The sequence below is a fragment of the Arenimonas oryziterrae DSM 21050 = YC6267 genome, assembly GCF_000420545.1.
GTDB classification, from domain to species: domain Bacteria; phylum Pseudomonadota; class Gammaproteobacteria; order Xanthomonadales; family Xanthomonadaceae; genus Arenimonas; species Arenimonas oryziterrae.
On sequence record NZ_ATVD01000003.1, the window covers coordinates 511,411 to 566,592 of the forward strand.

Consider the following 55,182-nt stretch of genomic DNA (forward strand, 5'->3'; position numbering starts at 1 on the left):
GCGTCGCCGACAACCTCATCATCCTCGAGCGCGGCGAACTCAAGAACATGTCGCCGCCGGACGCCTTCTGCGAGCGCGTGCGCTACTGGATCGCCGACATGCCGTTCAAGGGACCGGAGCAACACCTGGTGCCGGGCCTGCTGCAGGTGCAGCGCATCGACGGCCTGTTCCACTACGTCGTCATCGATCAGGACGACGACTTCGCCGACTTCCTGCGCGCACACGGCGCCCGCAGCGTGCAGAGCATGCCGGTCAGTCTGGACCGGGCCGTCAATGGCTTCCTGGCCAAGAACCACGCAGCGCCGGCCGCGGCCTGAGCGACGCAACAGCATCGAGGGGAATCATCATGTGGGATCTGTTCAAAGCTGAATTTCTGCGCTTCCGCACCTGGGCGATCGTGTTCGCCGTCGTGCATCTGCTCGTCCTGGGTTTCATGACCCGGGTCGTCGACCTCGCGCAGCAGCCCGATGTCGTCTATCAGGTCATCGGCGGTTTGTACGTGCTCACCGGCCTGCTGCTGGGTCTGTATCAGATGGGCGGCTATCGTCGTCCGAACGCGTGGCTGAATCTGTTGCACCGGCCCTTGCCGCACGCACAGATCGCGGCGGCGCTGTTTGGTGCCGGCGCGGTCGTGCTGGTCATCGGCGTGGCTTTGCCGCCGCTGGTCATCGCCGGCTGGCAGGAAACGATGACGGCGCGCGTACTCGACACGCGGCATTTGTGGCTGGTGCTGTCGACGGCCTTGATCGCCTGGTGCGGCTATCTTGCCGGCGGCTATGCGATGCTCGGACACAAGCGCTACGGCGCGAGTGCACTGGTGTTCCTGGCTCTACTGATGGCCAGTAATGCCGTCGGACTGGGCGCGATCGCCGTGCAGCTCATCGTGCTGGCTTGGCTGGGCACGATGATCGTGTCCGCGTTCAAGCCCGATCTCAGCTCGCCGCCGCAACACCTGGTCGGCATCGTCGCAACCGCGCTGCCGCTGCAGATGGCGGCCTGGATGCTGTTCATGCTGATCTGCTTCGGCGCCGAGATGCTCTGGATCATGCAGGGCACGCATCCCAACAATCTGCCGACGCCGATCCCGGGCAGCGCCAAGGAAGCCGACAACGCCGAACCCAAGGACCTGATCATCGCCGGCCTGCGCCAGAGCACTGCCGCCGAAGCACCGCTGTGGCGCGAGCAGGCGGCGATCTCGGACGTGTTCCAGATGGCGACGAATGTGCGCTGGAATCCGGTGCGCAACGAGCTCACCAACAAGAATCCGATGGAGTTCGACGACGAGACGCGGCGTATCCGCTGGGTGTTCAGTCACGACAGCATGCGTTTCGAAGGCTACAGCCTCGCCGACTTCCGCGCGGTCGGTCGCCTGGGCGTCGATGGCGACGGCGCGTTCCCGTCGCCGCCGGCGATCGGTCCGATGAATTCGCTGATCAGCCGCGACACGGTGTTCCAGTACGACAGCGACGCCAAGCTGGTGCTGCCGCGCCTGCGCGTGCCGGCCGGCGAAACCATCACCGCGATCGAGACCTTCGACGAACGCGTGCTGCTGATGAGCGATCGCGCCCTGTACTTCTACGACATCCGCGAACTGCACAACGGCGACGGCGTGCTGACGCCGCGCGCGCACGTGCCGGTGCCGGGCAAGACCGGCAATCTCGAGCGCGTCGATGTCATGGAACTGCTCGACGGCTATCTGGTGTCCTTCGTCTACAGCCGCTATTCGCACAATGGCGACAGCCCGGCGTTCCAGGAAGTCCTGCGCGTCGACGAGCACGACCGCACGGTCTCGGTCGGTCATCGCGAGTTGGGCATCGGCTACGGACCGGTGTTCCGCTATTCCAACTGGTATCTCTCGCCGGTTTTGTTCAAGGTGCAGAAGGTCGCGGTGAATCTGTTCGCCGGTTACGTGCCGGTGCGCGATTTCCAGCGGCCGCCGGTGCTGCCGGCGGCCGTGGCGATCGCGGCCGGCATGGCGTTGCTGTCGCTGCTGGGCGGGATCTGGCGCACGCAACGCGTGACCCTGTCGCTGCCGGCGCGGTTGAGCTGGATCCTCGCGTGCTTCGTGCTCGGTCCGCCGGCACTGTTCAGTCTGTGGCTGTTGTATCCCGAGCGCGAGCGCCTCGACGATCTGCCGATCGCGTCCGCGACGACGGCCTGAGCGACCGAAACCATCATCGGTCCGCCGCGCCAGCTGGCGCGGTGGGCCTTGCAGGAGAAACCCATGAAGACGTTCCCGAAATCGCTCGGGGCGCGGCTCGCCGCGTCCCTGCTGACCGGGCTGGTGATGTCGACGCTGCTCGCGTTCGCCGGTCCGGTGCGCGCCGACGACGAAGCCGCCGCGCTCAAAGCCGCCGTCGCCGCCGAACGCCAGCGCGCGCGGGCGCCGCGCCTGGCGCGCAGTGCCTTTCTCTCGCGCAGCAACCAGGGCGACACCGCGCTCTCGCCCGATGGTCGGCAACTGGCCTACCTGCGCGAGCAGGGCGAGCATCGCAGCGTCTGGATGCTGCCGACTGCCGGCGGCGATGCCCGCCGCGTGCTGCTGGAAACCGACGCCAGCCAGATCGCGTGGTCGCGCGACGGTCGTTGGCTGCTGCTGATCTCGCCGCGCCAGGTGTTCAGGCTCGCGGCGACCGGCAGCGCGGGCTCGGGCATCGTCACCGTGTTGGGCGAGCGCACGCGGCGCGAATTCTTCGGCGTGGATTCGTCGCGTCCGGCGGCGATCCTGGTGCGGGAAGTGCCGCCGGTGGTGTCGCGCGCGCCCAAACGTTGGCGCCTGTGGCGCGTGGACTTGCAGGGCCGGCAAACCCTGCTGCGCGAGGACGCGACGGCGATCGTCGACGCGGCTTTCGATCCTGCGGGGCGACTGGCGTTCCTGCTGCGCGCCGAAGGCGATGGCCAGGTCATCCAGCGCGTGGACGCCGGCGGAGCCGTGCATCCGATCGCGCGCTGCGAGCGCATGACCCGTTGCCTGTTCCTGGCCACGAGCGAGGATGGCCGTGATCTGCTGTTGCGCACGAATCTCGGCGGCGACCTCATGCGGCCGGTGCGGATGTCGCCCGACGGCGCGCTGAGCGTGCTGCACGAAGACCCGCGCGGCGAGGCCGACGTCGATGGCATCGCACTCGATCCGGTCACGCGGCAGCCGCTGATCGCGAGTTACCGCAGCACCGTGGCAGCGAGCTACGGCCTGACACCGGACAGCCAGCGTCTGGTCGAAACGATCAAGCGCCTGTTTCCGCAGCGCAATCTGCAGATCGATGTCGGCGTTGGTCCCGACGCGCGCTGGCTGGTGCACGAGCGCTCGGGTTCGCTGCGTGGCGAGCGTCTGCATTTGTTCGATCCCGCCCAGGGCAGCGCGCGCCGCGTGCTCGCGGATGTGCGCTGGGACTTCGACCAACGGCCGCAGCCGGCGATCCCGGAGTCGGCGATGGCGCGCAAGATCGCCTTTTCCTACCGCGCGTCCGACGGCATGCGCCTGCACGGCTTCCTGATGGTGCCGCCGGGCGTGGATGCGGCGAAAGCGCCGCTGGTGGCCAGCGTGCACGGCGGTCCGTTCAATCTCGTGCGGCCGAGTTTCAGCAATGACGGCCAGTTTCTCGCCAATCGCGGCTATGTGGTGTTCCAGCCGAACTTCCGCGGTTCCACCGGTCTGGGCAAGCGCTATCTGTTCGCCGCCAACGGCGACTTCGGCAACGGTCGCGTGCAGCGCGATATCGTCGAAGGCGTGCGCTATCTGCTCGCGCAGGGCATCGGCGATGCGGAGCGCGTGGGCATCACCGGTGCCTCGTTCGGCGGCTATTCGACCCTGCTCGGGGTGACGTTTCAGCCGGAGCTGTTCAAGGTCGGCATCGCCGGCGTGCCGCCTGCGGATTTCGGCTGGGTGCTGCGCGAATACGTCGGTACCGGCACGGAAATGGTACCTGGCGTGCCGATCGCGACGAGCATGCGGGATCTGTCGCTGGACCCCGCCGACCGCGTGATCGCGCAGCGTCTCACCGCGCAATCACCGATCGCCAATGCCGAAAAACTACGCCGGCCGCTGTTGATGCTTGCCGGCGGCGAAGACGAGCGCGTGCCGATCCGCGGCGTGACCCATTACGCGGCCAAGCTGCATGCGCTGCACAAGGACGTCAGCCTGTTCGTCGATGCGCAGGCCGGCCACAGCGCTACCGACGTGCACACGCGCGAGGCCTATTTCTATCTCATGGAATGGATGCTGCACCGGAATCTTGGCGGTCCCGCACCGACGCCGCCGGACCGCGAACTGCGCGAGCACCTGCGCAAGAACCTGCGCCTGGCGGGCAAGGACCTGCAGTCCCTCGTTGCGCCCTGACGGGCGCGCCCGGCGCAGCGGGCGGACTTACGCTTCGCCGGTTTGCAGACGCCACAGCGCGGCGTAGAAACCGTTGCGGGCGACGAGTTCGTCGTGCGTGCCGCTCTCGACGATGCGGCCGGCATCGAGCACGTGGATGGCATCGGCCTGGCGGACGGTCGACAGGCGGTGCGCCACGATCAACGTCGTGCGCTGGTGCGTGATGCGGGCGAGCGAGCGCTGGATCGCCGCTTCGGTTTCGTTGTCGACGGCCGAGGTCGCCTCATCGAGCACGAGGATCGCCGGATCGCGGTACAGCGCGCGCGCCAGTGCAATGCGCTGGCGCTGGCCGCCGGACAGTTGCGCACCGCGCTCGCCGACCGCGCTGGCATAGCCCTGCGGCAGCGCCGCAACGAAATCATGCGCTTCCGCCGCACGCGCGGCGGCTTCGACTTTCGCCAGATCCGGCACGCGTTCGCCGTAGGCGATGTTGTCGGCGATCGTGCCGTCGGTCAGGAACGGATCCTGCGCCACGTAACCGATCACCCGCCGCAACGCCGCGGGATCGAGCGCCGCGATATCCATGCCGTCCAGGCGGATGCGACCCGCGTCGGGATCGATGAAGCGCAGCAGCAGCTTGAGCAAGGTGCTCTTGCCGCCCCCGGTGCCGCCAACCAGGGCGACCGTCTGTCCAGCCGGCACTCGCAGGCTGATGTCCTGCACTGCCGGGCGCGCATCGTAGGAAAAGCCCACGTTCTCGAACGCCAGCGCGCCTTTGGCCGGCGCCGCCGGTTGCGCGTTGCCGCGCACGGGCAGTTTCGTTTCCAGCAGATCCATGACGCGATTGGCCGAGGCCATCGCGCGCTGGTACAGGTCGGTCATATCGGCCAGGCGCGTGAGCGGCCAGAGCAGACGCTGGGTGAGATACACGAGCGCCGAATAACTGCCGACGCCGAGCTTGCCGTTGAGCGCCAGCCAGCCGCCGTACAACAGCGTCGCGATGAAGCCCGCGAGCACGGCCATGCGGATGACCGGCGTGATCGCCGCCGAGACGCGAATCGCGGCCGCATTGCGCTGGCGGAAGTCGTCCGAGGCCGCGCGCACATGTTCGGCTTCGAACGCTTCGGCGGTGTAGGCCTGGATGGTCGCCATGCCGGCGAGATTGTTGTTGAGCCGCGAAGACACGGTCGCGGCGGCATCGCGGGCGGCGGCATAACGCGGATACAGGCGTTTCTGGAACCAGAACGCGCCGAGCAGGATTAGCGGAATCGGCAGCAGGGCGAGCACGGCGAGGTCGGCGGTGAGGGCGAAAAACACCGCGCCAACCATCAGCGAAGAACAGAACACCTGGATCAGGTCGTTCGCGCCGGTGTTGAGGAAGCGTTCGATCTGGTTGACGTCCTCGTTCATCAGCGCCATCAGCCGGCCGCTGCGCTCGCGCGCGATCGTGTCCGGCGGCAACGCCTGCAAGTGCGCGTAGGCGGCATTGCGCAGCGTGTGCTGCAGGTCCTGGGCCAGGCCGCGCCATTTGAGCGCGTACAGGTATTCGAAGATCGATTCGAACACCCAGACCGCGACGGTCAGTGCGACCAGGGCATAGAGCTGGTGCATCGGGTCGACCAGCCCGAGCCGGGCCAGGAACGAGGCCTGGCGGTTCACGACCACGTCGACCGCCACGCCGATCAGCAATTCGGGCAGTACGTCGAAGAATTTGTTCAGAACTGAGTAGACCGTGCCCAGGGCGGCGTCGCGGCGGTAGGGGCGGGCGAAGGCGAACAGGCGACGGAGCGGATGCATCGGACGATTCTTGCCTCGGGGAGCCTGCGGCATTCTCGCATGGGCTAGACTGGGGCCATGCTGATCGCCTTCAACAAGCCCTACGGCGTGTTGTGCCAATTCACCGATGACTCGGTGCCGCCGCGTCCTACCCTGGCCGGCTTCGAGTTGCCGGCGGGCGTGTACGCCGCCGGGCGACTGGATTTTGATTCCGAAGGCCTGCTGCTGCTGTCCGACGACGGCCCGCGCATCGCGCAGATCAGTTCGCCGAAATTCAAATGGCCCAAGACCTATCTGGTCCAGGTCGAAGGCGAGGCCAAGGACGAACACCTCGATGCGCTGCGCAAGGGCGTCATGCTCAACGACGGCCTGACCCAGCCTGCGCAGGCGTCCGCCCTGCAATCGGTGCCCGACTGGCTGTGGCCGCGCGATCCGCCGATCCGCACGCGCAAGACCGTGCCCGATAGCTATATCGAGCTGACCATTCGCGAAGGCCGCAACCGCCAGGTGCGGCGCATGACTGCGGCCGTCGGTTTGCCGACTTTGCGCCTGGTGCGCATTTCGATCGGTCCGCACCGCCTCGATGGCCTGGCCTCGGGGGCCTGGCGCAAGGAACCCGTTTAGGCGCGGCATGAGTTTCAAGGATCATTTTTCCGGCCATGCGGCGGTTTATGCCCAGGCCCGGCCCACGTATCCCGCTGCGTTGTTCGACTGGCTGGCTGCGCAATGCACCGGACAGGGGCTCGTCTGGGATGCCGGTTGCGGCAATGGTCAGGCCAGCGTCGCGCTGGCCGGGCATTTCGACGCGGTGTTCGCCACCGACCCCAGCGCCACGCAAGTCGACGCCGCGCCCGCGCATCCGAAGATCCGCTATGCCGTCGAACCGGCGGAAGCGTGTTCGCTCGACGCGGCCAGCGCGGACCTCATCACCGTGGCGCAGGCCCTGCACTGGTTCGACCACGCGCGCTTTTACGCCGAAGTGCGGCGCGTGCTGCGGCCCGGCGGCGTCATCGCGGCATGGACGTACGAACGCTCGTCGGTCTCGCCGGCGGTGGATGCCGTGTTCGCGCGCTTGTATCTGGGCGAGCTTGGCGACTACTGGCCGCCGGAACGCCGGCATGTCGAGGCGGGCTACGCGACCTTGCCGTTTCCGTTCGACGTGATTCCCGCGCCCTCGTTCGAACTGCGCTGCGACTGGACCTTGCCGCAGTACCTCGCGTACCTGCGCAGCTGGTCGGCGAGCCAGCGCTATCTCAAGGCCACGGGCCGCGATGCGGTGGGCGACATCGCCGAGGCGATGGAGCAAGCTTGGGGCGATCCCGACGCCGTGCGCACCGTGGCGTGGCCGATGACGATGAAGGCGGGGCGGGTCTGAGGCGCTCGGCATCCTCACCGCCAAGAACACGTGGCGATCAAAAAAGGAATTTGTAACGTGAAAAATTGGCTAGTCTCGGTTCTTCTGGCGACAGCGGCCCTCCTGCCGTCCGCGAGCGCCGCACAGGCGCAGACCTTGCCCGCCTTCACCAGCGAGACCGAGTTCCAGGCATATCTGGGGAGACTCCAGCGCGAAGATCAGGCCAAGCGGAAGGCCGATGAGGCGAAGCGCAAGCAGAAGGCAGCCATGCCCGTCTCTGCGCCCACGGCCTCTCCGGATGTTTCGTCAGTGGAATCGAACACGATCCTGACCGAAGCGCAGATTGACCGAATCCCGGTCGGCAAGAACGTCACCTCGCTTGCGCTTCTCGCACCGGGCACGACTGGCTCCGACGAAGGCGAATCCGACAACATCACCAACGTACAGACAGCGGGCGTGGACGAAGGCGGAATCGTCAAGAAGCTCGGCGAGTTCCTGATCGTCCTGCGTCGCGGCCACCTGTTTAGCCTGCACGCTACCGACAGCGACTTGCGCGCGGTCTCCACGATCAATGCCTATGGCCCGGACATCTCCCCGGACGATTCCTGGTACGACGAAATGCTGGTCAGTGGCCGCACGATCGTCGTGGTCGGCTACAGCTATGACCGGGGCGGCACCGAGCTGGGCATCTTCGATATCGATGACGCCGGCGTCCTGTCCTACCGGGCGACGCATCAGTTGCGCAGCAATGACTACTATTCGGCGCGCAACTACGCGAGCCGGCTGGTGGGCAAGACCCTGATCTTCTATTCGCCCCTCTCGCTCGATGTCTACGCGCCCGCCAACGAATCTTTGCCTGCTGTTCGTCATTGGGATAGCGCGGGTGGAAACGTTCCGTTCGAGCGCTCCCTGCCGGCGACGCGAATCTATCGCTCCGGCTATGACCACCTGAGCGATCCCACGCTGCATACGGTCACCCGGTGCGAGATCGGCGCGGGCCGGGCGCTTGATTGCGCGTCAACAGCCGTCATCGGTTCCTGGGGCAGCGAGTTCTACGTGTCCGAGAACGCGGTATATGTTTGGACGATGCAAGACGAGGGGGAAACCACGACGAACGATCGCGCCCGGTCCTCGGTGCTGCGCCTGCCGCTCGATGGTTCCGCGCCCGCCGCGCTGCGCGTCGAGGGTTCCCCGATCGACCAGCTGTCCTTCCTAGAACGCGACGGCTATCTCAATGTCCTGATCAATGGCGATGGCGTGGGCGGACGGATGTGGAGCTCGTTGCGCACGCCCGAAGACCTGGCCCTGCTGCGCGTGCCGCTCACGGCGTTCGGCGGGACGCGCGCGCGGGCCGGACGCAGTGCCTACCGGGATCTGCCGACGTTCGGAGGCCGATGGTTGCCCGAACAGAACCGTTACATCGGCGATTGGCTGCTCTATGGCAGCGAGTCCGAGCGCAGCCCGCTAACGGCGGTGCGTTTTGCACAGAACCGGCCGGTGATTCGCCGCGAGTTGGGTCACGGGACGGAGCGGATCGAAGCCATGGGCGACGATGCGGTGGTGGTAGGTAGCCAGAGCAAGGATCTGGTCTTCACCAGTCTTGACCTGGACGCGGACGTTCGCATCGCTTCCCGCTTCGTGCAGAAGGACAGTGCCCAGTCGGACAGCCGCACGCATGGGTTTTTCTACCGGCCTACCGGACCGGATGAAGGGTTGCTCGGCTTGCCTATCCTCGGCCGTGAACCCCGTACCGCGTCCGTGAAGTTCCTGCGCAACCAAGCGCTCACGCTCGGCGATCTTGGCGCACTGGTAGCGGCGTCGGCAAAACCCGCCGACGATGACTGCCAGGCAAGTTGCGTGGACTGGTATGGCAATGCCCGGCCCATTTTCGCGGGTGAGCGTGTCTACGCTTTGATGGGCTACGAGTTGGTCGAAGGCGCGCTGCGTGACGGTCGCATCACCGAGCGTCGGCGAATTGATTTCGCGCCCAAGGCGGTCAAGGCGGCGAAGTGACCTGGCGATGAAAAATCGCCAGCGCAGGGGCGAAAGCCCTATGTCTGGCGAGACGTGCGAAATCGCGGTCAGGCCCGCTCCCACGGGAGCAGCCCAAGATCGGAGTCAGGTGCCGCGCGGTTTGGCGCGGTGCGTGGCCGTGGCGGTCCACGGATCCTCCGGCCACGGGTGACGCGGGTAGCGGCCTTTCATTTCCTTTTTCACTTCCGGGTAGGTGCGTTCCCAGAAGCCCTTGAGGTCTTGCGTGACCTGCAAGGGTTTTCCGCCCGGCGAGAGCAGATGCAGGATCACCGGCACGCGGCCGTCGGCGATGCGCGGCGTGTCGGCGAGGCCGAACAGTTCCTGCAACTTCACCGCGAGCACCGGCGGCGCGGCCTGGCCGTGATCGTCGATGACATAGGTGATCGCGCGCTCCATGCCCGACGGCACGGTAAGGCGCGTCGGTGCGAGCTGGTCGATCTTCTGGCGTTGCGACCAGTCCAGTTGCGAGCGCAAGGCATCGCCCAACTCGGATTCGCTCAGCGCATCGAGCCGGGTCTTTCCTGACAGCGCTGGCTTAAGCCAGGTAGCGAGCGTGGCGAGCAACGCGTCCTCGCCAAAATCCGGCAAGGCCATATCCGGAAACCACTGCCGCACGCAACGCACGCGCGCGACAAACTGCTGCAGGCCTTCGGTCCAAGGCAGGGAGGCCAGGCCCAGGTCAGCGACGGCCTCGCACAGCGCCTGCGCCGCAAGCGCCGGATCGGGACGGCCCGCGGGTTTGCTCGACAGCACGATGCGATCGAAGCGTTTTTCGCGGCGTGCGATCAACGCGCGGGTGTCGACATCCCAGCGCACGAAATCGCGCTCGACGAAACGCGCGGGAAAATCACGCTCCAGGCGCGCTTCGTCCAGCGGTGCGGCGCGCAGCACGAGCGAGTCCTTGGCGTCGAAGCGCAGTTCGCTGGCGACGATCCAGGGTTCGCCGTACAGCGCGCTGTCGTCGAGCAGGCGCGCCATGCGACCGTTGGCGAGCTGATAGCGACGCGCATCGCCGGGATGCTGGCGCGCGATGCGTTCGGGGAACGCGTGCAGCAGCAGGTCGCCGAGCAGGTGCGCGGGAATCGAGGCCGGTGAAACATGCTCGCAACGGAGGCGGCGGCGCCATTGTTTTGCCGCCTGGTCGATCGCGGCGAGGGAGCCGGTGTTGGCGCTAGGGACAGGTTTATCGCGGTCAGGCCCGCTCCCACGATGGCTCCCGCGCGGTGTGCGGAACGCGGCGAGCGCGTGCCAGCGCGATTGCCAGTCGTCGCGTCGCGGGCCGGTCAGCGGATCGCGCGCTTCGATGAGCGCGGCGAGATCGCAGGCGAGCGCGCGTTCGTCGTCGCTGCGTGCGGCGAGCAGCATCGCGGCCAGGCGCGGATGCGTGCCCAGGGCGAGCAGGCGACGCCCGAAGGCGGTGATGCGGCGGTCGCCGTCGATGGCTTCGAGACGTTGCAGCAATTCGTCGGCCGCCGCGAGCGCGCCGCTCGGCGGTGCGTCGGGAAAGCGCAGCGCGTCACTGCCCCAGGCGGCGAGTTCGAGACGAAGCGCGGTCAGTTCGGTCTGCGCGATTTCCGGCGTGCGCATCGGTTCGAGCCGTTGCGACTGCGGCCACAGGCGATAGGCAAACCCCTCGGCGACGCGCCCGGCGCGGCCAGCGCGCTGGTCGGCCGAGGCCTGCGAGATCGCGACGGTTTCCAGGCGCGAGAAGCCGCTGTTGGGATCGAAGCGCGGCTCGCGCGCCAGGCCGGCGTCGATGACCACGCGCACGCCGGGCAGGGTCACGCTCGATTCGGCGACATTGGTTGCGAGCACGATGCGCCGGCGACCGTCGGGATCGGCGGCGAGGGCGGAGCTTTGTTTTTCCATCGACAATTCGCCGTGCAGCGGCACGAGCGCGATGTCGTTGGGCAGGGACGCGAGCAGGCGCTCGGCATCGCCGATCTCGCGTTGACCGGGCAGAAAGACCAGCACGTCGCCCGGATGCGCGGCGAGCGTGTGTTCGACGCAGCGCTTGAGCTGGAACAGCAAGGCCTCGTCGCGCCGTGCCGCGTAGTGCGCGATCTCGACCGGGTAGCTGCGGCCGGCCGAGGTCAGGCGCGGCGCGTCGAGAAAACGCGCGAGTTTCTCGCCATCGAGCGTCGCCGACATCACCAGCAGGCGCAGGTCCGGCCGCAGTTGTGCCTGGACATCCAGGGCCAGCGCGAGCCCGAGGTCGCCGGCGAGGTGGCGTTCGTGGAATTCGTCGAAGACGATCGCGGCGACGCCGTCGAGCGTCGGGTCGTCCTGGATCAGGCGCGTGAGGATGCCTTCGGTGACCACTTCCACGCGGGTCCGGACCGAGACCCGATTTTCGAAACGGATGCGATAACCGATCGTGTCGCCGACCGGTTCGCCCAGTTGCGCGGCCATGAATCCCGCCGCCGCACGTGCGGCGACGCGACGCGGTTCGAGCATCAGGATCTTGCCGTCGCCGCGCCAGTCCGCACCCAGCAGGGCCAGCGGCACCTGCGTGGTCTTGCCGGCGCCGGGCGGGGCTTCGAGGACGAGGCGGGTCTGCGTGGACAGCGTCGCCAGCAGGTCGGGCAGCAGCGTTCGAATGGGAAAGTCGGGCAGGGTCACGGCGCAAGGATACGGTGCGCGCTGCGGCCGCGCTAAACTTCCTGCCATGGACCTTATCGATATCGGCGCCAACCTGGGCCACGAAAGCTTCGCCCACGATTTCGATGCGGTGCTGGCGCGTGCGCGCGCGGCCGGCATCGTGCATATGGTGGTGACCGGCGCCAGCCGCGAGGGCTCGCGTCAGGCGCTCGAGATCGCGCGCGCGCAGCCGGGCTTCCTGTCGGCGACCGCAGGCGTGCATCCGCACCATGCCGTGGAATACACCGACGAGGCCGATGCGGAGCTGCGCGCCTTGCACCGCGCGCCGGAAATCGTCGCGGTCGGCGAATGCGGATTGGACTATCACCGCGATTTTTCGCCGCGTCCGGCCCAGCGCCAGGCCTTCGAGCGCCAGCTGCAGATCGCCGCCGATACCGGCAAGCCCTTGTTCCTGCACCAGCGCGAGGCGCATGCCGATTTCCTGGCGATCCTGAAGAACTTCGCCGGCCGCCTCGGTCCTGCGGTCGTGCACTGTTTCACCGGCACCCGCGAGGAATTGCACGACTGCCTCGATGCCGGCTACTACATCGGCATCACCGGCTGGCTGTGCGACGAGCGCCGCGGCCTGCATCTGCGGGAAATGGTCCGCGATATTCCGGCCGACCGTCTGATGATCGAGACCGACGCGCCCTATCTGCTGCCGCGCACCGTGCGTCCGCTTCCCTCGCACCGGCGCAATGAGCCGATGTATCTGCGGCATATCGTCGAAGAACTGGCGAAGGATCGCGGCGAAGCGCCGGAGATCACGGCGGCAGCGGCCACAGCCGCTGCCCGCCGGTTTTTTGCGTTGCCGTAACGCGTGCCGTCACGGGCCGGTGCGGCCATCCAGGCCGCGGAGAACACTTAGCCGCGCGCTTTCCAGCTCAGCGATTTGCCGTTCGCGCCGCGGGTCACCACGATGTTTTCTTCGCCGGCCGCGCAGGCTTCGGCGGCGGCCGCCATCAGTTTGCTGCGCAGGCCGTTGATCTGCGTGGCGTCGTTGACGATGAGGATGCGGGCCACGTCGTCGGGCGTGGGCTGGCTGGGATTGTTGCAGGCGATGGTGAGGGAGTTCTCGGTTTCCGCGCGCACTTCCACGGTCGGAAATTCCTGTTTGGCGGTCGCGGCGGCGCTGACGAGTACGACGGAAATCGCGACAAGGTGCTTGAGGTTCATTGTGCGTCTCCTGGCGGTTTCGGCGGGCGGCGCATTGCCGCCCTGTCCCGAGATCGCATCGTTCTCCCTCGCCGGGGCGAGGGCATGTGCAGGAGGTCGGGGTGCCGAAAGAGGGGCCGCGTCAGCGCACCGTATTGTTCTTGTCGCGGCCGCCGCCGAACAGTTTTTTCACGAACGCGCCGATGGCGACAAGACCGACCACGAGGAATTTCTTCAGGCCCAGCAGCAACAGGCCGAGCTTGGCGAACAGGCCCGATTTGGCCGCGATGCCGCCGCCGACGAGTGCCGCCAGACCGTAGGCGGCGAGCTTGTCGCTGCCGGGCTGGAAATCGGCATAACGCGCACCGGAATCGAACTGCGCCATCGGCAGCACCTGGTCCATGCCGGCCTTGACCGGCGCCAGTTCGCTCATGCCCGCGATCGCGTTCAGGCTCAGGAAGCCTTTGCGGCCGAGCACGCGGATGTCGTAGTTGAGCGTGTTCTGCGCGACGCCGTCGAAATGCAGTTCCTTGGCCCAGTACAGGCGCTTGCCGCTGGCGTCGTAACGCGGCGGCTGCGCCCAGCCGATCAGCTCGACCGTTTCGTACCCGTTCTTCTTGCGCTCTTCGTTGCCGTCGCTCGTGTCTTGCTTGAGCTCGGCGAGCATCTTGGTGTAATCGATTTCCTGCGCGTCTTCGTCGGAGACGTAGCCTTCGTCGGAATACGTCACCAGCACGGCCCAACTGTGGTCGGAGTCGAGCGGCGCGTTGTCGGGAACGAGCAGGCCGAGCACTTCGTCGTCGGGCGGATTGCCCCACAGCTCTTCGAGCACGCGGCGCGTGTCGTCGTGACCGAGATAGCGAAAGCCGGGGGCGACCTGCAGATGCGCGGCGGCGCTGGGCAGCGCGATCTCGCCGGTCTGGAAATGCAGCGACTGCACGAACTGGCGCAGTTTCGCGGCATCGGCCGCTTCTTCCTGGGCCGCGGCCGACGACGTCCACACGGCGCAGGCCAGCAAGGCCGCGCGCAGAATCTGATGCATTGAAGTCCCCCGAGACGGGCGTTGCCGCCGATGTTGAGCGCCCTAGACTGCCCAAGCCTCGTCGCCCGGGCAAGCGTATGGTTTTTCGCTGGCCGGGGCCGTGCATGGGCCGGCGGGATTCCCTTGGCGCGCGCGCGGCGATTCGGGAATACTGGGGAGTATGCTTTTCATCCATTCCGGTCTTTCCCTGCCCGCCCATGAGCTGGTCGAACGCTTCGTGCGTGCGAGCGGCCCGGGCGGCCAGAACGTCAACAAGGTCGCCACCGCGGTCGAGCTGCGCTTCGATGCGAAGAACTCGCCCTCGTTGAACGAGGCCCTGCGCGAGCGACTGCTGGCGCGGCGCGATCGCCGCATCACCGACGAAGGTGTCGTCGTCATCAGCGCGCAGCGTTTCCGCACGCAGGAGCGCAACCGCGAGGACGCGCGCGAACGCTTGGTCGCGCTGATCCAGGCCGCCGAACACGTGCCCAAGAAGCGCATCGCGACCAAACCCAGCAAGGGCGCCAAGGAGCGCCGGCTGACCGGCAAGCGCGAACGCTCGACGATCAAGAGCGGTCGCGGGTCGCGCGGCTGGGAGCGCGACGCATGAGGCGCGTCGTTCCCGACCTGCCGCCGAACGCCGCCCGCAGCGGCGGCAATGCTTTCACGCGCTGGATCGGGCGCAGCGTTCTGCGCGTCGGCGGCTGGCGCATGGTCGGGCAGTGGCCGGATCTGCCGAAGATGGTCGTCATCGTCGCGCCGCATTCTTCGGGCTGGGATGCGATCTGGGGCATCGCCGCCAAGGTCGCGCTCGGCGTGCATATCGTTTTCATCGGCAAGGCCGAGCTGTTTCGCGGTCCGCTGGGCTGGCTGCTGCGCTGCTTCGGCGGCATGCCGGTGGACCGCAGCGCGCCGGCGGGCATCGTCGACCAGGTCGCGCAGCAGATCCGCGACGCCGAGCGCATGTGGTTCGTGCTCGCGCCCGAAGGCACGCGGCGCAAGGTCACGAAGTGGAAGTCGGGCTTCTGGAAAATCGCCAAGCGCGCCGATGTGCCGGTGTTCTGCGCGTGGTTCCACTATCCCGAAAAAATCATCGGCCTGGGCCCGATCGTCGAACTCAGCGATGACATGGAAGGCGATCTCGTGCGCATCCGGCAGATGTTCGCGCCGCACCTGGGCAAGAATCGCGGCGCGGTGTGAGGCCTACCGGTCGGAATGGCCGGATTCGAAATAATCGGTGCGCTCGAACGCACCGGGTTTGACCAGATCGGCGAACGCACGCGCCTGCGGCGACAGGAACTTGCCCTTGCGCACGACCACGCCATAGCTGCGCGGCGGAAAATAGTCGCGCAGATTGCGCACTTCCAGGCGGTCGCGGTCGGCGTCGGTCAGACAGATGCCGGTGACGATGGAAATGCCCATGTCCATCGCGACGTATTGCTTGATGACTTCCCAGCCGCCCACTTCCAGTGCGACGGTGTAGGGCACGCGGCGCTGCTGGAACACCAGATCGACCAGGCGCCAGGTGGTGAGTCGTTTCGGTGGCAGGATCAGGCCGTAGGGCGAGAGATCCTCGAGCTGCAGCGTCGCTTTCGCCGCGAGCGGATGGCCCTTGGCCATGATCAGCATCGGATCGAAGGAATACACCGGCGCGTAGGACAGATCGGTCGGCACATCGAGCATCGAGCCAACCGCGAGGTCGACCGCATCCGAGCGCAGCAGGCTCAGGCCGTCCTTGCCGGTGACGTTGTGCAGGACCAGTTGCACCTTCGGATGCGATTCGCGGAATGCCTGCACCAGGCGCGGCAGCAGGTACAGGATCGTCGAGCTGCCGGCAGCGACATGCAGCTCGTCGCCTTCCAGGCCCTTGAGCTTGTTGCGGAATTCGCCTTCCAGCCCGTCCAGTCCCTCGACCAGCGGGCGTGCGAGTTCGTACAGCGCATTGCCTTCGCGGGTCAGGCTCAGGCGCCGGCCGATGCGTTCGAACAAGGCGGCGCCCAGGTCGCGCTCCAGTGCCTGCAACTGCAGGGTCACTGCGGGCTGGCTGAGGAACAGGGCCTCCGCCGCCCGGGACACCGAGCCGAGGCGGGCGACCTGGCAAAACGCGCGCAGGGGCTTGAGCCGATCGCCCTTGTAATAGAAGCGGGGCTTGGTCTCAGCCACCGGTCGCCGAAAACTGGAGTTTTCGCTCAGCCATAAGTACTTGGAAAGATTAGTTATACGATTTGCTTATACATTCCATTCAAATATTTGTTTTGTCAAATTCAAACGGCCGCTTTAGCTTGGAGTCCAGCCCCAAACCGACAAGCTCTCCATGGCCAGCGTGATGGCAACGCCCGTTTCCGGACTCACCTTGCACGGCCCGGCCCAGCCAGGTCAGGAAGACCTGCTTAGCCCGGCCGCGCTCGCCTTCCTGACCGAACTGCATCGCCGTTTCGAGCCGCTGCGCCAAGCGCGACTGGCCGCCCGGCGCGACCGTCAGGCGCGCTTCGATGCCGGCGAGCTGCCCGATTTCCGCGCCGACACCCGTGCGATCCGCGAGGGAGACTGGCAGGTCGCCGATTTGCCCAAGGCCCTGCTCGACCGCCGCGTCGAGATCACCGGTCCGGTCGAACCCAAGATGGTCATCAACGCGCTCAATTCCGGCGCGAAGGTGTATATGGCCGATTTCGAGGATTCGACGGCGCCGACCTGGGCGAACCTGCTGATCGGCCAGCGCGCGCTGCGCAAGGCGGTCGCCGGCACGCTCGACTGGATGGCGCCGGACGGCAGCAAACACTACGTGCTGAACCAGGAAAACCTGGCCGTGCTCATGGTGCGGCCGCGTGGCTGGCACCTCGACGAAAAGAATGTGCGCATCGACGGCGAGCGGCTGTCGGGCTCGCTGTTCGACCTGGGCCTGTTCGCGTTCCACAACGCGGCGGCGCTCGCGGCGAAGGATCTCGGTCCGTACTTCTATCTGCCCAAGCTGCAGAGCATGGAAGAAGCCGCGCTCTGGGACGAGGTGCTGGCCTTCATCGAAGTGCGCCTGGGTCTGCCGATCGGCCAGATGAAGGTCACCGTACTCATCGAGACCCTGCCCGCCGCGTTCGAGATGGACGAAATCCTGCACGCGCTGCGGGGCCGCATGGCCGGTCTGAACTGCGGCCGCTGGGACTACATCTTTTCCTACCTCAAGACCTTCCGGAAGCACCGCGATCGTGTGTTGCCCGAACGCAGCCAGGTGACGATGACGCAGCCGTTCCTCAAGGCGTATTCGGAGCTGCTGATCAAGACCTGTCACCGTCGCGGTGCGCTCGCGATGGGCGGCATGGCCGCGCAGATTCCGATCAGCGGCGACGACGAGGCCAATGAAAAGGCGCTGGCACGCGTGCGCGCCGACAAGCTGCGCGAAGTCAGCGCCGGCCACGACGGCACCTGGGTCGCACATCCGGCGCTGATTCCGGTCGCGCAGGAAATCTTCGACGCGCACATGCCGCGCGCCAACCAGCGTCACCTGCTGCGCGAGGACGTCGGTCCAAGCCGCGATGAACTGATCAAGCCCAGCGTCGGCACGATCACCCGCGCCGGTTTCGACAACAGTGTCGAGGTCTGCGTGCGCTACCTCGCTGCCTGGCTCGACGGCCAGGGCTGCGTGCCGATCCACTGGCTGATGGAAGACGCCGCGACCGCGGAAATTTCCCGCACGCAGCTGTGGCAGTGGCTGCACCACGGCGGCCTGCATCTGGACGACGGCACGCCCGTCGATTTCACCCTGTTCGATCGCGCGCTGCTCGCGCTGCCGTCCAAGCTGGCCGATCGCATGCGCCTGCCGGGCGGCTCGAAGATCAATGAAGCGATCGCGCTGCTCGACCAACTGACCGACAGCAGTGAGCTGGCGGAATTTCTGACGCTGGCGGCTTACGAAAAGATCCAGTGATTCCGGCTGTTTGTCGCCAGCAAGCTGGCTCCCACCTACACACGAATACCACGACCCCAAGGACACGACGATGAGCACGACCCTCAAGACCGCCGAGCAACTGAAGACCGAATGGGCCAGCGATCCGCGCTGGGCCGGCATCGAGCGCGGTTACACCGCCGAAGAGGTCGTCCGCCTGCGCGGTACCGTCGCCATCGACCATTCGCTCGCGCGACTGGGCGCCGAGAAGCTGTGGAAATACCTCGGCGAAAAACCCTTCGTGAACGCGCTCGGCGCGCTGACTGGCAACCAGGCGATGCAGCAGGTCAAGGCCGGCCTGAACGCGATCTACCTCTCGGGCTGGCAGGTCGCCGCCGATGCGAACGTCGCCGGCGAGATGTATCCCGACCAGTCGCTGTATCCGGCGAACTCGGTGCCGCTGGTGGTCAAGCGCATCAACAACACGCTGCTGCGCGCCGACCAGCTGCACCATGCCGAAGGCAATGACTCGATCGACTGGCTGCAGCCGATCGTCGCCGATGCCGAGGCCGGTTTCGGCGGCGTGCTCAATGCGTTCGAACTCATGAAGTCGATGATCGAAGCCGGCGCGGCGGGTGTGCATTTCGAGGACCAGCTCGCCTCGGTCAAGAAGTGCGGCCACATGGGCGGCAAGGTGCTGGTGCCGACGCAGGAAGCGGTGCAGAAGCTGATCGCCGCGCGTCTGGCCGCCGATACGATGGGCGTGCCGACCCTGGTCGTCGCGCGCACCGATGCCGAAGCCGCCGATCTGATCACCTCCGACATCGATCCGAACGACCAGCCCTTCATCACCGGCGAACGCACGGTGGAAGGCTTCTACAAGACCAAGCCGGGTATCGACCAGGCGATCTCGCGCGGCCTGGCGTACGCGCCGTACGCCGACCTCGTCTGGTGCGAGACCGGCAAGCCCGACCTGGCGTTCGCGCGCAAGTTCGCCGAAGCGATCCACGCGAAGTTCCCCGGCAAGATGCTCGCCTACAACTGCTCGCCGAGCTTCAACTGGAAGAAGAACCTCGACGACGCCACGATCGCCTCGTTCCAGAAGGAACTGGCCGCGATGGGCTACAAGTTCCAGTTCATCACTCTGGCCGGCTTCCACTCGCTGAACTACTCGATGTTCAACCTCGCCTACGGCTATGCGCGCAATCAGATGAGCGCGTTCGTCGAGCTGCAGGAAGCGGAGTTCGCTGCGGCTGAACGCGGATTCACCGCGGTCAAGCACCAGCGCGAGGTTGGCACCGGCTATTTCGACTCGGTGACCCAGACCATCCAGGGCGGCACCAGCTCGACCACGGCGCTCAAGGGCTCGACCGAGGAAGAGCAGTTCCACGGCCAACCGGTCAAGGCGGCCTGAGGGCAGTCTTCCAAAGCTTGAGGCAGTTCACAGCGGGGCGCTGGCCGCCCCGCTGTTTTTGGTTACACTCCGGGTCCAGGTCTTCCTCTAGCGACCCTCGTGGCCGATATCGATACGTATCCTTCCCGCGCGACGCTTGCCTCCCAGGACGCCCGTCTGCCTTCGGCGCTGACCGAAGACGAAAAGCAGGTGCTCGCCAGCACCGCGATCAGTCGCGCCGTATTGCCGGGACAGGAGCTGTTCCAGCGCGGCGACAACGCGCAGAGCATGTATCTCATCGATACCGGCGAAGTGCGCCTGAGTTTCGAGGACGGCCTGGCCGACAAGCTGCTCGGCCCGGGCCAGTATTTCGGCGAGCTGTCGGTATTCATCGGACATCACCAGCGCTTTGCGCGTGCCGTCGTGGAAACGGCTGGCGTGCTCTATGAAATCACCCAGGACGGTTTCGAGAAGCTGCTCGAACGCGAACCGGCCGTCGTCGCGCGCTTCATGCAGCGCAGCTTCGCGTATCTGGTCGCGGGCGAACATCAGCTGGTGCAGAGCCTGCGCCGGCGCAACGAAGACCTCATGCAGACGCTCGACACCCTGCGCCAGACGCGCAGCGAGCTGTCGGTCGCGCAGCAGCTCGTGCGCAGCGACGACCTGACCGGCTTGTCGAATCGCCGCGGCCTGTACCGTTACCTCGACGAAATCAGCCGGCATCCGCTGGTTGGCCACAAGCTGGCGTTGCTGCTGATCGACATCGACCACTTCAAGCGTATCAACGACCTCAGCGGTCACCTCGCCGGCGATTCCGCCCTGCGCGCGGTCGCCGAGGAAGTGCGTCGCCAGGCCAATGCCATGGATCTGCCCTGCCGGCTGGGTGGCGACGAGTTCGCCCTGGTCCTGCGCGTGGCCGACGAAGGCGACCTGGCCAACCGCGCCCTGGGCCTGATCGCCTCGGTTCGGGCCCTGCGCCTGCCCAGCCTGCGCGAGCACCGGGTCAGCGTCAGCGTCGGCGGCGCGTTCTGCGTTGATCCCGGCGGCTGGTCGTCCTGGTACAGCCGGGCCGATGCGGCGCTGTACGAGGCCAAGCGCAAGGGCGGCGACCATTGGCGGCTCGCCTCGTGAACCCCGGCGCCCCCGGCGTTGCCGACGTTAGTGGCCGTGACCTCGCCGACGCCGCGTTGTAGGCCTTATTGAAGCCGACTGACCTGCAGGCCATGGATACCCCAGCGAGCCTTCCCCCGCAAACGGCCGCTGCGTCGGTAACGCCGATGCTGCGCACCGTGTTGCTGGCCGACCTGGCCGACTCCACGCAGTTCGTCGAACGCCTCGGCGACGCGGCGGCGGCGGCACTGTGGCAGCGCCTGGACCTGCAGATCCGCGACTTGCTCGAATTCACCGGCGGCCGGCTCATCGACAAGGCCGACGGCCTGCTCGCGCTGTTCGAGCGACCGGTCCAGGCCGTGGATTTCGCCCTGCGCTACCAGCACGCCCTGCACGACGCGGCGGCCGAGCTGAAGATGGAGCTCAAGGCGCGCATCGGCATCCATGTCGGCGACGTCATGACCTGGGCCAATTCGCCGCAGGCCGTCGCTGCGGGCGCCAAGCCGCTGGAAGTCGAAGGTCTGGCCAAACCGGTCGCGGCGCGCCTGATGAATCTCGCCACGCCCGGCCAGATCCTGATGTCGGGCATGGCCCAGACCCTGGCCTATCGCGCCCAGGCGGAACTGGGCAGCGAGCGCGCGGCGAAACTGCGCTGGCTGGTGCATGGCCGCTATCGTTTCAAGGGCGTGCCCGCGCCGATGATCGTGCACGAGGTCGGCGAACCCGGCTTCTCGCCCTTGCGTCTGCCGCCGTCGGGCCAGAAGTCCTGGCGCGAAGTGCCGCTCTGGCGCCGTCCGCCGATGCTCGCACTGGAAGTGCTGTGCGTGCTGGGCGTGGTCGGCGGCACCTTGTACACGACCCTGCGCAGTCCGCCGGCCCTGGCTTTCCACGAACGCGATTGGGTCGTGGTCGGCGACATGAACAATTTCACCGACGATCCGCGCCTGGACGAATCGCTGGAAACGGCGCTGCGCGTGAGCCTGGAACAGTCGCGCTACGTGAACCTGGTATCGGACATCAAGGTGCGCGACGCGCTCACGCGCATGGGTCGCGATCCGCAGACGACGATCGATCGCGGTATCGGCAGCGAGATCGCCCTGCGCGAAGGCGCGCGCGCCCTGCTGTTGCCGTCGATCACCGAAGTCGGTGGGCAGCTGCGCGTGAACCTCGAGGTCGTCGATCCCAATACCCAGGTCACGGTCTACGCCGAATCCGCCGAAGGCCACGGGCAGGACTCGGCGCTGGCCTCGATCGACGAGGTCAACAGCGACCTGCGCGAAAAACTCGGCGAAGCGCTCGGCGACATCCGCGCCAACGGCAAGCCGCTGGCGCAGGTGACCACACCGGACATCGACGCGCTGCAGATGTATTCGCAGGCCAACGAAGCGGCGCGGCAGTCCAAGCTGCAGGAAGCCCGGCGTCTGCTCGATCTGGCCCTGGCCAAGGATCCGCAGTTCGCGCTCGCGTATTCGAGCCGCGCCAAACTGCATCTGGTCAACAGCGACTACGCGGCGGCAAAAGCCGATCTGGCGATGGCGCAGCGGTACCGCGCGCGCCTGAGCAACCGCGAGTCCCTGATTCTCGATGCGCGCGCCGCCGAGTCCGGCCCGCCTGAGTCGCTGCTCGAACACTGGAACACCTACGCGCGCATGTATCCGGACGCGTTCACCGCGTACCTGGAAGCGGCGAACGTGCAGGCGTATTCGCTGCAGCGCTACGAGGCGGCCCTGGCCAGCCTGCGTCCGGCGGTGAGCAGCCAGAATCCGCGGCAGGCGTCGACGATGTACCTCATCGGCAAGATGAATCTCGCGCTGGGCCGCTACAAGGACGCGCAGGTCGCGTTCGACAAGTACGAAAGCCTGGGCGGTCGCGGCTTTAATCGCGATCATGCCGACCTGTTCGCGGCGCAGCGCCGCTATGTCGATGCCGACGCCGTGCTGCACAAGCAGGATGCAACCGGCCTGGCCGGCGCCGATCTGGAAATGCGCCTGCCCGAAGCAACCTACCGGCTCGATCGTGGCGAGTGGCGCGCGGGTCTGGACGCGTTGGGCGCCTTGCAGAAACAAGCGCTGCAAAGTGCGCCGATGCTGGCGCGCGTGTACGCCGGCGCGGAACTGGGCCTGCGGGTCGAAGAAGGCGCGAGCGGCGTCCTGCCCGACGTGCAGCGCTTCATCGAGACCGAACGCCTGATCGCGCTGCAGACCGATCATCCCGAGCGCCAGCACGGCCTGTTCGCCGCCTTGTACGGCGCGTCCCTGGCCGCGCGCCTGGGTGATACCGCGACGGCGCGGCGGGTGCTCACGCAACTGCGTCAGCCGGCGCTGGACAGCGGCTATCCCGCGCTCGCCAACATGACACGAGTCGTCGATGCCGAGCTCGCGCTAAGCGAACATCAGCCCGAACGCGCGATCGCGGCCCTGGTGCCGACGCTGGACGGTAGCGAACTCAATCTGGTGCACGCGGTGCTGCTGCGCGCCTATCTGCAGGCGAAGTCGCCCGCGGATGCCGCGCGCGAGGCCGACTGGCTGGCGGACCATCGCGGTCGTGCGTTCGTGGAGTGGGGCAGCGAATACCTGCTGCAGCCGGTCAATGTCGTGCAGAGCTCGCTGGCTCTGCTGTCGGCCGCGGAGATCGCGCAGGCGCAGGGCGATGTCGCACTGGCGAAAACCCGGCGCGCGCAGTTCCTGCGCGCGTGGCCGCAACCGCCCGGCTTCGTCGCCGGGCGGCTGGCCAAACTCAAGCCTTAGATTGCGTCGCGCACAGGTCGAACACGGCCTGCGGTTTCGGCGGAGCGACCAGCGCGGCGTGGATGCGCGAGCGGCCCTGCTTGATCGTTTCCTTGTCGGCCAGGCCATGCAGGTTGTAGCAGCACAGGACCGGGTCGGCGCCGCGGACATCGCGGTCTTCTTCCGGCGTGACGTGGCCGACCTGACGCAAGGCCGCACGCGGATTCTTCTGGAACAGCGCTCGGAAATCGTCGTCGCTCGACAACTTGTCGAGCAAGGCGTCGACGACTTTGGGCGAGAGGTTGTTGCTCATCGGGGTCCCCTGTAGTGATGGATGCAGCCCGCCGAGCATAGCGCCGCGACCGGGAAGCACCAAACGGCGAAGGATGGGCCGGTTGGCCATCGGCACAGCGCGCCCCGATAATGCGACCGACACGCATGGCGTGCGGCCTGCCGGGAACCTCATGCTCATCCATCGCTGTCCCTATCTGTTCGTCGAGCGTCGTGAGGACGTCGCCTTCTCGCTGGACGACCTGCTCGGCGGCGGCAGCGGTGCGGTTACGCGCGGCCGCTGGGTCGCGCTGGCCGCGCCGCTGGCCGAGGAGCACGAACTCGACGGCGACGATCTGCGCCTGCTCGAAGCGGTCGGCTGCGAGGATCCGGTGCCGCGCGCCGAGCTCGAACGCGGGCATGCGCCCGAACGCATCGACCGCCTGCTCGCGGCCGGCCTGTTGCTGGGCGAGTCGGTGCCGCATCAGCGTCTGCGCGCGCGTGCGCGGCAGATGCAGGCTGCCGGCTGGTGGCCGCTCGCGGCCGCGATGCAGGCCTTCGGTCGCTGGCGCGGCGTCGATGTGCAGGAACATCCGCGCGAAACAATTGCCGACATGGTCGCTGCGCACGGCCCGGCCCCCGCCGAAACCCATGCGCGAGGCGATGTCGCGCACCGGCTGAGCTTGCCGCCACCGCGCAAGACGGCGCTCGACGATTTGCTCGCACGACGCGTGACATGCCGGAATTTCGCGGCGGACGGCGTGGTTCCGCTGGCGCAGCTCGCCGATCTGCTGCACCGGGTGTTCGGTGAGCAAGGCCGCCAGGAGCTCGCTCCGGGAGCGGTCGCGCTGAAGAAAAATAGTCCGTCTGGCGGCGGCCTGCATCCGGTCGAAGCGTATGTGCTGGCGCAGCGCGTCGAGGGGCTCGCGCCCGGGCTTTATCACTATCACGCGGTCGCGCATGCGTTGGAGCCCCTGTCTGCGGGGGACGTGGGGCCTGGCGACGGTGCGATGGCTGCGACGGATCCGAGTGGGTTGGATGCGGCGGATCCAAGTGGGTGGGACGCGACTCCTCCCGGCGGGTGGGCGAGCCTTGCCCTTCGGTTGGTGGCCGGCCAGACTTGGTTCGCCAACGCGCCGGTGCTGGTGCTGATGACGGCGCGCTTCGATCGCAATTTCTGGAAGTACCAGCGCCATGCCAAGGCCTGGAAAGTCGTGCAGCTCGACGCCGGCCATTTGTCGCAGAACCTCTACCTGACCGCGACCGAGATGGGCCACGGTGCCTTCGTCACCGGCGCGATCAATGACGAAGTCATCGAGCAGGTGCTGGGGCTGGATGGCGTGACCGAGGGTCCGGTGCTTATCAATGGCTTCGGCCCGCGCGCCGAGCAGATCGTCGTGGGCGAACTCGATCCCAACGGTCGTCTCGACGCTTGACTCAGTCGCCGCCGGTCGGTGACAGACCACGGTCGAGCTGCCGGTAGCCGATCGCTTCGGTCAGCTGCGTCGTCGTGATCGCGGCGCTGTCCTCGAGATCGGCGATCGTGCGCGCAACGCGCAAGATGCGTTGGGTCGCGCGCGCCGTGAGTTGCAGGACCTCCATCGCACGTTCGAGCAGGTTCTGGTCGTCGGCTGACAGACGGCAATGTCGTTCGACCTGCGCCTGCGAGAGCCGGGCATTGGTCGTGCCGTTGCGCTGCTGCTGCCGGTCGCGCGCGGCGAGCACGCGTGCACGCACGCTGGCCGTGGATTCTCCGCGTGGCGCGTCGGCGCGCATTTCGTGCGCAGCCAGGCGCGGGACGTTCAGTTGCAGGTCGATGCGGTCGAGCAGGGGGCCCGACAAGCGGCCGCGGTAGCGCTGCACGACATCCAGCGCACAGCGACAGCGGCCGGACGGATCGCCGGCCCAGCCGCAGGGGCAGGGATTCATCGCCGCGACGAGCTGGAACTGCGCGGGAAATTCGGCGGTGCCGGCCGCCCGGGAAATCGTGATCACGCCCGACTCCATCGGTTCGCGCAGCACGTCCAGCGTGCGCCGCGACCATTGGCTGAGCTCGTCGAGAAAAAGCACGCCGTGATGCGCGAGGGAGATTTCTCCGGGGCGCGGTTCTGCACCGCCGCCGACCAGGGCGACGCCGCTCGCGGTGTGATGCGGCGAGCGAAACCCGCGCACGCGCCAGCGCGCGAGATCCAGGCCGCGCCCGGACACCGAGGCGATCGCGGCGCTTTCCAGCGCCTCGGCTTCGCTGGGCTCGGGCAGCAGGCCCGGCAGTCGCGAGGCGAGCAAGGTCTTGCCGCAGCCTGGGGGTCCGATCAGCAACAGGTGGTGTGCGCCCGCCGCGGCGATTTCCAGTGCGCGCCGTGCCTGGAACTGACCGCGGACCTCGGCCAGATCGGGATACGCCGGCGTGAGCCAGGCCGCGGGATTGGTCTGTGCCAGCGGCAACGACTTCTGGCCATTGAGGTGCGCGACCACCTCGAGCAAGGTACGCGCGACATAAGTCTGCGCGCCGCTGGCGAGTGCGGCTTCCTCGCCGTTGCCGGCCGGAACGATCAGGGCACGACCGGCGCGCGCGGCGGCCAGCGCGGCCGGCAATACGCCGTCGACCATGCGCAGTTCGCCGGTCAGGGCCAGTTCGCCGAGCAGTTCGCAGCGGCCCAGGGCCTCGACGTTGACGTCGCCGCTCGCGGCGAGCAAGGCCAGGGCGATCGGCAGATCGAAGCGCCCGCCTTCCTTCGGCAGATCGGCCGGCGCGAGATTGATGATCATGCGCCGGTTCGGCATGTCCAGTTGCGAGCACTGGATCGCCGCGCGCACGCGATCGCGGCTTTCGCGCACGGCCGCTTCCGGCAGGCCGACGATCTGGATGATCGGCAAACCGGGCGACAGATACACCTCCACCCGCACCGGCGGCGCGTGCACGCCCGTGCGGGCGCGGCTATGCGCCAGCGCCAGGGACATCGGTGGCTCGCCGCTTAGTTGCTGGGGCTGTCTTGCGCGGCCAGCCGCGCTTCGAGCACGGCGAGCGTGCGCTCGAGCGCGTCGATCTTCTCGCGCGTGCGCAGCAGCACGGCACGCTGCACTTCGAATTCCTCGCGCGTGACCAGATCGAGTTTGCCCAGGCCGGCCTGCAGCGTGGCCTTCATGTTCTGCTCGAGATCGGCGCGCGCGTCTTTCAGTCCCGGCGGCACCAGACTGGTGAGGCGGCGGGCGAGGTCGTCGATGGTTTTGAGGTCGATCATGGGACGTTTCTCCGGTGGACGCCGGCAGTCTCGCCGCGTGATCGCCGGAACAACGTCGGCAGACGCCGATCCGGCCGGTAGGGCGTTGCCTACCTGTGTTCCCGCCGAAAAATCCGCCGCCGGCGAGGGGCCCATATCGAACCATGATCGGCGTGAGCAATCAATCGTTCGTCATCGCGCAACAGTCCGGTCATCTTTCCCGGAGGCTGCCATGAACCGACCTGCCCTGACCCGACTGGCCGCGCTGGCGGTCCTCGCCCTGCCTCTTCCGGCCTGGGCCGCCGCGCCAGCCGTGGCCGACACCGGCGACACTGCCTGGATGATCGTGGCGACCGTGCTCGTGCTGTTCATGACGATCCCGGGCCTGGCCCTGTTCTACGGCGGCATGGTGCGCACCAAGAACGTGCTGTCGGTACTGATGCAGTGTTTTGCGATCACCGGCCTGGTCAGCGTGCTCTGGGTTCTGTACGGCTACAGCCTGGTGTTCGACACGACCGGCATGGCCAAGGGCGTGGTCAACCTGCATTCGTTCGTCGGTGGATTGAACAAAGCCTTTCTCGCCGGGCTGACACCGGCCAGTCTGACGCTGACGATTCCCGAAAGCGTCTTCATCACCTTCCAGATGACCTTCGCGATCATCACGCCGGCGCTGATCGTCGGTGCGTTCGCCGAGCGCATGAAATTCTCCGCGATGCTGCTGTTCATGGGCCTGTGGTTCACCCTGGTGTATGCGCCGATCGCGCACATGGTCTGGAGCGGCGATGGCGGCCTGCTCTGGGACTGGGGCGTGCTCGACTTCGCGGGCGGCACCGTCGTGCACATCAACGCCGGTATCGCCGGTCTGGTCGCGGCGCTGGTGCTGGGCAAGCGCAAGGGCTATCCGAACACGGCGATGCCGCCGCATAACCTCGGCTACACCCTGGTCGGCGCGAGCATGCTGTGGGTCGGCTGGTTCGGGTTCAACGCCGGTTCGGCGGTTGCGGCGAACGGCACGGCCGGCATGGCCATGCTGGTCACGCAGGTCGCCACGGCGAGCGCGGCGCTGGGCTGGATGTTCATCGAGTGGCTGACGCATCGCAAACCCAGTGTGCTCGGCATCGCCTCGGGCGCGGTCGCGGGTCTGGTTGCGATCACTCCCGCCTCGGGCACCGCCGGCCCGGCCGGTGCGCTGGTCATCGGTCTGGCGGCGGGCGTGATCTGTTTCCTCAGCGCCACGTCGCTCAAGCGCGCCCTCGGCTACGACGATTCCCTCGACGTGTTCGGCGTGCATGCGGTTGGCGGCATCGTCGGCGCTTTGCTCACCGGCGTGTTCGCGGCGCCGGCGCTTGGCGGTTTCGGGTCGGTCACCGATGTCGCCGACCAGTTGTGGAAGCAGGCGCAGGGCGTCGGCTTCACCATCCTTTACACTGCCGTGGTCAGCCTCGTGCTGCTCAAGCTGATCGACTGGACGATCGGCTTGCGCGTGGCGCCGGACGAAGAGACCGAAGGTCTCGACCTGGCCCTGCACAACGAACGTGGCTACAACCTTTAAGCCTTCAGGAGCTGCCCAATGAAAATGGTCATGGCGATCATCAAGCCGTTCAAGCTCGACGATGTCCGCGAAGCCCTGAGCGAGGTCGGCGTCACCGGCGTCACCGTCACCGAGGTCAAGGGCTTTGGTCGGCAGAAAGGTCATACCGAGCTTTATCGCGGCGCGGAATATGTCGTGGACTTCCTGCCGAAGATCAAGCTCGAGGTTGCGGTGACGACCGACCAGCTCGATCGCGTCGTCGAGGCGATCCAGAACGCGGCCAATACCGGCAAGATCGGCGACGGCAAGATCTTCGTCTACGAGCTCGAGCGGGTCATGCGCATCCGGACCGGCGAGCTCGACGGCGACGCGCTCTGAGGGCCGGCGTCGGTTGCACCCGGAAAGCCCCGCGTTCGCGGGGCCTTCTTCTTGTTGCGCCGCCGCAAACCTGGCGACATGAACAGGTCGCGCGCAATTAGCAAAACCTTAATTCGCCGGTGAAAAATACCCGCTAAGGTGGCCCTCGGACCCCATCGTCCGGGAGACCCCGCCATGACCACGCCCCCGAAGAAACCCGATTTTTCGAACGTCCAGAGCACCGTCACCAGCACCGAACAGGCGAAAGCTGATTTCAGCAATGTGCGCACCACCGTCACGTCGACCGAACAGCCGCTCGAAGGCGGCGGCAGTACCGGCGAGCGCACCTACACCGTGGTCAAGGGCGACACGCTGTCGCACATCGCCAAGGAGTTCTACGGCAAGGCGAGCAAATGGCACGCCATCTTCGAGGCCAATCGCGACCAGCTCGATGATCCTGACAAGATCAAGCCCGGTCAGGTGCTGAAGATTCCGTCGGCCGAGTAAGCCGCGTCGCGTCGATGATCTCGTTCCCGAATTCCAGGAGAAACCCATGAATCGCAATCTCAGCCGCACCCTGTTTGTCTCGGTACTGGCCGGTACGATGATGCTTTCGGCATGCAAGAAGGCCGAAGCCCCGCCGCCGCCCCCGCCGCCGCCGGCCCCGATGGAGCCCGCACCGCCACCGCCGCCCGTCGCGCCCACCGTATCGGTGGTGAGCGTCGATCTCGGCAGTTCGGTTGGCGCCGACGGCAAGATCGCTGCTTCGGGCACGACCTTCGCCCCGAAGGACACGATCACTGCCTCGGTCGCCACCACTACCAGCGATCCGGCTGCCACCGTCGCCGGCACGCTTAACGCCAAGTGGACGTATCAGGATGGTCAGGTCGTCAGCGAAGAGCCCAAGTCCTTCAGCTTCGCTGGACCGGGCGTGACCAACTTCCAGATCAGCAAGCCCGATGGCTGGCCGGCCGGCAAGTACAAGGTCGAGATCTCGCTCGACGGCACGGTCGTGCAGAGCAAGGATTTCGAAGTCAAATAATGCTGCTGCACGCGCAAGAAAAAGGGCGCGGAGAAATCCGCGCCCTTCTTTGTTTACGATGATCGCGGCTCAGTCGCCCAGCGCTTCCTGCATCAAGCCCGGCATCGCCAGCGCGCCGCGATGCACGCCGGCGTTGTAGTAGCGGCAGCCGAACTTGCTCGCGGCGGCCGCGGCATCTTCCTCGCGGAAGGCGGTGAGATCGCGCGCGGTCTTGCTGGCGATCGTGCCGCTCCACCAGCCGGTCGGATAGCAGGGCTGCGGAAACGGCAGCGTGCGGAAACTCTGGAAACCGGCGTCGCGCATCGCACCGCGCATGTCCTGGATCAGGTGCATCAGCGCCAGCGGTGATTCGCTCTGCTGCACCAGCAGACCGTCGGGGCGCAGAGCCTTGAGGCAGTTCTCGTAGAAGGCGCGATTGAACAGACCTTCAGCCGGACCGACCGGATCGGTCGAGTCGACGATGATCACGTCGATCGAGCCGGGCGCGGCATTGGCCATGTAGGCGATGCCGTCGTCGAACATCACGGTCGCGCGCGAATCGTTGTTGGACTCGCACAGTTCCGGGAAGTACAGCTCGGCCATGCGCGTGACCTGTTCATCGATGTCGCATTGAACCGCCGTGCGCACGCCCGGATGGCGCAGCACTTCGCGCAGGGTGCCGCAATCGCCGCCGCCGATGATGACCACGTGCTTGGGATCGGGGTGGGTGAACAGCGGCGCGTGCGCCATCATCTCGTGATAGAAGAAGTTGTCGCGCGTGGTCACCATCATCGCGCCGTCGATGAGCATCACATTGCCCCAGTCGCGGCTTTCGTAGATCTCGATCTTCTGGAACGGCGACTGCACCTCGTCGAGTTTGCGCGTGATGCGCAGGCCGAAGGCCGAGCCGGTGTGATCGAAGTTCTCGTACAGCCAATTCTGTGAACTGTTTTCCATGTGCGGCTCCCGAAAGTGGCTGGCAAGGCCGCCATTCTACCCGCGCTCCGGCGCACGGGTCTTTGCGAGCGACCCGCTGCCCGCCTGGCCGGTCTCTCCACCTGAAGCCCCGGGCGGCAAGGGCGTTACAATTGCGCCTCGTTCGCCACGCTCAGGATTGCCGCCGATGCCCGCCTGGTCCCTCGACCGCGCCCGCCACACCTATTCCATCCCCTACTGGGCCGATGGTTATTTCGACGTCGACGCGTCGGGTCGCATGTGCGCGTTGCCGCACGGTGCCGAGGGCGCGGCCTTGCCGCTGCCGGATATCCTCGACCTGGCCACCGCGGCCGGTCTGAAGCTGCCCTTGTTGCTGCGTTTCTCCGACATCCTCGGCGACCGGCTGCGCAAGATGCAGGCGGCCTTCCACAAGGCGATGACCGAACTGAACTACACCGGCGGCTACACCGCCGTGTACCCGATCAAGGTCAACCAGCACTACGGCGTGGCTGGCGAGCTCGCCGCGCAAGGCGGCGAAGGCTTCGGTCTGGAGGCGGGCTCCAAGCCCGAGCTCATGGCGGTGCTCGGGCTGGCCAAGCCCGGCTCGGTCGTCGTATGCAACGGCTACAAGGATCGCGAGTTCATTCGTCTGGCCCTGATCGCGCGCAAGCTCGGTCTGCAGACTTTCCTGGTCGTCGAAAAACCCTCGGAGCTGGCGATCATCCTCGAAGAGTCCAAGGCGCTCGGCGTGCAGCCGGGCCTGGGCGTGCGCATGCGCCTGGCCTCACTCGGTGCCGGCAAGTGGCAGAACAGCGGCGGCGACAAGGCCAAATTCGGACTGTCGCCGCGCCAGGTGCTCGACCTGGTCGAAAAACTGCGCGCTGCCGACATGCTCGATGCGCTGCAGCTGCTGCATTTCCACATGGGCTCGCAGATCTCCAATGTGCGCGACATCGCCAATGGCATGCGCGAAGCGGTGCGCTATTTCGTCGAACTGTCCAAGCTCGGCTGCGGCATCCGCTACATGGATTCCGGTGGCGGCCTGGGCGTGGACTACGAAGGCACGCGTTCGCGCGGGTACTGCTCGATCAACTACGGCCTCGACCAGTTCGCGCACACGCTCGTGCAGCCGCTGGCCGAAGCCTGCGCCGAATTCAACTTGCCGCCGCCGCGCATGATCACCGAAGCCGGCCGCGCGATGACCGCGCACCATGCGGTGATGGTGGTGAACGTGTCGGAAGTCGAGCGGGCGCCGGAGGGCGCCGTGCCCGCGCCGCAGTCGGGCGAGCCGGCGGTTCTGCGCCATCTGCGCGAGACGCATGCGGACCTGGACAAGCGTCCGGCGCTGGAGCTGTATCTGGAGGCGCAGCACGCGCTCGCCGAAGGCCAGGCGCTGTACGCGCTCGGCCAGTTGTCGCTGGCGCAGCGCGCGCAGCTCGACGATCTTTTCTACGCCATCGCGCACGGCGTGCGCGCGCGCCTGACCGGTGAGGAAAAGAGTCATCGCGACGTGCTCGACGAGCTCAACGAACGCCTCGTCGACAAGTATTTCGTGAATTTCTCGGTGTTCGAATCGATCCCGGACGTCTGGGCGATCGATCAGGTGTTTCCGATCGTGCCGATCGCGCGTCTGGACGAGGTGCCGGATCGTCGCGGCGTGATCGCCGACCTGACCTGCGATTCCGATGGCCGCATCGATACGTATGTCGAATCCGAAGCCCTGGATTCCTCGCTGCCGATGCACAGCCTGCGCCGCGGCGAAAGCTACCGCCTCGGCATCTTCCTGGTTGGCGCGTACCAGGAAACCCTGGGCGACATCCACAACCTGTTCGGCGACACCGACACCGCGAACGTACGCATGAATGCCGACGGCAGCTACACCCTGCTGCGTCAGCGCAAGGGCGACACGACCGACGTCATGCTCGATTACGTCGGCTATGCGCTCGACGATCTGCGCGCGGCGTATCGCGCCAAGGTCGAGGCGGCGCAGCTGCCGGCGGCCGAATCGGCCGCGATGCTCGCCGCGCTCGAAGCGGGGCTGACCGGTTACACCTACCTGCACGAAACGCCGCACGAATAGGCGCCATCAACCGGCCACTCTCAGAGACAGACACCATGCATGTCGGATTTATCGGGTTGGGCGCCATGGGCCATTCCATGGCCGGTCATTTGCACGCGCGAGGACTGCTGTCCGTGGTCGGCAATCGCAGCGTGGCGCGCGCGCAGGCGTTTGCCGAAACCACAGGCGTGCGCGCGGCCAGCACGGCGGCCGACTTCGCCGAGTGCGACGCCGTCATGCTTTGCGTGTCTGCCGACGCCGATGTGCTCGAGAACGTGCGTGCGCTCGCTGGCGTGCTCCGACCCGGTAGTGTGGTCGTCGATCATTCCACCGTTTCGGCCGATACTGCCAAGCAGGCTGCCGCATGGCTGCACGATCACGGCATCGGCTTTCTCGATGCGCCGGTGTCGGGCGGCGTCGAAGGCGCGCGCAACGGCAAGCTGTCGATCATGGTCGGCGGCGACGCCGCCGATCTCGACAAGGCACGTCCCGCGCTGGAAGCTTATGCGCTGCGCATCACGCATATGGGGCCGAGCGGCGCCGGGCAAGCCACGAAGGCGGTGAACCAGGTGCTGGTCGCGGGCATCGCACAGGCCGTGTGCGAAGGCCTCGCGCTCGGCGAAAAGCTTGGCCTCGCGCCGGAGCTGCTGGTGCCCACGCTCGCCGCCGGCGCGGCTGGCAACTGGTTTCTCGACAAGCGTGGCGCGACCATGCTCGCCAGCAACTTCGCGCCGGGATTCAAGTCCGCGCTGTTGCACAAGGATCTCAAGATCGTGCGCGAGATGGCGGCGCAGGCCGGCATCCGCGCCACGGTCATCGACCAGTCGCTGGCCGACTATGGCGAATTGATGCAGCAGGGCTTCGGCGAGGAAGACACGTCGGCCCTGATCCGTCTCAAGCGCGGAAACTGAGCCCGCCGGTCCGCGCGGAAAAGCTCAGACGCTCGAGGGCAGCGCGACGAAATCGTCGGTGCGCGGCAGCAGGCGCATCGCCGCGAGCAAGGCCTCGGGTGGCACGATGAGCTTGCGCGCGGCCAGGTCCAGCCAACCGCCGGTGCTGATCACGCGTGCACTGGGCTTGCCGTCGGCGCGGGTGAATTCGTTGCACAGGCGAAAGCGCGACCCGTCCTCGGACAGGCCGGCGAGGCTCAGGCCGACCTCGATGGTCTCGAGCAGATTGACCTCGCGGAAATAGTCGACTTCGTCCTTGCGCACCACCGGACCGATGCGCCGGCGCGCGAACTCCTGCGCCGAAAAACCGTGTGCGGCGAAAAACAGCATGCGCGAGTCGGCCGACTTGTCGAGGTAGGCGGTATTGCGCATGTGCGAATTGAAATCCATGTCGCCCCAGCCGGCGATCATCGTTTGCGTGAACATGTCCTGCCCTCCGTGGTGGCATCGGTCCAGCGGCCGGATGACCGGCGCGCTCTCAGGTTCGCAGCCAGTCCAGCGCTTGATTCATGTCGGTGAAATGGCGGATGTTGCTCGCGCCCTTGCTGAGCGTGCGCACTTCGTAGAAGAAAAAATCCTCGCGCCGCGGCGAGTCGGCATTGAACACAATCGCCACCCGCATCGTGCGTGCGACGCCTTGCTCGGCATTGATGCGCGGCAGGTCGAAGATGTCTTCCGACGACAGCGACGGCAGCATGTTGCGATGGTCGACCAGAAAGCGCGTGGCGCCGTGCTGCGCGCCCGCCGCCATGCCTTCGGCTGCCATGCGCGTGATCTGTTCCATGTCCATGGTGCCGGACGTGGTCAGGCGCAGGATGCCGTCTTCCGGCAGGAAATCGATGTCCCAGCCCATGCGCTGACTCTCCCCTCGGCATGCCCCGCGACGCCGATGCGCGCTTCGATCCTACGGAGGCGCGGATGGCGGTGCCAGTGCCGCGCGGCGCTTACTTGGCGCGGATCGGCAGGGCGCCGGTGATACCGTGGTTGTTGAGCGCCTGCTTGGCTGCGGCGAGACCGCCGGCGGTCGGATACGGACCCATGCGCACGCGGTAGACGGTGTTGCCGTTGATCTCCGCGGTTTCCACGCGGGCGACTTCGCCGGTCAACGCGATCTTCGCTTTCAGGGCTTCGGCTTCGTCGACGCTGCGGAACGCGCCGGCTTGCAGCAGGTAGCGCGCGCCATCGGCATTCGCGGCGACGGCGGGCGTCGTCGTTGGCGGCGATGGCTGGTCGGGATGGCCGGTTTCCGAGGCGGGGTTCGCCGGCGTGGGCGTCGGCTTCAGGGCCTCGGCGCGCGCCTGCTCAGCGAGTTCGGCGTCGGGAATGACGACTTCCTTACCCGGCAGGATCTCGAAGAACTCGAACTTGGGCTTGGGCTTGACCGGCGTTTCCGGCACAACCGGCTCGGCGCCCTCGGACGTCCGCGGCGCCTGCGCCTGCGGGTTGGGCTGCGGCAGGTCGCTGCCACCCTGCGCCCATTTGTCCTTGAGGAAGAGATAGCCAAAGGCGAGGGCACCGATCAGCAGGCCGACCAGCAGCCACATCCAGCCGGGAATACCGTTGCCGCCGTTGCGGCGCGCCTGGTTCTTGGAACGTTTTGCAGCCATTACATGCTCTCCGGAGCCGATACGCCGAGCAGGGCCAGGCCATTGGCCAGCACCTGCTGCGTAGCCTTGCACAGCCCGAGGCGCGCGTGTCGCACTTCCTCTTCGGCAGTCAGGATCGGTTGCGAGTTGTAGAACGCGTGGAAGGCCGCGGCCAGCTCACGCAGGTAGTTGGCGAGGATCTGCGGACCGCGGTTGCCGGCGGCCGATTCGATGATTTCCGGGAAACGCATGAGCTCGCCGATCAACTCGTCCTCGTGCGTCTCGGTCAGGCGCGCGCGCGCCGACAGCGCCGCGCTGTCGTTGTAAGCCAGGCTCTTTTCCTTGAGCTGGCGGAACAGGCTGGCGATGCGCGCATGCGCGTACTGGATGTAATAGACCGGGTTGTCGTTGGAGCGGCTCTTGGCCAGTTCCAGGTCGAAGTCCAGGTGCTGGTCGTTGCCGCGCATGACGTAGAAAAAGCGCGCGGCATCGGTGCCGACTTCCTCGCGCAACTCGCGCAGCGTCACGAAGCTGCCGGCGCGCGTGGACATCTGCACGCGTTCGGCGCCGCGGAACAGGATCGCGAACTGCACCAGCTGCACTTCGATCTTGCCCGCATCCAGACCCAGACCCTGCGCGGCGGCCTTCAGGCGCGCGATGTAGCCATGGTGATCGGCGCCGAGGATGTAGAGCGCGCGTTCGAAGCCGCGTTCGAACTTCGACAGCAGATAGCCCAGGTCGGACGCGAAATACGTCGTGACGCCGTTCTCGCGCACGACCACGCGGTCCTTGTCGTCGCCGAAAGTGGTCGCGCGGAACCAGGTGGCGCCGCCGTCTTCGTACAGGTGGCCGTTCTCGCGCAGTGTGGCGATCGCGCGCTGCATGTAGCCGTCGGTCGCGAGCGAGCGTTCGGAGAAGAAATTGTCGTGGATCACGCCGAACCCGGCGAGATCGTTGCGGATATCGGCCAGGCACCAGTCGAGGCCGGCGTTGAACACCACGCGGTAGTCCGCATCGCCGAGCAGTTGTTTGGCGCGCGCGATCAGCGCGTCGACATGCAGTTCCTTGTCGCCGCCCTGGGTTTCGTCGGCAGGCAGGCCGTCGGTGATCTCGATCGCGCTGTGGCGCAGACGATCGCCCTCGCGGGCGCGCAAGCCGCGCGCGATATCGGTGACGTAGTCGCCCTTGTAGCCGTTGTCGGGGAAGCGCACGTTGACGCCGCCGAGCTCGTGATAGCGCAGCCACACCGACACCGCGAGGATATCCATCTGGCGACCGGCGTCGTTGACGTAGTACTCGCGCTGGACCTTGTGGCCGGCGGCTTCAAGCAGGTTGGCAACGGACGCGCCGTAGGCGGCGCCGCGGCCATGACCGACGTGCAGCGGGCCGTTGGGATTGGCCGAGACGAATTCGACGGTGATCGATTCGCGCGATTCGGACAGCTGGCGGCCGTATTCGGCGCCGAGTTCGAACACGCGGCGGATCGTCGCCAGGCGGCAGGGCGTGGAAATCGTGAAATTGATGAAGCCCGGGCCGGCGATCGCGACCTTGGAGACGTGCTGCGATTCGCCGAACGTCGCCACCAGGGCCTCGGCCAGCTCGCGCGGCTTCATGCCAGCGGCCTTCGCCAGCAGCAGGGCGATATTGGTCGCGTAGTCGCCGTGTTCGCGCGATTTGGTCCGCTCGATCACGTAGTCCGGGGTCGGCAGGTCCTGGGGCAGGCGGCCGTGGCGGCGGAGATCGAGCAGGGCCTGGGCCACCAGTTCGCGCAGATGTTCTTTCACGGGGAAGCTTCGTCGGGGTGAGCCGACTATTGTAGCGCGGCGGGGCCGGAGCGACGGGCGGGCGGCCCCTTGTCATGCGCGCGTCACGAAGCCCGGTCAACATCGCGCCCCGGAAAAGAGGCATTTCGAACGGTCGACGTCATAGGTCGGCTCGGGGCAACCGCCGATCTCGGAGCGATTCCGGCGGTCGGCGTTTTTTTTGCCCGCGCTGACTCAGCAGGCCCCGGTCAGCTCGGAAAAGGCCGCCAGCACTGCCTCGCCATTGGCCGGCGGGGCGGCCGCGAACCGCGCGAGCATCGCCGCACTGGTCTTCTTCACCAGGGGCCCGTTGGCGGCCTTGCCGGCACCGAACACGCTCTCGCCTTCACGCGAACAGAAGCGATGCAGCTCGAAGAAATAGTGCTGCTGGCCCGGCCCGAGGAAAGACAGGCTGGGTGCGGCCGAGGTGGCGGCGTCCAGGCGACGGCCGGCGCGCATTTCCCGTTCGCGGCACAGGCGCAGGGCGGTATCGCACAGCTGCACGAAATCCTCGCCGACATTGGCGGTGTCCAGATCGGCCGCGAGCCGGCCCAGACGCTCGCCGCGCCGCGCGTCGGCGTCTTCACGCCAGCCCGGGTGGTCGCTGTCGAGCCACAGGGCCAGGCCGCGCGCGAGCGCACCGCCGGCAAGGCCGGGCAGTTCGTCGGTGCGCGGATCGGGCTTGGGCACGGGTCGGGCATCGAACGTGCTGCCGGCAATCATCATTTCCAGCGCGACGAAATAAGCGCGGTCCTGCTGCGGATCGAAGCCGCAGGCCGACAGGATGCGGAAGGTCTCGGCGACGCTGGCAGCCTCGTTGCCGCCGACGGGACCGGGCACATCGACGGTTTCGCGCTGGCGAAGATCGTGGCAGGCGGCGAACAGCAGCAGGGCGGCGGCGTCGTCGCCCCGCGGCGCCGAGTCGCCGAGGTCGTCCAAGGCACGTCGCAGGCGGCGATCGCCAAGTTCCAGGACATGGCCTTCGTTGTGGTAGGCGTGGAAATCGTCGCCGAAGCTGCCGTGGCGCAGGCCCAGACGGGCGGCACCGAGCAAGGTGGCATCGAGGACGCGGGCCGGGGCGCCGATGCGCTGGGTCACGGCCTGCAGGCGCTCGAACAAATCCGGGCGACGGGCCGCGACCAGGGTGCGCGCGGACGCGGCGTCGGGCAGCGCGATCTCGACCGCGTCGGGGGCGTAGAGCCTGTCGTAGCCGAGAATCACATGGTCCGTCCGGTCGCAACCTGCCGCGCAGCAGTATACGCAGTGGCGGCCGATACGCAGCCACGCTCAGAGCAGGCCGCGCTGCGCCATCGACACCGGCGGGCCGTCGCCGACGATGAAATGGTCGAGCACGCGCACGTCGACCAGGGCCAGCGATTGTTTGAGCCGGGCGGTGACCGCCCGGTCGGCGGCGCTGGCCTCGGGACTGCCGCTGGGGTGGTTGTGGCCGAAGATAACCGCCGCGGCATTGAGCGCCAGGCAACGGCGCGCGACCTCGCGCGGGTGGACCTCAGCGCCGTCGAGCGTGCCGCGAAAAAGCTCTTCGTAGGCAATGACGCGGTGACGGGTATCGAGGAACAGGCAGGCGAAAACTTCGTACGGCAGCGGCCGCAGCTTGCGTGCCAGGTAGTCGCCGGCCTGGGTGGGATCGCCGAGGGCATCGCCGCGCTCGAGCCGCTGGCCGAGGTGGCGCGTCCCCAATTCCAGTGCCGAAGCCAGGACGCAGGCTCGGGCCGGACCCAGGCCCGCACAACGTGCGAGTTCCGCCGCCGGCCGGTCCAGCAGCCCGCGCAGCCCGCCGTGATCGGCCAGCAAGCGGCGCGCCAGATCCACCGCCGTCTGGCCGCGGCCGCCCGAGCCCAGGAACAGCGCCAGCAATTCGGCATCCGACAACGCGCCGCTGCCCCGGGCGAGGAGCTTTTCACGCGGGCGTTCGGTGGCGGGCCAGTCGCGGATATGCATGGCCACAGCTTGCCTGCGTCGTCATCTTCGCTGCCCTCGGGACGAGGCGCGCCATCGGGTAAGCTAGGCCGTCTTTGGCCGTAGGAAAAAGCGGACGTGAGCGAACTAGCCGGACAGCGCATCCTCCTCGGTGTCAGTGGTGGCATCGCCGCCTACAAGGCCGCCGATCTGGTCCGTCGCCTACAGGATGCCGGCGCCGAAGTGCGCGTGGTCATGACCGAAGGCGCGCAGCAGTTCGTCACCGCGACCACGTTCCAGGCGCTGTCCGGTCATCCGGTGCGCACCTCGCTGTGGGATGCCGCCGCCGAAGCGGCGATGGGTCATATCGAACTCGCCCGCTGGGCCACGCGCATCTTGATCGCGCCGGCCAGCGCGGATGTGCTCGCACGTCTGGCGCATGGCTTCGCCAACGATCTGCTGAGCACCCTGTGTCTGGCGTCCGAAGCGCCAGTCGTCGTCGTGCCGGCGATGAATCGCGTCATGTGGGCGCACGCCGCCACGCGCGCCAATCTCGCCACGCTCGTCGCGCGCGGTGTGACCGTGCTCGGCCCTGGCGAAGGCGACCAGGCCTGTGGCGAGGTCGGTGCCGGGCGCATGCTCGAGCCCCTGCAGATCGTGCAGGCGCTGGCGAGCGCCTCGCGACCGTCCCTGCTGAGCGGCCGTCAGGTGCTGATCAGCGCCGGGCCGACGTTTGAGGATCTCGATCCGGTGCGCTTCCTGGGCAATCGCAGCTCCGGAAAAATGGGTTTCGCTCTCGCTGCGGTCGCGGCTGCCATGGGTGCGCGCGTGACCTTGGTCGCGGGCCCGGTGAGTCTGGCAACGCCGCCCGGCGTTCAGCGCGTCGATGTGCGGCGCGCGGCGCAGATGCGCGACGCGGTATTGGCCGCGTTGCCCGGTCAGGACGTCTACATCGGCGCCGCCGCGGTGGCCGACTACGCGCCGGTGGAAACGCAGCCGCAAAAAATCAAGAAGACCGGTGAGACGCTCGCCGTGCAACTCGTGCGCACGCCCGACATTCTTGCCGAGGTCGCCGCGCATGCCGCGCGACCGCATCTGGTGGTGGGCTTTGCTGCGGAGACCAACGATCTGGACACCTATGCGCGCGACAAGCTGCGCCGCAAAGGACTGGACCTGATTGCCGCCAACGACGTGTCCGCGCAAGGCATCGGCTTCGAAAGCGAGGACAACGCGCTGGCGGTATTCGATGCCGAGCGTCGCTTCGATATCCCGCGCGGAACCAAGACGGCGGTGGCCGGCGCCTTGCTGGCCCTGATCGCCGAACGCCTGGGGACGCGCGCTTGAGCCGCGAGATCGAGCTCAAGATTCTCGACGCCCGCCTCGGCGCGGAATTTCCGTTGCCCGACTATGCGACCGCCTTGTCGGCGGGCATGGACCTGCGCGCCCTGTGTGACACGGCGATCACGCTGGCGCCGGGCGAGGCGCAGTTGCTGCCCACGGGCATGGCGATCCACATCGGCGATGCCGAGCTGTGCGCGGTGATCCTGCCGCGCTCGGGGCTGGGTCACAAACAGGGATTGGTGCTGGGCAACCTGGTCGGGCTGATCGATGCCGACTACCAGGGGCCCCTCATGGTGAGTTTGTGGAATCGCGGGCAGAATCCGCAGACGATCCAGCCGGGCGACCGAATCGCCCAGCTGGTTTTCCTGCCGGTGGTGCGGGCGCGGTTCCGGCAGGTGCAGGATTTCGAACACAGCGCGCGGGGTGCCGGCGGTTTCGGCCACACCGGTGTTCGCTGAACGGTCTAGGGGGACCACATGACTTCGATGTTGAAACCGGGAAGTTTCAAGCCGGCCTTGATCCTGCCGGCGGTCGCGGTGTTGCTGCTCCTGGCCGCGTTGTGGACCGCGTGGACGGGATGGCAGCTGCGTTCGGCCAACCAGCTCACCGAACAAGTGGGTGTGGCCCGGCGCGAGGTCGCCGACCAGTTGCAGCCGCAGCTCAAGGCGGCGCTCGACCACATGGCCGCGCTCAAGGGCCGCAATGCACTCGTGGTCGCGGTCAAGGCCAATGACATCCCGGCCGCGAAAGACCTGGTGACCGAAGGCTGGGCTGGCGTGGAAGCGGTCGAATTCGTCGCGCCCGACCTGACGGCGGCCTTCGCCGATCCCGCGACGTTCGGTTACGGCAAGCTCGGCTTGCTCGAGCGCGCCATGCAGGATGGCAATCCCGCGGTCGCGGTGATCAAGGACGGAGGTGCGCCGCGTCTGGGCGTGGCCACGCCGCTGCTCGACCAGGGCCAGGTGGTTTCGCTGGTGTATGCGCGACTGCCGCTCGCGCCGCTGACCTCGAAGGTCACCGGTGCCGCGCCCAAGGGCGCCTATCTGGCCCTGCGACAGGGTCGCTACAACGTCGTCGCGGACGGCGTGCTGGAAGGCGACCTGCAGTTCAAGGCCGAAGCGAACGCGATCGAATTGACCGGCACGCCGATGCGCGTGGTGGCGACCTCGCCGATCGTCGAATCGGGTCTGTTGGACAAGGGCGGTTACGGCGAAATGGGCCTGGCCGGTCTGCTGGCTCTGCTGGGTGTCGCGGCGCTGTTCCTGCCCAAGCTCCGTGGCGGCGCGTCCGAACGTCCGGCGCGGGTCGAAGAAGAAGCGGCACCGACGCTGGCGGAATTGCAGAGCAGCGGCCAGTTCGAAAAAGCCGAAGCGGCACCGGTCAAGATCGCCGAGGCGCTGGCCGCGCCGCGCATCATGCTCGACCGCAGCATCTTCCGCGCCTACGACATCCGCGGCATCGTCGGACAAACGCTCGACGCACATATCGCCACCCTGATCGGACACGCGATCGGCAGCGTCATGGCCGAGCGCAACCTGCGCAACATCGTGGTTGGCCGCGACGGCCGCCTGTCGTCGCCGGAAATGTCCAACGCCCTGATCGCCGGCCTGCGCAAGGCCGGACGCGACGTCATCGATATCGGCGAAGTGCCGACGCCGGTGGTGTATTTCGGTACCTTCCACCTGCGCACCGGCTGCGGCGTGTCCGTGACCGGCAGTCACAATCCACCCGACTACAATGGTTTCAAGATCGTCGTCGACGGCGAAACGCTGTCGGGCGAGGCGATCCTCAATCTGTACGCGCGCATTGCGGAAAACCGCCTGTTCCGCGCCGACGTCGCCGGGCAGTCGGTGCCGCGCGACATCAAGGCCGACTACATTTCGCGCATCGCCGGCGACGTGCAGATCGAGCGCAAACTTAAGGTCGTCGTCGATTGCGGCAGCGGTGTTGCCGGCGGCTTCGCGCCGGAATTGCTCGAGGCGATCGGCGCCGATGTTGAGCCCTTGTTCTGCGAGGTCGACGGCACCTTCCCGCATCACCATCCCGACCCGAGCGATCCAGAAAACCTGGTCGACCTCATACGTGTCGTGCAGCGCGTCGGTGCCGACATCGGCCTGGCGCTGGACGGCGACGGCGACCGCCTGGGCGTGGTCACCAAGTCGGGCGAGATGATCTATCCCGACCGTCTGCTGATGCTGTTCGCCTCCGACGTGCTCGAGCGCAATCCCGGCGCGTGCATCATCTACGACGTCAAGTGCACGGGCCATCTGGCCACGCACGTGCTGCGGCACGGCGGCAGTCCGCTGATGTGGAAGACCGGGCATTCGCTGATCAAGGCGAAGATGAAGGAAACCGAGGCGGAACTGGCTGGTGAAATGAGCGGCCACTTCTTCTTCCGCGAGCGCTGGTACGGGTTCGATGACGGCCTGTATGCCGCCGCGCGTCTGCTGGAAATCCTCGCCGCCACCCAGGACGATCCGGAGACGTTGTTCGCGACCTTGCCCAAGGGCGTGTCGACGCCGGAACTGAAGATCCATGTGGCCGAAGGCGAGCAGTACGCCTTCATCGAAAAATTCCTCGCCAGCGCGAAGTTCGAGGGAGCGCGCATCGCCACGATCGACGGCCTGCGCGCCGACTGGTCCGATGGTTGGGGCCTCGTGCGTGCGTCCAACACCACGCCGGTGCTGGTGCTGCGTTTCGATGCGAAGGACGCCGCGGCGCTGCAGCGCATCCAGGCGGCATTCCGCGAACAGATGCTGGCGGCGGATCCGAACTTGGTGCTTGGGTTCTAGCCGATACGCGGGCACAAAAAAGCCGGCGCAAGCCGGCTTTTTCTTGAGTGACGAAAGTCCGTCTCAGGGCGTTGCGCCGCCCGGCGTGGCCGGCGGTGTGGCGGGCGCGGTACCCGGTGTCGGCGCCTGCTGCGCGCCGCGCAGTTCGCGGAACCGCGCGAGCACGCGCTGGAACTCGGCATCGAGGCTGGCCAGCTCGCCCATGCGATTGCTCATGAAGGTTTGCTGCTTGAGCATCTCGACATGGCGCTCGCGAATGAGTCCGGCTCGGCGGGCATCGACCGGACGGCCGCCGAGTTCGGCTTCGGAAGCTTCGGTGAGCAAGGTCGTCAGGCTGTTGCGCACGTCCTTGAGGCTGATGTCGGTCGACGCGATAGTCTGCTTGAGCAGGCTGATGCGCTCGTCGTAGGCGCGGTGCAGGTCGGCCTCGGTCTGGTAGTTCACCAGCATCGACTCTTCCATCATCTGCTGGCGCTTGGCCGCTTCCGCGGCCACGGCGGCGGCGTCCTCCTGCTGGACGGCGGCGGCCCGTTCTTCGGCGGTCAGCGCGCGATCCACCGAGCCGGTGGCCGTGCCGGTCTTGGCGTTGTATTCCTGGCGCGCCTGGTCGATCGCCTCGGGCGGCAGCGCGTCGTCGTAGTGGACTTTGCCCTGCTTGTCGACCCAGCGATAAAGCTTTTTCTTGTCCTGCTGGGCATCGGCGGCGCTCGCCGCCAGCAGGGTGATCAACAGGGCCAGGCAAACTCGTTGGGTGTTCATGGCGTTCTCGTCAGTCGCTGCCGTAGCGGGAACGATACGCCACCAGCGCGTCTTTGTAAGCGGCCACTTCCGGCCGTTCGTCGGCCAGACGCAGCAGTTCGGTCAGGCCGGCGACGGCGATCACGGGCAGGCCGAATTCGTGGGCGACTTCCTGTGCGGCCGACCGGCTGCCGGTCTGGCCGCGTTCCTGCCGGTCGAGCGCAATCAATACGCCGCAGGGCGTGCCGCCGGCGCCGCGGATGATCTCGAGCGCCTCGCGGATCGCGGTGCCCGCCGTAATCACATCGTCGACGATCAGCACCCGACCCTGGACCTTGGCGCCGATCAGCGAACCGCCTTCGCCATGGGCCTTGGCTTCCTTGCGATTGAACGCGACCGGCACGTCGCGGCCGCGGGCAGCCAGAGTAGTCGACAGCGCCGTTGCAAGCGGGATTCCCTTGTAAGCCGGACCGAACAGCATGTCGAAGGCCACGCCCGAGCCGAGCAGGGCATCGGCATAGCATTCGCCCAGCGCGGCGAGGGCCGCGCCGGAATCGAACAGGCCGGCGTTGAAGAAGTACGGACTGACCCGCCCGGACTTCAGTGTGAATTCGCCGAAACGCAGCACTTGGCGGGCGAGGGCGAGTTCAAGGAAGCGGCGTTGGTGCTCGAGCATGGGCGGTCCGGGAATTTCTGGCGACAGTCACGGAGGCGATGATACGGGAGCGCGGCGGGGTCGACACCGGTCGGACATGGTTGCCGTCCCTTGGCCTGCGGTAGTCTTGGACGGTTCGTCTCCTTTTGACGTCATTGCCCGCCCATGAAGATCATCAGCTTCAACGCCAACGGATTGCGTTCGGCGACCACGAAAGGTTTTTTCGACTGGTTCGCCGAGCAAAAGGCCGACGTGCTCTGCCTGCAGGAAACCAAGGCCCAGGAACACCAGCTCGCCGACGCCTGTTTCCGGCCCGACGGCTATCACGCCTATTTTCGCGACGCCACGTCCAAGAAAGGCTATTCCGGCGTCGCGATCTATACCCGGCGCGCGCCCGATGAGGTGCGCACGGCGCTGGGCTGGAACGATTTCGATGAAGAGGGGCGCTACATCGAAGCGCGCTTCGGCAATCTGAGCGTGGTCTCGCTGTACTTCCCGTCGGGTTCGTCAGGTGAGGAGCGGCAGCAATTCAAGTTCCGCAGCATGGAGTGGTTCCTGCCCATTCTCGATGGCTGGCTCAAGAGTGGTCGTGATTACGTGATCTGCGGCGACTGGAACATCGTGCACACGCGCAAGGACATCAAGAACTGGACTTCGAACCAGAAGAACTCCGGTTGCCTGCCCGAAGAGCGCGCCTGGCTCGATGTGCTGTTCAAGGAGCGCGGCTGGGTCGACAGCTATCGCCAGCTGCGACCGGACGGCGAGGATTACACCTGGTGGAGCCAGCGCGGCGCGGCGCGCGCGAAGAACGTCGGTTGGCGCATCGACTACCAGATCGTCACGCCTTCGCTGCGCGACAAACTCAAGAGCTGCGCGATTGCGAGCGAGCCGAAATTTTCCGATCACGCGCCTTATTCCGTGGAGTACGCATGAGCAACACCGAGCCACGCACGGGATTCTTCGCTTCGATTGCGGACTATTGGCGCCCGGGCGTGCGGGAGATGCTTTTCCTGGGCTTTGCGTCGGGACTGCCGCTCCCGATGGTGCTGACGACGTTGTCGGCGCGGCTGCGCCTGTCGGGCATCGATCGCACGACGATCGGCTTGTTCAGTCTGGTTGGCCTGGCGTATTCGATGAAGTTCCTTTGGTCGCCGATCGTCGACCGCGCGCGCTTGCCCGTGCTCGGTGGCATGGGCCAGCGACGCGGCTGGCTGATGTTCGCCCAGCTCGGCGTGATCGTGGGTCTGTTGCTGATGGCGCTGAACGAACCGTCCGCGGGTGCTCAGCATTTCGCGCTGCTCGCGGCCTTCACCGCGTTCTGCTCTGCGACGCAGGACATCGTGGTCGATGCGTATCGCATCGAATCGGTGGACGCAAAGCTGCTGGGCTCCTCCTCTGCGGCGTACCAGATCGGCTACCAGGTCGCGCTGATCTGCAGCGGAGCGCTCGCATTGCTCATGGCGAGTCATGCGGGTTGGTGGCAGGCCTACGTCATGATCGCGGGGCTGCTGCTGATCGGCGTCGCGACGACGCTGCGCATCCGCGAACCACAGCGCGCCGCCGCCGGAGATCCGCAGGTCGATCGAGCACTGGTTCTGGAAGCCGCCGAGCACATGCGGCCCGCGCCGCTGTTGATCGGATTCCTCGTCACGGCCCTGCTGTGGTTCGTGCTGCGCGCGCCGCTCGTGGCCAAGGGCGATTCCACGCTCGCGCTCGATTGCAGCTTCGGCGCCATCGGCCTGATCGAGCTCGCGCTGCTGGCCGTGCTGTCCTTGCCGGGCCTGCGCGCGGCGCGGGACAAGCTGATCGTCTCCGTGGTCCTGCCGGTGCGGGACATCGGCCTGCGCTTCGGTTGGCGGCTGGCGATCCCGATGCTGCTGCTCATCGTGACCTATCGCCTCAACTACACGACGATGGGCGTGGCGGCGAACACCTTCTACCTCGACATGGGCTACACCCTCGACCAGGTCGCGGCGGTGTCCAAGGTCTACGGCGTCATCCTCACCTTGGTCGGCGCGATCTACGCCGGCTGGCTGGTGCGCCGGCTTGGCTTCATGCGCAGCATGCTGCTCGGCGTTGTGCTGCTGAGTGTCGCCAACCTGTTCTACGGCCATGTTGGCACCCTCGCCGGCGCGACCGCGCCGAGCGTCTGGTGGCTGGCGGCAGCCATCAGCATCGACAACGTCGCCAATGGCATCGCCGGCACCGCCTTCATCTCCTACATGTCCTCGCTCACCAGCAAGCAATACACGGCGACGCAGTACGCATTGTTCGGCACGCTCTGGAGCCTGCCGTCGAAGACCATCGCCAGCCAATGGGGACGCATCGTCGATGCGATCGGCTATCCGGCCTTCTTCGTCTACACGGCGGTGATCGCCTTTCCGGCGGTGCTGCTCATCCTGTGGTTGATGCGCATGGAAGCGGCCCGCAAGCGTGCGACGCCGGTGGACGGCACCTGAACGCCGCGCCGCGCCGGTACGGCCCGGCTTCCCGCGCGCGGCGCGCGGCGGTAATCTCACCTTCCCGGCTTCCCCCCGAGCCCGGTTGATCGAGAGCCATGGCTGATTTCCTGTTACGCGACATCGATGAACGCGTCGCCGACCGCATCAAGGAATTGGCGCGGCAAAAAGGCTGGCCGCTCAACGACGTCATCCTGCATCTGGTGAAGCAGTCGCTGGGTCTGGCCGAGCCCGATCCGCCGCCGGTGCCGGGCGATATCGCCCGCCTCGCCGGGGCCTGGGGCGACGACGAGACGCGTGCGTTCAAGGAAGCGATGGAAGCTTTCACGGGCCTGCCCGACGACGCGCCGGCCTACATGCAGCCGCCCTCGGGAAAACCGCGCTGACGTCGAGTGCGCAATATTCCGCCGAGATCAGCCGGGATGGATCGCGCCGAGAATCCGTAAACCGGCCGCACCGGTGACCTCGGGCAAGTTGCCGGGGCGTCCGGCCAGGGTCTCCCGCGCCAGCCAGGCAAACGCCATCGCCTCGAGGAAATCCGGATCCACGCCGTAGTCGGCCGTGCTCGCGATGACCTGAGCGGGCAGTTCCCGCCGCAGCTGCGCCATCAAGGCGCGGTTGTGCACGCCGCCACCGCAGGCGAGAACCCGACGACAGTCAGGCTGGGTCCGACGCAGTGCATCGGCGACCGTGCGCGCGGTGTACGCGAGCAAGGTCGCCTGCACGTCGGCCGGAGTCAGGGCAAGACCCTGCATTTTTTCCTGCAGCCAATCGAGATGGAACTGGTCGCGGCCCGTGCTCTTGGGCGGCGGCAGGCTCAGCCAGGGTTCGTCGAGCAGACGGTCGAGCAAGGATGCGTCGGCCTGCCCTTCGGACGCGAACGCGCCGTCGCGATCGAATCGTTCGCCGCGATGACGCAAACACCAGGCATCCATCAGCCCATTGGCTGGACCGGTATCGAAGCCGCGCACGCTGCCGTGCGCCGGCAGCAGGGTGAGATTGGCGATGCCGCCCAGATTGAGCACCGCGCGGTCTTCGTCGGTCGTGCGCAGGAGCGCGGCATGCAGCACCGGCAGCAAGGGCGCGCCCTGGCCGCCTGCGGCCACGTCGCGGCGACGGAAGTCGGCGACGGTGGTGATTTTCGTGCGTTCGGCGATGAGGCTGGCGTCGCCGTATTGCATCGTGAAGGGCGCATCGCCGGACGGGCGATGGCGCAGCGTCTGTCCGTGCGAGCCGATCGCGTGAATCCGCGCGCGCGGTACGCCGGCCGCTTCGATCAAATGGTTCGCGGCTTCTGCGAACGCCTGGCCCAGCCGTGTATCGAGCGCGCCCATATCGTCGAGCGAGAGCCGGGCATCGGCCTGCGAGACGCGCAACACCTCCGCCGCCAGCGCCGCCGGCATCGGATAGGTGCGACCGAAGATCAGTCGCGGCGCGGGATCGAAAGCGACGAGAGCCGCGTCGATACCGTCGACGCTGGTGCCGGAGATCAGACCAAGGAACAGCGGGCCGTCGACCGGCAGTGACGGCCCGGCCATGCGGCTTAGCGCACGGCCAGACGCGTGGTCTTCTGCATGACTTCCATGCGCGCGAGCGCCGGGGCGATCGTCGCCTGGAAACGCGCCATCTCGGTACCGCTCAGCGGCGCCGGCTTGGGCATGGTCACATTGAGCGGATTGACCTGGTTGCCGTTGACGCGGAATTCGTAGTGCAGATGCGGGCCGGTGGCCAGGCCGCTCATGCCGACATACCCGATCGTGGAGCCCTGGTTGACGCGCTGTCCCTGCTTGATCTTGCCCCACGCGGACATGTGCCCGTACAGGGTGGTGCGGCCATTGCCATGATCGAGCACGACGGCGCGACCGTAGCCGTTCTTCCAGCCGACGAACTGAACCTTGCCGTCGCCGGCAGCCATGATCGGCGTGCCCGTGGAGGCGGCATAGTCCACGCCCTTGTGCATGCGCATGCGACCCAGCACGGGGTGGTTGCGCATGCCGAAGGTCGAGGACAGGCGGGCGTATTCGATCGGAATGCGCATCAGCACCTTCTTCAGCGGGTTGCCCTTGCCATCGAAATATTCGGCCTTGCCGTCGTGTTCGAAATAGAACGCGGTGTAGACCTTGTTGTGCGTGGTGATGCGGGCGGCGAGCACGTCGCCGTTCTTCAGGCGCTGACCTTCGCGCCACTGGTCTTCGTACACCACTTCGAAGGTGTCACCGTCGCGCAGATCTTCGACGAAGTCGACGTCGTACTTGAAGACGTTGGCGAGCTTGTTAATCGAGGAAGTAGTCAGGCCGGCGCGGCGCGCATCGGCCGCGAAGGAGCGCGTGATGCGACCGGAGGCGACGGCAACGTTCTGTTCGAGCGGGCGGGCGATGATCTTCTGTTCGACCTGGCCGTCCTTGCCGACGCGGATTTCGATGCGCTCGGCATCGTTGCGATCGAAGCGCAGGGTCTTGAGCTGATCGTTGCGGTCGAGTTCAAACGCCAGTTCCTTGCCCGGCCCGATGTTCCACAGGCTGGTGCGGGCTTCCGGCGACTTGAGCATCTGGCGCATCACCGACAAGGGGATGCCCAGATCATTGAAGACGTGGCTGAGGGTCTGGCCCTTCTCGACGTGGACGAATTTCCAACCACCGGCGGAAGCGTCGTGTTCGGAGCGCGCCATCGGTGGAAGCACCAGACTGACGGTCACCGGCAGCTCGGCCGCCTGCGGCGCGCTCATCGCCTGGGAGAAGCCGGGCACGATGGCGATCAGGGCCGAGCCGAGGAATCCGCCCAGTCCGGCGAGCAACCAATGCTCGTGCGACCAGCGTGTCAGGGAGGCTTCTTGAGGGCGATGTGGCAAAACGGACTCCGCGGAACAGGCCGGCCAGGAGGCGGGGTGGGGTACGATAACCAGACTTAAAACCTTGCGTCAAACCCTTGTGAAGACTGGATTTTTTGACCCCCAGACTTTAACTTCCAGTTAACGCTGAACGCACAAAACCGCCGGATTTCTGCCCACAAACATGAACGACCTGAACCATGCCCTCGAATTGATCGGCCGCGGCGCCGAGGAAATCCTCAAGCACGAGGAACTCGAGGCCCGACTCAAGCTCGGCCGGCCATTGCGCATCAAGGCCGGTTTCGACCCGACCGCGCCGGACCTGCATATCGGCCATACCGTGCTGCTTAATAAGATGCGGCAGTTCCAGGATCTGGGCCATCAGGTGATCTTCCTGATTGGCGACTTCACCGGAATGATCGGTGACCCGACCGGCAAGAACGTCACCCGCAAGCCGCTTACCCGCGAAGACGTGCAGGCCAACGCCAAGACTTATGCCGAGCAGGTGTTCAAGGTGCTCGATCGCGACAAGACCGAGCTCCGGTTCAATTCCGAATGGTTCGACCAGATGGGAGCGGCCGGCATGATCAAGCTGGCTGCGCAGCACACCGTGGCGCGCATGCTCGAGCGCGACGACTTCTCCAAGCGTTTCGCCGGTCAGCAGCCGATCGCCTTGCACGAATTCCTCTATCCGCTGGTACAGGGCTACGACTCGGTGGCGCTCAAGGCCGACGTCGAGCTGGGCGGCACCGATCAGAAATTCAACTTGCTGATGGGGCGGGGATTGCAGGAGCACTACGGTCAGCCCGCTCAAATCGTGCTGACGATGCCGTTGCTGGAAGGGCTCGACGGCGTCAACAAGATGAGCAAGTCGCTCGCCAACTACATCGGCATCAACGAGCCGGCCATCGACATCATCACCAAGACCATGAAGATCGGCGACGAGCTGATGTGGCGCTGGTACGAACTGCTGAGCTTCGACGTTTCCCTGGCCGAACTGGCGCGAATGAAGCAGGACTTCGCAACCGGGCAGTTGCATCCGCGCGAAGCCAAGCTGCGCTTGGCGCGCGAACTGGCCACGCGCTTCCATGACGCGGCGGCAGCGGAAACGGCGATTGCCGGCTGGACGGCGGCCGTCAGCGGTCAGGGCGACTTGACGGTGCTGCCTCTGATGGACGTGGTGGTTCCAGCGGAGGGGCTGCGTATTGCCTCCCTGCTCAAGGCGGCCGGACTGGCCGCCAGCAACGGCGAAGCCAACCGCAAGCTCGCCGAACGGGCGGTTCGGATCGACGGCGAGTCCTTCGAGGACGGGCAGCGGCTGTTCGTGGCGGGCTTCGAAGGGGTTCTGCAGGTCGGCAAGCGCAATTTCCAGCGCGTCCGCCTCATTCCAGGCTGATTGCCTCTTCCCAATCCGGGCGGCATCGCCTATTCTAGTCGATCCACTGATCTGCGGCCTTCTGGCCTCGGATCGGGGCGAAATCTGGCCTGCGAGGGCGAGGCGGGGTTCGAGAAAATGTCCGGTGACGGGTATTGACGGACTTCAAAAACGCCCTATAATGTGCGGCTCCCTTGGACGAAACGTCCTCTGGGCGGGAACGAAGCGAGGCTTCTTCCCCACCGATCTTTGACAGTGTGCGCAGGAAATTTGTGCGGGCGCCTGTGAGATGGACTAGTCCAATCTTGCAGATGTCTGTCATAGAAAAGCTTTAAGTCACAAAGTTGTTTAAGCAACGCAAGCGACGTAAAGCTGGGTGAAAGACTTCTGCAGAAAAAAGCTAAACATTTAGTTTTAACTGAAGAGTTTGATCCTGGCTCAGAGTGAACGCTGGCGGCAGGCCTAACACATGCAAGTCGAGCGGCAGCGGGCTGTAGCAATACAGTGCCGGCGAGCGGCGGACGGGTGAGGAATACATCGGAATCTACCTTGTCGTGGGGGATAACGTAGGGAAACTTACGCTAATACCGCATACGAACTACGGTTGAAAGCGGAGGACCGCAAGGCTTCGCGCGATTGGATGAGCCGATGTCGGATTAGCTAGTTGGCGGGGTAAAGGCCCACCAAGGCGACGATCCGTAGCTGGTCTGAGAGGATGATCAGCCACACTGGAACTGAGACACGGTCCAGACTCCTACGGGAGGCAGCAGTGGGGAATATTGGACAATGGGCGCAAGCCTGATCCAGCCATGCCGCGTGTGTGAAGAAGGCCTTCGGGTTGTAAAGCACTTTTGTTCGGGAAGAAAAGCTACCGGTTAATACCCGGGAGTCATGACGGTACCGAAAGAATAAGCACCGGCTAACTTCGTGCCAGCAGCCGCGGTAATACGAAGGGTGCAAGCGTTACTCGGAATTACTGGGCGTAAAGCGTGCGTAGGTGGTGCGTTAAGTCTGTCGTGAAAGCCCCGGGCTCAACCTGGGAATGGCGATGGATACTGGCGCGCTAGAGTGCGGTAGAGGAGAGTGGAATTCCCGGTGTAGCAGTGAAATGCGTAGAGATCGGGAGGAACATCAGTTGCGAAGGCGGCTCTCTGGACCAACACTGACACTGAGGCACGAAAGCGTGGGGAGCAAACAGGATTAGATACCCTGGTAGTCCACGCCCTAAACGATGCGAACTGGACGTTGGGAGCAACTAGGCTCTCAGTGTCGAAGCTAACGCGTTAAGTTCGCCGCCTGGGGAGTACGGTCGCAAGACTGAAACTCAAAGGAATTGACGGGGGCCCGCACAAGCGGTGGAGTATGTGGTTTAATTCGATGCAACGCGAAGAACCTTACCTGGCCTTGACATCCACGGAACCCTTGAGAGATCGAGGGGTGCCTTCGGGAACCGTGAGACAGGTGCTGCATGGCTGTCGTCAGCTCGTGTCGTGAGATGTTGGGTTAAGTCCCGCAACGAGCGCAACCCTTGTCCTTAGTTGCCAGCGAGTAATGTCGGGAACTCTAAGGAGACTGCCGGTGACAAACCGGAGGAAGGTGGGGATGACGTCAAGTCATCATGGCCCTTACGGCCAGGGCTACACACGTACTACAATGGTGGGGACAGAGGGTTGCGATACCGCGAGGTGGAGCCAATCCCAGAAACCCCATCCTAGTCCGGATCGGAGTCTGCAACTCGACTCCGTGAAGTCGGAATCGCTAGTAATCGCGGATCAGCATTGCCGCGGTGAATACGTTCCCGGGCCTTGTACACACCGCCCGTCACACCATGGGAGTTTGTTGCACCAGAAGCAGGTAGCTTAACCGCAAGGGGGGCGCTTGCCACGGTGTGGCCGATGACTGGGGTGAAGTCGTAACAAGGTAGCCGTATCGGAAGGTGCGGCTGGATCACCTCCTTTTGAGCAAAGACGACGCTGTTTCGCAGGCGTCCGCACAAGTTTCCTGCATTCCAACAATTGATCCGGCCTGGGTCTGTAGCTCAGGTGGTTAGAGCGCACCCCTGATAAGGGTGAGGTCGGAGGTTCGAGTCCTCCTAGACCCACCATTTTTGCGTTTGGCAAAGCCAAGCGACGAAGAAGTTATTTGGGGCCATAGCTCAGCTGGGAGAGCACCTGCTTTGCAAGCAGGGGGTCGTCGGTTCGATCCCGACTGGCTCCACCAGGTTGTATGGAATGACAGCGCACACAAAATATATCGATCCGGCTTTGAGGCCGGAATCGTGTTCTTTGAAAATAGGTGATGTAGCGAGCGTTTGAGACGAAACTGTCATCAAGACGTGTCGTAGAGGCTAAGGCGGGCCCTTGAAAGGGCCTAAAATTTGAAGTTGTTGTTGTTCATTCGCGAGCAATGATGACCCTGAGGCGACTTGGGGTTATATGGTCAAGCGAATAAGCGCACACGGTGGATGCCTTGGCGGTCAGAGGCGATGAAGGACGTGGCAGCCTGCGAAAAGCTCCGGGGAGTCGGCAACAGACATTGATCCGGAGATGTCCGAATGGGGAAACCCACTCCGCAAGGAGTATCCAACAGTGAATACATAGCTGTTGGAGGCGAACGTGGTGAACTGAAATATCTAAGTAGCCATAGGAAAAGAAATCAACCGAGATTCCCCCAGTAGTGACGAGCGAACGGGGAGCAGCCCTTAAGTCATTGTGGTTTTAGCAAAACGGTCTGGAAAGGCCGGCCATAGACGGTGATAGCCCGGTATGCGAAAGGGCCACGATGATGAAAATGAGTAAGGCGGGGCACGTGAAACCCTGTCTGAATATGGGGGGACCATCCTCCAAGGCTAAATACTCCTGACCGACCGATAGTGAACCAGTACCGTGAGGGAAAGGCGAAAAGAACCCCGGAGAGGGGAGTGAAATAGACCCTGAAACCGTGTGCGTACAAGCAGTGGGAGCCCCTTCGTGGGGTGACTGCGTACCTTTTGTATAATGGGTCAGCGACTTATTGTCTGTGGCGAGCTTAACCGTCTAGGGGAGGCGAAGGGAAACCGAGTCTGAATAGGGCGAATAGTCGCAGGCAATAGACCCGAAACCGGGTGATCTAGTCATGCCCAGGGTGAAGGTGCGGTAACACGCACTGGAGGCCCGAACCCACTCCTGTTGCAAAAGTAGGGGATGAGGTGTGATTAGGAGTGAAAAGCTAATCGAACCCGGAGATAGCTGGTTCTCCTCGAAAGCTATTTAGGTAGCGCCTTGCACGAATCTTCTTGGGGGTAGAGCACTGTTATGGCTAGGGGGGCATTGCGCCTTACCAAACCATTGCAAACTCCGAATACCAAGACAGACTATGCAGGAGACACACGGCGGGTGCTAACGTCCGTCGTGAAAAGGGAAACAACCCAGACCCGCAGCTAAGGTCCCAAAATTATCGCTAAGTGGAAAACGATGTGGAAAGGCATAGACAGCCAGGAGGTTGGCTTAGAAGCAGCCACCCTTTAAAGAAAGCGTAATAGCTCACTGGTCGAGTCGGTCTGCGCGGAAGATTTAACGGGGCTAAGCGATATACCGAAGCTCGGGGTGCATTCACGTTGTGGATGCGCGGTAGAGGAGCGTTCCGTAAGCCTGCGAAGGTGGATTGAAAAGTCTGCTGGAGGTATCGGAAGTGCGAATGCTGACATGAGTAACGATAATGGGGGTGAAAAACCCCCACGCCGAAAGCCCAAGGTTTCCTTGCGCAACGTTAATCGACGCAGGGTGAGTCGGCCCCTAAGGCGAGACCGAAAGGTGTAGTCGATGGGAAGCTGGTTAATATTCCAGCACCTCGCGTGACTGCGATGGGGGGACGGAGAAGGTTAGGTGTACCCGGCGTTGGTTGTCCGGGGGAAAGGAGGTAGGCATGAAGCGTAGGCAAATCCGCGCTTCTTTATGCCGAGC

Annotated in this window: 46 protein-coding genes, 2 tRNA genes and 2 rRNA genes (1 of these 50 only partly in view); 31 read left to right on the forward strand and 19 right to left on the reverse strand. The window is 65.9% G+C overall.

All coding sequences use genetic code 11. From position 1 onward, the window contains the following. The 3 genes from G467_RS0110650 to G467_RS16385 form a co-directional block, all read left to right on the forward strand. On the forward strand, positions 1-317 hold the 3' portion of the coding sequence (locus G467_RS0110650) for an ABC transporter ATP-binding protein (protein WP_033397652.1). It extends 589 nt beyond the left edge of the window; only the last 317 of its 906 coding nucleotides appear in the window; its start codon lies beyond the left edge, outside the window; the stop codon is at positions 315-317. A 29-nt stretch (positions 318-346) separates the two neighbouring features. Beyond that, the gene (locus G467_RS0110655) at positions 347-2,161 is read left to right on the forward strand and encodes a hypothetical protein (RefSeq protein WP_022969731.1); all 1,815 of its coding nucleotides are present in this window, start codon (positions 347-349) and stop codon (positions 2,159-2,161) included. Positions 2,162-2,224: 63 nt separating this feature from the next. Further along, complete coding sequence (locus G467_RS16385) at positions 2,225-4,336, forward strand: prolyl oligopeptidase family serine peptidase (RefSeq protein WP_022969732.1); 2,112 nt, start codon at positions 2,225-2,227, stop codon at positions 4,334-4,336. 27 nt (positions 4,337-4,363) lie between these two features. On the opposite strand, the gene G467_RS0110665 is transcribed toward G467_RS16385, so the two are convergent. Beyond that, entirely contained in the window at positions 4,364-6,112 is a 1,749-nt protein-coding gene (locus G467_RS0110665; protein ID WP_022969733.1) for an ABC transporter ATP-binding protein, read from the reverse strand. Positions 6,113-6,169: 57 nt separating this feature from the next. Between G467_RS0110665 and G467_RS0110670 the strand changes: the two genes are divergently transcribed. From G467_RS0110670 to G467_RS0110680, 3 genes are read left to right on the forward strand one after another with little or no spacing between them, the layout of a single operon-like run. Continuing rightward, a complete protein-coding gene (locus G467_RS0110670; RefSeq protein ID WP_022969734.1) occupies positions 6,170-6,715 on the forward strand; it encodes a pseudouridine synthase in 546 nt (181 codons plus the stop codon). Between the two features lie 7 nt (positions 6,716-6,722). Further along, positions 6,723-7,466 carry a class I SAM-dependent methyltransferase gene (locus G467_RS0110675; RefSeq protein WP_022969735.1) on the forward strand — a complete coding sequence of 248 codons (744 nt, stop codon included), beginning with the start codon at positions 6,723-6,725 and terminating at the stop codon, positions 7,464-7,466. Between the two features lie 30 nt (positions 7,467-7,496). After that, a complete protein-coding gene (locus tag G467_RS0110680; RefSeq protein WP_211214060.1) occupies positions 7,497-9,458 on the forward strand; it encodes a beta-propeller domain-containing protein in 1,962 nt (653 codons plus the stop codon). A 105-nt stretch (positions 9,459-9,563) separates the two neighbouring features. Here the strand turns inward: G467_RS0110680 and hrpB are convergent, their stop codons facing one another. Then, positions 9,564-12,101 (reverse strand): ATP-dependent helicase HrpB, encoded by a 2,538-nt coding sequence (hrpB, locus tag G467_RS0110685; RefSeq protein ID WP_022969737.1) that lies wholly within the window; start codon positions 12,099-12,101, stop codon positions 9,564-9,566. A 46-nt stretch (positions 12,102-12,147) separates the two neighbouring features. On the opposite strand from hrpB, the gene G467_RS0110690 reads away from it, so the two are divergent. Further along, entirely contained in the window at positions 12,148-12,936 is a 789-nt protein-coding gene (locus G467_RS0110690) for a TatD family hydrolase (RefSeq protein WP_022969738.1), read from the forward strand. Positions 12,937-12,983: 47 nt separating this feature from the next. Here the strand turns inward: G467_RS0110690 and G467_RS0110695 are convergent, their stop codons facing one another. Further along, positions 12,984-13,295: a hypothetical protein gene (locus G467_RS0110695; RefSeq protein WP_022969739.1), complete on the reverse strand. Its 312-nt coding sequence runs from the start codon at positions 13,293-13,295 to the stop codon at positions 12,984-12,986. A 121-nt stretch (positions 13,296-13,416) separates the two neighbouring features. Continuing rightward, positions 13,417-14,316 carry a DUF2167 domain-containing protein gene (locus tag G467_RS0110700; protein WP_022969740.1) on the reverse strand — a complete coding sequence of 300 codons (900 nt, stop codon included), beginning with the start codon at positions 14,314-14,316 and terminating at the stop codon, positions 13,417-13,419. Between the two features lie 160 nt (positions 14,317-14,476). Between G467_RS0110700 and arfB the strand changes: the two genes are divergently transcribed. Then, positions 14,477-14,905, forward strand: a complete 429-nt coding sequence (gene arfB / locus G467_RS0110705) for an alternative ribosome rescue aminoacyl-tRNA hydrolase ArfB (protein ID WP_033397656.1) — start codon at positions 14,477-14,479, stop codon at positions 14,903-14,905. Beyond that, complete coding sequence (locus G467_RS0110710; protein WP_022969741.1) at positions 14,902-15,495, forward strand: 1-acyl-sn-glycerol-3-phosphate acyltransferase; 594 nt, start codon at positions 14,902-14,904, stop codon at positions 15,493-15,495. Before arfB ends, G467_RS0110710 begins: the two co-directional genes overlap by 4 nt. Before the next feature lie 3 nt (positions 15,496-15,498). Here G467_RS0110710 and G467_RS0110715 read toward each other — a convergent pair whose 3' ends face one another. After that, on the reverse strand, positions 15,499-16,458 hold the full coding sequence (locus G467_RS0110715; protein ID WP_022969742.1) for a LysR family transcriptional regulator: 960 nt from the start codon (positions 16,456-16,458) through the stop codon (positions 15,499-15,501). 151 nt (positions 16,459-16,609) lie between these two features. On the opposite strand from G467_RS0110715, the gene aceB reads away from it, so the two are divergent. The 4 genes from aceB (at position 16,610) to G467_RS0110735 (ending at position 23,422) form a co-directional block, all read left to right on the forward strand. Continuing rightward, complete coding sequence (gene aceB / locus G467_RS0110720) at positions 16,610-18,214, forward strand: malate synthase A (RefSeq protein WP_022969743.1); 1,605 nt, start codon at positions 16,610-16,612, stop codon at positions 18,212-18,214. Between the two features lie 70 nt (positions 18,215-18,284). Continuing rightward, the gene (gene aceA, locus G467_RS0110725) at positions 18,285-19,586 is read left to right on the forward strand and encodes an isocitrate lyase (protein ID WP_022969744.1); all 1,302 of its coding nucleotides are present in this window, start codon (positions 18,285-18,287) and stop codon (positions 19,584-19,586) included. A gap of 99 nt (positions 19,587-19,685) precedes the next feature. Next, complete coding sequence (locus tag G467_RS16390) at positions 19,686-20,696, forward strand: GGDEF domain-containing protein (protein ID WP_022969745.1); 1,011 nt, start codon at positions 19,686-19,688, stop codon at positions 20,694-20,696. 146 nt (positions 20,697-20,842) lie between these two features. Next, positions 20,843-23,422: a putative peptide modification system cyclase gene (locus tag G467_RS0110735; RefSeq protein WP_162140753.1), complete on the forward strand. Its 2,580-nt coding sequence runs from the start codon at positions 20,843-20,845 to the stop codon at positions 23,420-23,422. Here the strand turns inward: G467_RS0110735 and G467_RS16395 are convergent. Continuing rightward, complete coding sequence (locus tag G467_RS16395; protein WP_022969747.1) at positions 23,412-23,714, reverse strand: NHLP-related RiPP peptide; 303 nt, start codon at positions 23,712-23,714, stop codon at positions 23,412-23,414. The two genes, G467_RS0110735 and G467_RS16395, sit on opposite strands and share 11 nt — an antisense overlap. Before the next feature lie 151 nt (positions 23,715-23,865). Here G467_RS16395 and G467_RS16400 point away from each other — a divergent pair, with 151 nt between their 5' ends. Beyond that, a complete protein-coding gene (locus G467_RS16400) occupies positions 23,866-25,107 on the forward strand; it encodes a putative peptide maturation dehydrogenase (protein WP_022969748.1) in 1,242 nt (413 codons plus the stop codon). Between the two features lies 1 nt (position 25,108). Here the strand turns inward: G467_RS16400 and G467_RS0110750 are convergent, their stop codons facing one another. Together G467_RS0110750 and ubiK are read right to left on the reverse strand one after the other, a co-directional pair. Then, entirely contained in the window at positions 25,109-26,632 is a 1,524-nt protein-coding gene (locus G467_RS0110750; RefSeq protein ID WP_022969749.1) for a YifB family Mg chelatase-like AAA ATPase, read from the reverse strand. Positions 26,633-26,646: 14 nt separating this feature from the next. Next, positions 26,647-26,913, reverse strand: a complete 267-nt coding sequence (gene ubiK, locus G467_RS0110755; protein WP_022969750.1) for a ubiquinone biosynthesis accessory factor UbiK — start codon at positions 26,911-26,913, stop codon at positions 26,647-26,649. 211 nt (positions 26,914-27,124) lie between these two features. Here ubiK and G467_RS0110760 point away from each other — a divergent pair, with 211 nt between their 5' ends. From G467_RS0110760 to G467_RS0110775, 4 genes are all read left to right on the forward strand, one after another. Continuing rightward, positions 27,125-28,444 carry an ammonium transporter gene (locus G467_RS0110760; RefSeq protein ID WP_022969751.1) on the forward strand — a complete coding sequence of 440 codons (1,320 nt, stop codon included), beginning with the start codon at positions 27,125-27,127 and terminating at the stop codon, positions 28,442-28,444. Between the two features lie 18 nt (positions 28,445-28,462). Beyond that, entirely contained in the window at positions 28,463-28,801 is a 339-nt protein-coding gene (gene glnK / locus G467_RS0110765; protein WP_022969752.1) for a P-II family nitrogen regulator, read from the forward strand. A gap of 174 nt (positions 28,802-28,975) precedes the next feature. Further along, a complete protein-coding gene (locus tag G467_RS0110770) occupies positions 28,976-29,287 on the forward strand; it encodes a LysM peptidoglycan-binding domain-containing protein (RefSeq protein WP_022969753.1) in 312 nt (103 codons plus the stop codon). A 46-nt stretch (positions 29,288-29,333) separates the two neighbouring features. Further along, complete coding sequence (locus tag G467_RS0110775) at positions 29,334-29,822, forward strand: hypothetical protein (RefSeq protein WP_022969754.1); 489 nt, start codon at positions 29,334-29,336, stop codon at positions 29,820-29,822. A gap of 69 nt (positions 29,823-29,891) precedes the next feature. On the opposite strand, the gene speE is transcribed toward G467_RS0110775, so the two are convergent. Next, the gene (gene speE / locus G467_RS0110780; protein WP_022969755.1) at positions 29,892-30,758 is read right to left on the reverse strand and encodes a polyamine aminopropyltransferase; all 867 of its coding nucleotides are present in this window, start codon (positions 30,756-30,758) and stop codon (positions 29,892-29,894) included. Between the two features lie 166 nt (positions 30,759-30,924). Here speE and speA point away from each other — a divergent pair, with 166 nt between their 5' ends. Next, complete coding sequence (gene speA, locus G467_RS0110785; RefSeq protein ID WP_022969756.1) at positions 30,925-32,817, forward strand: arginine decarboxylase; 1,893 nt, start codon at positions 30,925-30,927, stop codon at positions 32,815-32,817. Between the two features lie 5 nt (positions 32,818-32,822). Next, positions 32,823-33,707 carry an NAD(P)-dependent oxidoreductase gene (locus G467_RS0110790; protein WP_281166674.1) on the forward strand — a complete coding sequence of 295 codons (885 nt, stop codon included), beginning with the start codon at positions 32,823-32,825 and terminating at the stop codon, positions 33,705-33,707. Positions 33,708-33,731: 24 nt separating this feature from the next. Here G467_RS0110790 and G467_RS0110795 read toward each other — a convergent pair whose 3' ends face one another. The 6 genes from G467_RS0110795 to radC all read right to left on the reverse strand — a co-directional run bounded on the left by G467_RS0110795 (position 33,732) and on the right by radC (position 39,096). Continuing rightward, entirely contained in the window at positions 33,732-34,172 is a 441-nt protein-coding gene (locus tag G467_RS0110795) for a thioesterase family protein (RefSeq protein ID WP_022969758.1), read from the reverse strand. A gap of 52 nt (positions 34,173-34,224) precedes the next feature. Then, positions 34,225-34,599 carry an STAS/SEC14 domain-containing protein gene (locus tag G467_RS0110800; RefSeq protein WP_022969759.1) on the reverse strand — a complete coding sequence of 125 codons (375 nt, stop codon included), beginning with the start codon at positions 34,597-34,599 and terminating at the stop codon, positions 34,225-34,227. 91 nt (positions 34,600-34,690) lie between these two features. Beyond that, positions 34,691-35,353 carry an SPOR domain-containing protein gene (locus G467_RS0110805; RefSeq protein ID WP_022969760.1) on the reverse strand — a complete coding sequence of 221 codons (663 nt, stop codon included), beginning with the start codon at positions 35,351-35,353 and terminating at the stop codon, positions 34,691-34,693. Beyond that, on the reverse strand, positions 35,353-37,116 hold the full coding sequence (gene argS, locus G467_RS0110810) for an arginine--tRNA ligase (RefSeq protein WP_022969761.1): 1,764 nt from the start codon (positions 37,114-37,116) through the stop codon (positions 35,353-35,355). Before argS ends, G467_RS0110805 begins: the two co-directional genes overlap by 1 nt. 213 nt (positions 37,117-37,329) lie before the next feature. Further along, the gene (locus G467_RS0110815) at positions 37,330-38,355 is read right to left on the reverse strand and encodes a hypothetical protein (protein WP_022969762.1); all 1,026 of its coding nucleotides are present in this window, start codon (positions 38,353-38,355) and stop codon (positions 37,330-37,332) included. A 66-nt stretch (positions 38,356-38,421) separates the two neighbouring features. After that, positions 38,422-39,096: a RadC family protein gene (gene radC, locus G467_RS0110820; protein WP_022969763.1), complete on the reverse strand. Its 675-nt coding sequence runs from the start codon at positions 39,094-39,096 to the stop codon at positions 38,422-38,424. Positions 39,097-39,192: 96 nt separating this feature from the next. On the opposite strand from radC, the gene coaBC reads away from it, so the two are divergent. From coaBC to G467_RS16405, 3 genes are read left to right on the forward strand one after another with little or no spacing between them, the layout of a single operon-like run. Continuing rightward, entirely contained in the window at positions 39,193-40,398 is a 1,206-nt protein-coding gene (gene coaBC / locus G467_RS0110825; RefSeq protein WP_022969764.1) for a bifunctional phosphopantothenoylcysteine decarboxylase/phosphopantothenate--cysteine ligase CoaBC, read from the forward strand. Continuing rightward, a complete protein-coding gene (gene dut, locus G467_RS0110830; RefSeq protein ID WP_022969765.1) occupies positions 40,395-40,853 on the forward strand; it encodes a dUTP diphosphatase in 459 nt (152 codons plus the stop codon). Before coaBC ends, dut begins: the two co-directional genes overlap by 4 nt. 18 nt (positions 40,854-40,871) lie before the next feature. Continuing rightward, the gene (locus G467_RS16405; protein ID WP_022969766.1) at positions 40,872-43,187 is read left to right on the forward strand and encodes a phosphomannomutase/phosphoglucomutase; all 2,316 of its coding nucleotides are present in this window, start codon (positions 40,872-40,874) and stop codon (positions 43,185-43,187) included. A gap of 63 nt (positions 43,188-43,250) precedes the next feature. Here G467_RS16405 and G467_RS0110840 read toward each other — a convergent pair whose 3' ends face one another. Both G467_RS0110840 and pyrE read right to left on the reverse strand, forming a co-directional pair. Continuing rightward, entirely contained in the window at positions 43,251-43,946 is a 696-nt protein-coding gene (locus G467_RS0110840) for a DUF4124 domain-containing protein (protein ID WP_022969767.1), read from the reverse strand. A gap of 10 nt (positions 43,947-43,956) precedes the next feature. Continuing rightward, positions 43,957-44,601 carry an orotate phosphoribosyltransferase gene (pyrE, locus tag G467_RS0110845; protein ID WP_022969768.1) on the reverse strand — a complete coding sequence of 215 codons (645 nt, stop codon included), beginning with the start codon at positions 44,599-44,601 and terminating at the stop codon, positions 43,957-43,959. Between the two features lie 144 nt (positions 44,602-44,745). Between pyrE and G467_RS0110850 the strand changes: the two genes are divergently transcribed. From G467_RS0110850 to G467_RS16415, 3 genes are all read left to right on the forward strand, one after another. Continuing rightward, positions 44,746-45,513: an exodeoxyribonuclease III gene (locus G467_RS0110850; RefSeq protein ID WP_022969769.1), complete on the forward strand. Its 768-nt coding sequence runs from the start codon at positions 44,746-44,748 to the stop codon at positions 45,511-45,513. Beyond that, on the forward strand, positions 45,510-47,039 hold the full coding sequence (locus tag G467_RS16410; RefSeq protein WP_022969770.1) for an AmpG family muropeptide MFS transporter: 1,530 nt from the start codon (positions 45,510-45,512) through the stop codon (positions 47,037-47,039). The genes G467_RS0110850 and G467_RS16410 overlap by 4 nt, the downstream gene beginning before the upstream one ends. Positions 47,040-47,137: 98 nt before the next feature. After that, the gene (locus G467_RS16415) at positions 47,138-47,425 is read left to right on the forward strand and encodes a hypothetical protein (protein WP_022969771.1); all 288 of its coding nucleotides are present in this window, start codon (positions 47,138-47,140) and stop codon (positions 47,423-47,425) included. A gap of 27 nt (positions 47,426-47,452) precedes the next feature. On the opposite strand, the gene G467_RS0110865 is transcribed toward G467_RS16415, so the two are convergent. Together G467_RS0110865 and G467_RS16420 are read right to left on the reverse strand one after the other, a co-directional pair. Then, entirely contained in the window at positions 47,453-48,577 is a 1,125-nt protein-coding gene (locus G467_RS0110865) for an anhydro-N-acetylmuramic acid kinase (protein ID WP_022969772.1), read from the reverse strand. 5 nt (positions 48,578-48,582) lie between these two features. Then, the gene (locus G467_RS16420; protein WP_051130455.1) at positions 48,583-49,833 is read right to left on the reverse strand and encodes a M23 family metallopeptidase; all 1,251 of its coding nucleotides are present in this window, start codon (positions 49,831-49,833) and stop codon (positions 48,583-48,585) included. A 217-nt stretch (positions 49,834-50,050) separates the two neighbouring features. On the opposite strand from G467_RS16420, the gene tyrS reads away from it, so the two are divergent. The 5 genes from tyrS to G467_RS0110895 all read left to right on the forward strand — a co-directional run. Beyond that, positions 50,051-51,262: a tyrosine--tRNA ligase gene (tyrS, locus tag G467_RS0110875; RefSeq protein WP_022969774.1), complete on the forward strand. Its 1,212-nt coding sequence runs from the start codon at positions 50,051-50,053 to the stop codon at positions 51,260-51,262. 394 nt (positions 51,263-51,656) lie between these two features. Further along, positions 51,657-53,199: ribosomal RNA gene (locus G467_RS0110880) — 16S ribosomal RNA — on the forward strand. A gap of 69 nt (positions 53,200-53,268) precedes the next feature. Beyond that, positions 53,269-53,345 (forward strand) — tRNA-Ile (locus tag G467_RS0110885). Positions 53,346-53,385: 40 nt separating this feature from the next. After that, positions 53,386-53,461, forward strand: a tRNA-Ala gene (locus tag G467_RS0110890). Between the two features lie 217 nt (positions 53,462-53,678). Then, positions 53,679-55,182: ribosomal RNA gene (locus G467_RS0110895) — 23S ribosomal RNA — on the forward strand; the annotation flags it as partial.

Bases quoted from the DNA above. Each gene is read 5' to 3' on its own strand.
- G467_RS0110795 (WP_022969758.1), bottom strand. From the start codon at position 34,172: ATGTTCACGCAAACGATGATCGCCGGCTGGGGCGACATGGATTTCAAT.
- arfB (WP_033397656.1), top strand. From the start codon at position 14,477: ATGCTTTTCATCCATTCCGGTCTTTCCCTGCCCGCCCATGAGCTGGTC.
- G467_RS0110665 (WP_022969733.1), bottom strand. From the start codon at position 6,112: ATGCATCCGCTCCGTCGCCTGTTCGCCTTCGCCCGCCCCTACCGCCGC.
- G467_RS16400 (WP_022969748.1), top strand. From the start codon at position 23,866: ATGCTCATCCATCGCTGTCCCTATCTGTTCGTCGAGCGTCGTGAGGAC.
- G467_RS0110690 (WP_022969738.1), top strand. From the start codon at position 12,148: ATGGACCTTATCGATATCGGCGCCAACCTGGGCCACGAAAGCTTCGCC.
- G467_RS0110770 (WP_022969753.1), top strand. From the start codon at position 28,976: ATGACCACGCCCCCGAAGAAACCCGATTTTTCGAACGTCCAGAGCACC.
- G467_RS0110840 (WP_022969767.1), bottom strand. From the start codon at position 43,946: ATGAACACCCAACGAGTTTGCCTGGCCCTGTTGATCACCCTGCTGGCG.
- G467_RS0110670 (WP_022969734.1), top strand. From the start codon at position 6,170: ATGCTGATCGCCTTCAACAAGCCCTACGGCGTGTTGTGCCAATTCACC.
- G467_RS0110760 (WP_022969751.1), top strand. From the start codon at position 27,125: ATGAACCGACCTGCCCTGACCCGACTGGCCGCGCTGGCGGTCCTCGCC.
- G467_RS0110710 (WP_022969741.1), top strand. From the start codon at position 14,902: ATGAGGCGCGTCGTTCCCGACCTGCCGCCGAACGCCGCCCGCAGCGGC.
- aceA (WP_022969744.1), top strand. From the start codon at position 18,285: ATGAGCACGACCCTCAAGACCGCCGAGCAACTGAAGACCGAATGGGCC.
- G467_RS0110700 (WP_022969740.1), bottom strand. From the start codon at position 14,316: ATGCATCAGATTCTGCGCGCGGCCTTGCTGGCCTGCGCCGTGTGGACG.
- pyrE (WP_022969768.1), bottom strand. From the start codon at position 44,601: ATGCTCGAGCACCAACGCCGCTTCCTTGAACTCGCCCTCGCCCGCCAA.
- glnK (WP_022969752.1), top strand. From the start codon at position 28,463: ATGAAAATGGTCATGGCGATCATCAAGCCGTTCAAGCTCGACGATGTC.
- speA (WP_022969756.1), top strand. From the start codon at position 30,925: ATGCCCGCCTGGTCCCTCGACCGCGCCCGCCACACCTATTCCATCCCC.
- aceB (WP_022969743.1), top strand. From the start codon at position 16,610: ATGGCCAGCGTGATGGCAACGCCCGTTTCCGGACTCACCTTGCACGGC.
- G467_RS0110800 (WP_022969759.1), bottom strand. From the start codon at position 34,599: ATGGGCTGGGACATCGATTTCCTGCCGGAAGACGGCATCCTGCGCCTG.
- ubiK (WP_022969750.1), bottom strand. From the start codon at position 26,913: ATGATCGACCTCAAAACCATCGACGACCTCGCCCGCCGCCTCACCAGT.
- G467_RS16410 (WP_022969770.1), top strand. From the start codon at position 45,510: ATGAGCAACACCGAGCCACGCACGGGATTCTTCGCTTCGATTGCGGAC.
- G467_RS0110655 (WP_022969731.1), top strand. From the start codon at position 347: ATGTGGGATCTGTTCAAAGCTGAATTTCTGCGCTTCCGCACCTGGGCG.
- G467_RS0110675 (WP_022969735.1), top strand. From the start codon at position 6,723: ATGAGTTTCAAGGATCATTTTTCCGGCCATGCGGCGGTTTATGCCCAG.
- G467_RS16405 (WP_022969766.1), top strand. From the start codon at position 40,872: ATGACTTCGATGTTGAAACCGGGAAGTTTCAAGCCGGCCTTGATCCTG.
- radC (WP_022969763.1), bottom strand. From the start codon at position 39,096: ATGCATATCCGCGACTGGCCCGCCACCGAACGCCCGCGTGAAAAGCTC.
- G467_RS16385 (WP_022969732.1), top strand. From the start codon at position 2,225: ATGAAGACGTTCCCGAAATCGCTCGGGGCGCGGCTCGCCGCGTCCCTG.
- G467_RS0110865 (WP_022969772.1), bottom strand. From the start codon at position 48,577: ATGGCCGGGCCGTCACTGCCGGTCGACGGCCCGCTGTTCCTTGGTCTG.
- G467_RS0110750 (WP_022969749.1), bottom strand. From the start codon at position 26,632: ATGTCCCTGGCGCTGGCGCATAGCCGCGCCCGCACGGGCGTGCACGCG.
- G467_RS16395 (WP_022969747.1), bottom strand. From the start codon at position 23,714: ATGAGCAACAACCTCTCGCCCAAAGTCGTCGACGCCTTGCTCGACAAG.
- G467_RS0110805 (WP_022969760.1), bottom strand. From the start codon at position 35,353: ATGGCTGCAAAACGTTCCAAGAACCAGGCGCGCCGCAACGGCGGCAAC.
- G467_RS0110695 (WP_022969739.1), bottom strand. From the start codon at position 13,295: ATGAACCTCAAGCACCTTGTCGCGATTTCCGTCGTACTCGTCAGCGCC.
- tyrS (WP_022969774.1), top strand. From the start codon at position 50,051: ATGAACGACCTGAACCATGCCCTCGAATTGATCGGCCGCGGCGCCGAG.
- G467_RS0110735 (WP_162140753.1), top strand. From the start codon at position 20,843: ATGCTGCGCACCGTGTTGCTGGCCGACCTGGCCGACTCCACGCAGTTC.
- G467_RS0110850 (WP_022969769.1), top strand. From the start codon at position 44,746: ATGAAGATCATCAGCTTCAACGCCAACGGATTGCGTTCGGCGACCACG.
- speE (WP_022969755.1), bottom strand. From the start codon at position 30,758: ATGGAAAACAGTTCACAGAATTGGCTGTACGAGAACTTCGATCACACC.
- G467_RS0110775 (WP_022969754.1), top strand. From the start codon at position 29,334: ATGAATCGCAATCTCAGCCGCACCCTGTTTGTCTCGGTACTGGCCGGT.
- G467_RS16415 (WP_022969771.1), top strand. From the start codon at position 47,138: ATGGCTGATTTCCTGTTACGCGACATCGATGAACGCGTCGCCGACCGC.